General features: G+C 42.0%; 47 protein-coding genes and 4 tRNA genes (2 of these 51 cut by a window edge). 40 read left to right on the forward strand and 11 right to left on the reverse strand.

What is annotated here, in order from left to right:
- The 3 genes from G630_RS0109345 to G630_RS0109355 form a co-directional block, all read left to right on the forward strand.
- A protein-coding gene (locus G630_RS0109345; RefSeq protein ID WP_049946159.1) for a DUF3810 domain-containing protein crosses the window boundary here: on the forward strand, window positions 1–7 show its end. Its footprint begins 1,121 nt before the window's first position; 7 of the gene's 1,128 nt are visible here — the last part of the coding sequence; its start codon lies off the left edge, out of view; its stop codon occupies window positions 5–7.
- Between the two features lie 62 nt (window positions 8–69).
- A complete protein-coding gene (locus G630_RS0109350; RefSeq protein ID WP_026498429.1) occupies window positions 70–744 on the forward strand; it encodes a response regulator transcription factor in 675 nt (224 codons plus the stop codon).
- Window positions 745–837: 93 nt separating this feature from the next.
- A complete protein-coding gene (locus tag G630_RS0109355) occupies window positions 838–2,178 on the forward strand; it encodes a sensor histidine kinase (RefSeq protein ID WP_026498430.1) in 1,341 nt (446 codons plus the stop codon).
- Window positions 2,179–2,181: 3 nt separating this feature from the next.
- Here G630_RS0109355 and G630_RS0109360 read toward each other — a convergent pair whose 3' ends face one another.
- On the reverse strand, window positions 2,182–3,174 hold the full coding sequence (locus tag G630_RS0109360) for a putative manganese transporter (protein WP_022761761.1): 993 nt from the start codon (window positions 3,172–3,174) through the stop codon (window positions 2,182–2,184).
- Window positions 3,175–3,428: 254 nt separating this feature from the next.
- Here G630_RS0109360 and sufC point away from each other — a divergent pair, with 254 nt between their 5' ends.
- The 7 genes from sufC to G630_RS0109395 all read left to right on the forward strand — a co-directional run bounded on the left by sufC (window position 3,429) and on the right by G630_RS0109395 (window position 11,541).
- Window positions 3,429–4,208, forward strand: a complete 780-nt coding sequence (gene sufC / locus G630_RS0109365) for a Fe-S cluster assembly ATPase SufC (protein ID WP_022761760.1) — start codon at window positions 3,429–3,431, stop codon at window positions 4,206–4,208.
- Window positions 4,209–4,218: 10 nt separating this feature from the next.
- Complete coding sequence (gene sufB / locus G630_RS0109370) at window positions 4,219–5,628, forward strand: Fe-S cluster assembly protein SufB (protein ID WP_022761759.1); 1,410 nt, start codon at window positions 4,219–4,221, stop codon at window positions 5,626–5,628.
- 4 nt (window positions 5,629–5,632) lie between these two features.
- Window positions 5,633–6,796 (forward strand): SufB/SufD family protein, encoded by a 1,164-nt coding sequence (locus G630_RS0109375; protein WP_026498431.1) that lies wholly within the window; start codon window positions 5,633–5,635, stop codon window positions 6,794–6,796.
- Between the two features lie 10 nt (window positions 6,797–6,806).
- Window positions 6,807–8,027, forward strand: coding sequence for an aminotransferase class V-fold PLP-dependent enzyme (locus G630_RS0109380; RefSeq protein WP_026498432.1), 1,221 nt, complete (start codon window positions 6,807–6,809; stop codon window positions 8,025–8,027).
- 3 nt (window positions 8,028–8,030) lie between these two features.
- Entirely contained in the window at window positions 8,031–8,492 is a 462-nt protein-coding gene (sufU, locus tag G630_RS0109385) for a Fe-S cluster assembly sulfur transfer protein SufU (RefSeq protein WP_026498433.1), read from the forward strand.
- Window positions 8,493–8,629: 137 nt separating this feature from the next.
- Entirely contained in the window at window positions 8,630–10,069 is a 1,440-nt protein-coding gene (locus G630_RS0109390; protein WP_026498434.1) for an MBOAT family O-acyltransferase, read from the forward strand.
- On the forward strand, window positions 10,069–11,541 hold the full coding sequence (locus G630_RS0109395) for a hypothetical protein (RefSeq protein WP_026498435.1): 1,473 nt from the start codon (window positions 10,069–10,071) through the stop codon (window positions 11,539–11,541). Before G630_RS0109390 ends, G630_RS0109395 begins: the two co-directional genes overlap by 1 nt.
- 431 nt (window positions 11,542–11,972) lie before the next feature.
- On the opposite strand, the gene G630_RS0109405 is transcribed toward G630_RS0109395, so the two are convergent.
- Window positions 11,973–12,281 carry a helix-turn-helix domain-containing protein gene (locus G630_RS0109405; protein WP_026498436.1) on the reverse strand — a complete coding sequence of 103 codons (309 nt, stop codon included), beginning with the start codon at window positions 12,279–12,281 and terminating at the stop codon, window positions 11,973–11,975.
- A gap of 141 nt (window positions 12,282–12,422) precedes the next feature.
- Here G630_RS0109405 and G630_RS0109410 point away from each other — a divergent pair, with 141 nt between their 5' ends.
- On the forward strand, window positions 12,423–14,693 hold the full coding sequence (locus tag G630_RS0109410) for a leucine-rich repeat domain-containing protein (RefSeq protein ID WP_026498437.1): 2,271 nt from the start codon (window positions 12,423–12,425) through the stop codon (window positions 14,691–14,693).
- Between the two features lie 238 nt (window positions 14,694–14,931).
- On the opposite strand, the gene G630_RS0109415 is transcribed toward G630_RS0109410, so the two are convergent.
- Window positions 14,932–15,004 (reverse strand) — tRNA-Lys (locus G630_RS0109415).
- A 730-nt stretch (window positions 15,005–15,734) separates the two neighbouring features.
- Here G630_RS0109415 and proS point away from each other — a divergent pair.
- The 11 genes from proS to G630_RS0109470 all read left to right on the forward strand — a co-directional run bounded on the left by proS (window position 15,735) and on the right by G630_RS0109470 (window position 33,248).
- A complete protein-coding gene (gene proS, locus G630_RS0109420; RefSeq protein ID WP_022761753.1) occupies window positions 15,735–17,171 on the forward strand; it encodes a proline--tRNA ligase in 1,437 nt (478 codons plus the stop codon).
- Between the two features lie 65 nt (window positions 17,172–17,236).
- Window positions 17,237–18,583 (forward strand): CCA tRNA nucleotidyltransferase, encoded by a 1,347-nt coding sequence (locus tag G630_RS21355; protein ID WP_044959068.1) that lies wholly within the window; start codon window positions 17,237–17,239, stop codon window positions 18,581–18,583.
- 47 nt (window positions 18,584–18,630) lie between these two features.
- A complete protein-coding gene (locus tag G630_RS0109430) occupies window positions 18,631–20,373 on the forward strand; it encodes a PEGA domain-containing protein (protein ID WP_026498438.1) in 1,743 nt (580 codons plus the stop codon).
- Window positions 20,370–20,609 (forward strand): RNA-binding S4 domain-containing protein, encoded by a 240-nt coding sequence (locus tag G630_RS0109435; RefSeq protein ID WP_022761750.1) that lies wholly within the window; start codon window positions 20,370–20,372, stop codon window positions 20,607–20,609. The genes G630_RS0109430 and G630_RS0109435 overlap by 4 nt, the downstream gene beginning before the upstream one ends.
- Before the next feature lie 104 nt (window positions 20,610–20,713).
- The gene (locus G630_RS0109440) at window positions 20,714–21,031 is read left to right on the forward strand and encodes an FtsB family cell division protein (protein ID WP_022761749.1); all 318 of its coding nucleotides are present in this window, start codon (window positions 20,714–20,716) and stop codon (window positions 21,029–21,031) included.
- A gap of 56 nt (window positions 21,032–21,087) precedes the next feature.
- A complete protein-coding gene (tilS, locus tag G630_RS0109445; RefSeq protein WP_026498439.1) occupies window positions 21,088–22,518 on the forward strand; it encodes a tRNA lysidine(34) synthetase TilS in 1,431 nt (476 codons plus the stop codon).
- Window positions 22,519–22,560: 42 nt separating this feature from the next.
- Entirely contained in the window at window positions 22,561–23,085 is a 525-nt protein-coding gene (gene hpt, locus G630_RS0109450) for a hypoxanthine phosphoribosyltransferase (RefSeq protein WP_022761747.1), read from the forward strand.
- Window positions 23,086–23,097: 12 nt separating this feature from the next.
- Entirely contained in the window at window positions 23,098–24,972 is a 1,875-nt protein-coding gene (gene ftsH, locus G630_RS0109455; RefSeq protein WP_022761746.1) for an ATP-dependent zinc metalloprotease FtsH, read from the forward strand.
- Between the two features lie 212 nt (window positions 24,973–25,184).
- Window positions 25,185–27,290, forward strand: a complete 2,106-nt coding sequence (locus G630_RS21360; RefSeq protein WP_049946160.1) for a glycoside hydrolase family 13 protein — start codon at window positions 25,185–25,187, stop codon at window positions 27,288–27,290.
- A 32-nt stretch (window positions 27,291–27,322) separates the two neighbouring features.
- The gene (locus G630_RS0109465; RefSeq protein ID WP_026498440.1) at window positions 27,323–30,052 is read left to right on the forward strand and encodes a YfhO family protein; all 2,730 of its coding nucleotides are present in this window, start codon (window positions 27,323–27,325) and stop codon (window positions 30,050–30,052) included.
- Entirely contained in the window at window positions 30,042–33,248 is a 3,207-nt protein-coding gene (locus G630_RS0109470) for a glycosyltransferase family 39 protein (RefSeq protein WP_026498441.1), read from the forward strand. The genes G630_RS0109465 and G630_RS0109470 overlap by 11 nt, the downstream gene beginning before the upstream one ends.
- On the opposite strand, the gene G630_RS0109475 is transcribed toward G630_RS0109470, so the two are convergent.
- Together G630_RS0109475 and G630_RS21365 are read right to left on the reverse strand one after the other, a co-directional pair.
- Window positions 33,229–34,710 carry an MBOAT family O-acyltransferase gene (locus G630_RS0109475; protein WP_026498442.1) on the reverse strand — a complete coding sequence of 494 codons (1,482 nt, stop codon included), beginning with the start codon at window positions 34,708–34,710 and terminating at the stop codon, window positions 33,229–33,231. The genes G630_RS0109470 and G630_RS0109475 overlap by 20 nt on opposite strands.
- 18 nt (window positions 34,711–34,728) lie before the next feature.
- Entirely contained in the window at window positions 34,729–36,213 is a 1,485-nt protein-coding gene (locus G630_RS21365; RefSeq protein ID WP_044959044.1) for a hypothetical protein, read from the reverse strand.
- A 201-nt stretch (window positions 36,214–36,414) separates the two neighbouring features.
- On the opposite strand from G630_RS21365, the gene fba reads away from it, so the two are divergent.
- The 12 genes from fba to G630_RS0109540 all read left to right on the forward strand — a co-directional run bounded on the left by fba (window position 36,415) and on the right by G630_RS0109540 (window position 49,781).
- Window positions 36,415–37,350, forward strand: coding sequence for a class II fructose-1,6-bisphosphate aldolase (fba, locus tag G630_RS0109485; protein WP_022761740.1), 936 nt, complete (start codon window positions 36,415–36,417; stop codon window positions 37,348–37,350).
- 171 nt (window positions 37,351–37,521) lie between these two features.
- Window positions 37,522–38,025: a transcription elongation factor GreA gene (gene greA, locus G630_RS0109490; RefSeq protein WP_022761739.1), complete on the forward strand. Its 504-nt coding sequence runs from the start codon at window positions 37,522–37,524 to the stop codon at window positions 38,023–38,025.
- 12 nt (window positions 38,026–38,037) lie between these two features.
- Window positions 38,038–38,553, forward strand: coding sequence for a flavin reductase (locus G630_RS0109495; protein WP_022761738.1), 516 nt, complete (start codon window positions 38,038–38,040; stop codon window positions 38,551–38,553).
- Entirely contained in the window at window positions 38,550–39,173 is a 624-nt protein-coding gene (locus tag G630_RS0109500) for a YdcF family protein (RefSeq protein WP_022761737.1), read from the forward strand. Before G630_RS0109495 ends, G630_RS0109500 begins: the two co-directional genes overlap by 4 nt.
- Before the next feature lie 35 nt (window positions 39,174–39,208).
- On the forward strand, window positions 39,209–41,380 hold the full coding sequence (locus G630_RS23520) for a hybrid sensor histidine kinase/response regulator (protein ID WP_049946161.1): 2,172 nt from the start codon (window positions 39,209–39,211) through the stop codon (window positions 41,378–41,380).
- On the forward strand, window positions 41,377–43,386 hold the full coding sequence (locus G630_RS21375; protein WP_049946162.1) for a hybrid sensor histidine kinase/response regulator: 2,010 nt from the start codon (window positions 41,377–41,379) through the stop codon (window positions 43,384–43,386). Before G630_RS23520 ends, G630_RS21375 begins: the two co-directional genes overlap by 4 nt.
- 68 nt (window positions 43,387–43,454) lie before the next feature.
- Window positions 43,455–45,041 (forward strand): NAD(P)/FAD-dependent oxidoreductase, encoded by a 1,587-nt coding sequence (locus G630_RS21380; RefSeq protein WP_044959045.1) that lies wholly within the window; start codon window positions 43,455–43,457, stop codon window positions 45,039–45,041.
- Window positions 45,042–45,111: 70 nt separating this feature from the next.
- Window positions 45,112–46,308, forward strand: coding sequence for an FprA family A-type flavoprotein (locus G630_RS0109520; protein WP_022761733.1), 1,197 nt, complete (start codon window positions 45,112–45,114; stop codon window positions 46,306–46,308).
- 101 nt (window positions 46,309–46,409) lie between these two features.
- Window positions 46,410–47,489, forward strand: a complete 1,080-nt coding sequence (locus G630_RS0109525; RefSeq protein ID WP_022761732.1) for a PTS transporter subunit IIC — start codon at window positions 46,410–46,412, stop codon at window positions 47,487–47,489.
- A 115-nt stretch (window positions 47,490–47,604) separates the two neighbouring features.
- A complete protein-coding gene (locus tag G630_RS0109530; protein WP_022761731.1) occupies window positions 47,605–48,633 on the forward strand; it encodes a glycoside hydrolase family 5 protein in 1,029 nt (342 codons plus the stop codon).
- Between the two features lie 131 nt (window positions 48,634–48,764).
- Window positions 48,765–49,205: a D-aminoacyl-tRNA deacylase gene (dtd, locus tag G630_RS0109535; protein WP_022761730.1), complete on the forward strand. Its 441-nt coding sequence runs from the start codon at window positions 48,765–48,767 to the stop codon at window positions 49,203–49,205.
- An 18-nt stretch (window positions 49,206–49,223) separates the two neighbouring features.
- Window positions 49,224–49,781 (forward strand): GNAT family N-acetyltransferase, encoded by a 558-nt coding sequence (locus G630_RS0109540; RefSeq protein WP_022761729.1) that lies wholly within the window; start codon window positions 49,224–49,226, stop codon window positions 49,779–49,781.
- A gap of 25 nt (window positions 49,782–49,806) precedes the next feature.
- Here G630_RS0109540 and G630_RS0109545 read toward each other — a convergent pair.
- Window positions 49,807–49,880, reverse strand: a tRNA-Pro gene (locus G630_RS0109545).
- Window positions 49,881–49,979: 99 nt separating this feature from the next.
- On the opposite strand from G630_RS0109545, the gene G630_RS0109550 reads away from it, so the two are divergent.
- Window positions 49,980–51,257, forward strand: coding sequence for a class I SAM-dependent rRNA methyltransferase (locus G630_RS0109550; protein WP_022763498.1), 1,278 nt, complete (start codon window positions 49,980–49,982; stop codon window positions 51,255–51,257).
- Window positions 51,258–51,339: 82 nt separating this feature from the next.
- On the opposite strand, the gene G630_RS0109555 is transcribed toward G630_RS0109550, so the two are convergent.
- Window positions 51,340–51,732 (reverse strand): pyridoxamine 5'-phosphate oxidase family protein, encoded by a 393-nt coding sequence (locus G630_RS0109555; RefSeq protein WP_022763499.1) that lies wholly within the window; start codon window positions 51,730–51,732, stop codon window positions 51,340–51,342.
- Window positions 51,733–51,934: 202 nt separating this feature from the next.
- On the opposite strand from G630_RS0109555, the gene nudC reads away from it, so the two are divergent.
- Complete coding sequence (gene nudC / locus G630_RS0109560) at window positions 51,935–52,702, forward strand: NAD(+) diphosphatase (RefSeq protein ID WP_330363789.1); 768 nt, start codon at window positions 51,935–51,937, stop codon at window positions 52,700–52,702.
- Between the two features lie 41 nt (window positions 52,703–52,743).
- Complete coding sequence (locus G630_RS0109565; protein WP_022763501.1) at window positions 52,744–53,223, forward strand: hypothetical protein; 480 nt, start codon at window positions 52,744–52,746, stop codon at window positions 53,221–53,223.
- 47 nt (window positions 53,224–53,270) lie between these two features.
- Here G630_RS0109565 and G630_RS0109570 read toward each other — a convergent pair whose 3' ends face one another.
- Window positions 53,271–53,861, reverse strand: coding sequence for a hypothetical protein (locus G630_RS0109570; RefSeq protein WP_022763502.1), 591 nt, complete (start codon window positions 53,859–53,861; stop codon window positions 53,271–53,273).
- A 265-nt stretch (window positions 53,862–54,126) separates the two neighbouring features.
- Entirely contained in the window at window positions 54,127–54,765 is a 639-nt protein-coding gene (locus tag G630_RS0109575) for an HD domain-containing protein (protein WP_026498444.1), read from the reverse strand.
- A 133-nt stretch (window positions 54,766–54,898) separates the two neighbouring features.
- Here G630_RS0109575 and G630_RS0109580 point away from each other — a divergent pair, with 133 nt between their 5' ends.
- Both G630_RS0109580 and G630_RS25040 read left to right on the forward strand, forming a co-directional pair.
- Window positions 54,899–56,119 carry a MerR family transcriptional regulator gene (locus G630_RS0109580; protein ID WP_026498445.1) on the forward strand — a complete coding sequence of 407 codons (1,221 nt, stop codon included), beginning with the start codon at window positions 54,899–54,901 and terminating at the stop codon, window positions 56,117–56,119.
- Between the two features lie 108 nt (window positions 56,120–56,227).
- Entirely contained in the window at window positions 56,228–56,473 is a 246-nt protein-coding gene (locus G630_RS25040) for a hypothetical protein (protein ID WP_196805775.1), read from the forward strand.
- Window positions 56,474–56,476: 3 nt separating this feature from the next.
- Here G630_RS25040 and G630_RS0109585 read toward each other — a convergent pair.
- Window positions 56,477–56,549, reverse strand: a tRNA-Gly gene (locus tag G630_RS0109585).
- A 49-nt stretch (window positions 56,550–56,598) separates the two neighbouring features.
- Window positions 56,599–56,671, reverse strand: a tRNA-Gly gene (locus tag G630_RS0109590).
- 121 nt (window positions 56,672–56,792) lie between these two features.
- On the opposite strand from G630_RS0109590, the gene G630_RS0109595 reads away from it, so the two are divergent.
- Window positions 56,793–57,671, forward strand: partial view of a TIGR01212 family radical SAM protein gene (locus G630_RS0109595; protein ID WP_022761042.1) — the 5' portion only. The gene runs 24 nt beyond the window's last position; the window shows 879 of its 903 coding nt (coding positions 1–879); the start codon lies at window positions 56,793–56,795; its stop codon lies off the right edge, out of view.

Raw genomic sequence — 57,671 nt, forward strand, 5'->3', positions numbered from 1 at the left:
TTCATAATTCCTGTAGAGAATATCTGATAAAATTTTTTATATAGAAAGAAATATTAGGAGATTTAAGTCATGAAACTTCTTCTTGCAGAGGATGAAATGGAATTATCAAATGCGCTTGTTGCCATATTAAAGCATTCAAGCTATACGGTTGATGCGGTATACGATGGACAGGATGCGCTGGATTATATTCTTTCAAGCCAGTATGACGGGATAATACTGGATATCATGATGCCCGGAATGGAGGGCACGGAAGTGCTAAAGAAAATTCGTGAAAAGGGTATTAATACACCGGTTTTGTTTCTTACTGCAAAATCAGAGACGGACGATAAGATAAAGGGTCTTGATCTTGGCGCTGACGATTATCTGACAAAGCCTTTTGAGATGGGAGAGCTTCTTGCCAGAATACGTGCGATGACGAGAAGAAAGGGAGATTTTGCTCCGAATAATTTAAGATGCGGTAATCTGGAGCTCGACAGGGCAAGCTATGAACTTAAAGCCGGGGGTAAAGAGCCTGTCAGGCTTGTGGGAAGAGAGTTTCAGATGCTTGAGATGCTGATGGAGAATCCCGGAAGAGTTATATCTGTTGATGCCTTCATGGACAGAATATGGGCAGATGGGGAGGCTGATGTGAATGTTGTCTGGGTTTACATAAGTAACCTTAGAAAAAAACTGGCAGCACTTGAAGACACCTGCGAAATAAAGGCATCCCGCGGAGTAGGATATTCCATGCATGAAATAAAATAGAACGAATTTAGGCTGGTTTTAGTTTTAGGGAGTACAGTTAAATAAGCAATTGTATTTTCGGAACCGATGACTATATGAGGGGTATAAAACACAATGGTAAAAAAACTAAGGCGCAAATTCGTCCTGACGGCGATGATTTCTCTTTTGGTTATATTGATAGGGATAATAGGCGTTATAAACATAGTTAATTTCACCCAGGTTCAAACAAGTGCGGATGAAACTCTTGATATCCTTTCAGAGAACGATGGAAACTTTCCCGATATGAAAGAATTATTTCCGTTACTGCCGGGTATAAATAATCAGGATGATCAGAATTTTGCTTCTAAAAGTGATGATGTAAATACGATGGGACCTGCACCTTTCTTTGGAGACAGGATGGCATACAACAGATCTCTTGAGATTCCGTTTCAGTCAAGATACTTCTGGGTAAAGCTCAATAAGATGGGAACAACGCTAGAGACGGATACGTCGCATATAGCTGCTGTTTCCGAAGAAGAAGCGCAAGAATATGCAAATAAACTGTTTCAGACAAAGAGCTTTGGACGAGGCTATATCGGAGGACAGTACAGATATCTTGTTCATCAAAATAATGACGGATCCTATCTCATGATATTCATGGACTGCAGTGCAGGCTTCTATAATGCCAATAAGCTGCTTTTTATGACACTTTTGATAGGTCTGGTAGCACTTATAGCGATGTTTGTTCTTGTATTCCTGCTTTCAGGAAAGGCGGTTGCGCCTGTTGTGGAATCACTGGAAAAGCAGAAAAGATTTATTACCGATGCAGGACATGAGCTTAAAACTCCTCTTGCAGTGATATCTGCAAACATGGATGTAATAGAGCTTGAAGCGGGTGAGAGTGAGTGGACCAAGAGCACAAAGAACCAGATAAAGCGCATGGACGGTCTTGTGAAAAATCTGCTTACTCTTTCCAGGATGGAGGAAGAGAATATTGATGCCGTCTTTTCCGAATTAAATATGAGCGCTGTTCTTGAGGAAAGTGCGACATTTTTTATTGCGGTTGCAGATTTTAAAAAGGTTAAGTATACAAGAGAAATTGCTGAGAATATACATATAAACGGAGACAGAAATTCCATTCAGCAGTTATGTACGATTTTGATAGATAATGCCATGAAATATACTCCTGATGAAGGAGAAGTGAGTGTTTCTCTAAGTGGAGACGAAAGTTCAAGGAATGCTATATTGGAGATATCAAACAGCTGCGAAAATATACCTAAGGGTAAACTGGACAGACTGTTTGACCGTTTTTACAGGGAAGAAAACTCCAGAAGTCGTAAAACCGGGGGCTACGGAATCGGTCTTTCGGTTGCAAAGGCCATAGTGAACTCACACGGCGGTACTATAGAAGCTAAGGCCGTGGGAGAAAACATCATGAAATTCATGATTACTATTCCGATAATGAAAAAAAGCTGAGGGCTATACTACAATTCCAATTAAATCAAGAATGAAACCTGTGAAGGTGCCGATAAGATACAGAATGATAGTAATCTGTAAGTTCTTAGCGGTGCCTTCATTTACTCTGTAAAGAATAAGAAGACCTACGCCGGCGCCTACGAGAAGACCGGACATCATAGCACCAAAGGTTATGATTCCACTCAGATAGAGCTCGGTTATAACAATGGATGCGGCACAGTTGGGTATTAGGCCGACAATACCGGCAAGACCATGACTAAGCACGGCGTTCCCGGAAAGTATACCTGCCAACGTATCCTCACCAACGAGTTCTATAAGGGCATTTAATATCAGTGTAAATATCAGAATATAAATAAAAATATGAATTGTGTGAATAAAGGCGGAGCGAAGAATGTTCCCGTGTCCTTCATGCGAATGGTCATGAGAAGTTTGCATCTCTTTGGCGACTGATGCCTTGGTAATGGTTTCTTTACTCTCTTTCTGACTTCTGTGAGCCGAAATCTTAGGAGTTTCCTCCTCGCAGTGACAGTGCTCTCTTTTACAAAGCTCATCGATCTTCATTTTTTCAATCTCGGATTTTTTCTTCCATCTGCGATAGCGTCTGACAATAAGGTCAATCAGAAAACCGTAGAATACACCGAAAGCAGCTTTCATAGCGATAATAATTATCATTTTGGATATGGGAACCTGTGCGGAAATAAAAAGCGGAACCATCTCATCTGATGTGGAAAGATAAATAGCAATAAGCGTTCCTATAGTAATAACTCTTCCGGCATATAGGTTTGACGCCGCTGCGGAAAAACCACACTGGGGAAATGCACCGAACACGCCTCCGAAGAGAGGACCGAATTTACCTGCTTTTTGAACCATCTCTTCTGTCTTGTCACCGGTTCTGTGCTCTAAGTATTCCATTATTAAATAGGTGATGAATAAAAAGGGCAGAATCTTAAGCCCGTCTTCTATGGTATCTTCTAAAATCGGAATCCAGAAATTCATATATAATCTCCAAAAGAAAAATCAATGCTTATGAATTCTATTTAATCATTAATATCCTGCGTTTTGCAAATTTCATAAATTTAATATGTTGCCAAATTACAGATTTGCTAATATAATACCTAGTGACTTGATAGGTAAATAGATGCTATAAAATATCATAAACTATAAGTTCCATATTTTCATTAATATATGCTATAATAATTCGGATTATGTGCAAATAAAGCATGGCTTATTGGATATAAAGGAGTAATAGAATGTCAGAACAGTCATTACTGCAGGTCAGAGATCTCTCAGCATCAGTCGAGGATCTGCCGATTCTGCACAATATAAACTTAGAAATCAAGGCAGGCGAGACCCATGTTCTCATGGGACCTAACGGTGCCGGAAAATCAACTCTGGGATACACACTTATGGGTAATCCCCACTACAATGTGACCAAGGGACAGATTCTGTTTGACGGACAGGATCTTACAAATGAGTCTGCTGATAAGAGAGCAAAGGCAGGAATGTTCCTGTCTTTCCAGAATCCTCTTGAGGTTCCCGGTATTTCACTCGGAAGTTTTGTGAGAAATGCTCTTCATGAGCAGACGGGCAAACCGGTAAAGCTTCTTCAATATAAAAAGCAGCTCGGTGAAGCTATGGATCTTCTTACTATGGATGGTGAGTATGCAGACCGTGATCTGAACGTAGGCTTTTCAGGCGGTGAGAAGAAGAAGGCAGAGATCCTGCAGATGCTCATGCTCAACCCTAAGCTTGCCATCCTTGATGAGACTGATTCCGGTCTTGACGTTGATGCCGTAAGAACTGTTTCCAAGGGTATTCAGGAGTACCAGAAAAAGAAGGATGGTGCTCTTTTAATCATCACACACAGCACCAAGATTCTTGAGTCACTTCATGTTGACTATACTCATGTTCTTGTTAAGGGACATATTGTTACAACAGGTGATGGAAGCCTTGTTGAGGAGATCAATGAGCACGGTTTCGAAAAATACGTAAGATGTGAAGGATGCGATGGCTGTAGCCCGCTGAAATAAGGAATAGCAGATGAGCGAAAATAATAAAGCGGTTGTTGATATTGACCGCAGTGTTTATGACATAAAGGATGTGGAGAACGAGCAGGACTTCTACCGCATGGAGGATGGCTTTACCGAGGATATTGTTAGGAAGATTTCCGAGGAAAAGCACGATCCGGAGTGGATGAGAGAGTTTCGCTTAAAATCTCTTGAAATTTACAATAAGCTGGAGATGCCCGATTGGGGTCCGGATACTGATGACCTTGATATGAATCTCATCTCTTCCTATGTAAGATCAAAGTCTGACATGAAGGGTAAGTGGGAGGACGTTCCTGAGGATATCAAGAATACCTTTGAGAGACTCGGTATCCCGGAAGCTGAGCGTGAATCACTTGCAGGTGTAGGTGCTCAGTACGATTCAGAGCTTGTTTATCATAACGTTAAGGATGAAGTAGCAGCACAGGGCGTTGTTTACACAGATATGGAGAGTGCTCTTACAGGAGAGTATTCCGAGATGGTTCATGAGTATTTCATGAAATTGGTACCTCCCACAGATCACAAATATGCTGCTCTTCACGGAGCTGTATGGTCAGGCGGATCCTTTGTATATGTTCCCAAGGGAGTAAAGGTTGAGATTCCGCTTCAGTCATATTTCAGACTTAATGCGGCAGGTGCCGGACAGTTTGAGCATACATTAATTATAGTAGATGAAGGCGCAGACCTTCATTTCATAGAAGGTTGTTCGGCACCTAAATATAACGTTGCCAACCTGCATGCAGGTTGCGTTGAACTGTATGTTAAAAAGAATGCGAGACTTCGTTATTCAACAATAGAGAACTGGTCAAAGAATATGTATAACCTCAACACCAAGAGAGCTCTGGTTGAGGAAGGTGCTCGCATGGAATGGGTTTCGGGTTCTTTTGGATCACACACCTCATACCTGTATCCTATGACAATTCTTAAGGGTGATCACTCCAATATGGAGTATACCGGAATCACTTTTGCCGGAAAGGGACAGAACCTCGATACCGGAGCCAAGGTTATTCATCAGGGGAAATACACGTCTTCCATGATATCGACCAAGTCTATATCCAAGTCAGGCGGAATCGGAACCTACAGAAGTTCCGTTACCATAAATAAGGAAGCAAAGCATGCAAAGACTTCTGTTTCCTGTGATTCTCTTATGCTTGATTCCATCTCCCGCGCGGATACTATTCCGGGAATGGATATAAGAACCAATGACGCGGATGTAGGACATGAAGCAAAGATAGGAAGAATCAGTGACGAAGCTGTATTCTATCTTATGTCCAGAGGATTATCAGAAGAGGATGCAAGAGCGCTTATTGTCAGCGGTTTTGCTAACCCGGTTTCTAAGGAGCTCCCTTTGGAATATGCGGTTGAGATGAACAACCTCATCAAACTCGAGATGTCAGGAGGCTGAGAAAGTGAGTAAGGTATTAAAAGTTAATCATCTTCCTGCGCTGACTTATCGCTTTTTAAAGTCAAACGACAGTGAGATAGAGATAAAAGATATTGAGATAAGGGCTGAAAAAACGCCTGTTACAGGAGAACTTCCCGGTGGGATTTCTGTCAAAGATGATGCAACAGAGGAAGATATCCGAAAGATTTTCAAATCAGTAAATGAAAAGATAGCCGCAAAAAAGCTGGATATACCCGGACCTAACGGAGACACCATGCCACTTAACGATGCACAGACAGTCCGCACCGGAATGGGAGTGGAGATTGATTCATTCATGCAGGAAATGAATGTTCCAGTGACAGTCATCAGTGCCGAGGAGGGACAGAAGGTATCGCAGCCCGTGATGATCAGATATGAGCTTAGTGACGGGGACTGCGTACTCGGAAGCCAGGTTATCCATGCTAAGAAGGATTCTGAGATAACAGTAATCATGGAATATGTTTCAGAACCTGATAACGGCGGATTTTTAGGAATACAGACAAGACTTCTTGCTGAGGAAGGTGCAAAGATCAATCTTGTTAAAGTACAGACCATAAGTGAGAAAATGGCTCACTTTGACGATATCGGCGGTGTATGCGACGACAAGGCTGATATTGAAGCAATAAATATGCAGCTCGGAGCAGGACACACCTGGGGAGGCTGCAGAGTTACACTTCTTGGAGACAACAGTGTATTCAATAATCACACCGGATACCTCTGCCGTCATAAGCAGGGCTACGATATGAACTATGTGGCTGATCAGATGGGCAAAAAGACTAATTCCAACATGGTCTTCAGAGGTGTTCTTCTTGATGAAGCTGTTAAGACTTTCAGAGGAACGCTGGATTTCAAGGCAGGAAGTGCGGGTTCTGTCGGAGACGAGCAGGAGGACACACTCCTTCTTAGCCCCGATGTAATAAACAGAACCATGCCTGTTATCCTCTGCGGAGAAGAGGATGTGGATGGACGCCACGGAGCATCCATCGGACAGCTCGGCGATGACACGCTTTTCTATATGGAGAGCCGCGGAATCGATGAGGAGAGTGCGAAGAAGCTTATGATTCGTGCCCGCATGGAGAGCATAGCAAGAATGATTCCTGACGAAGCTATTATCATCAGGATTCAGCAATATATCAGAACTATTCTTTAAGGAGCATACAATGTCCAGACCCGAAGATTTCAGAAAAGATTTCCCTATTCTAAATAAAGGGGATTACATATATTTTGACAATGCAGCAACCTCTCAGAGACCTAATGAGGTTGTTGACGCCATAAAGGATTTTTATGAAAACTCCAATGCAAATCCTCTTCGAGGTTTGTATGACTGGAGTGTTGATGCGACAGAGAGATACGAAAATGCCAGAAAAACCGTGGCAGATTTTATCGGAGCAGCTTCTACTGAGGAGATAATTTTCACAAGAAATACCACAGAGTCTCTTAATCTTGTGGCATACAGCTATGGACTTGATAATGTAGGTGAGGGTGATGAGGTTGTTATAAGCGTGATGGAGCATCACAGCAACATCCTTCCCTGGCAGATGGTGACTAAGCAGAAGAAAGCAAAGCTTGTTTTCCTGGAACCCGATGAAGAGGGTGTTATAACAGAAGCTGAGTATAAGAGCAAGATTACCGATAAGGCAAAGATTGTTTCCATCGGACATGTATCGAATGTATTCGGAATAACCAATCCTGTGAAGGAAATTGCGGCATATGCTCATGAGAAGGGAGCAACCGTGGTTGTAGACGGAGCTCAGGCTGCGCCGCACATTCCGGTCGATGTTAAGGAAATTGGGGCGGATTTTTATGCCTTCTCCGGACATAAGCTCATGGGTCCCATGGGAATAGGTGCATTATACGGAAGAAAAGAACTTCTGGAAAAAATGAGACCCTTCCTTACAGGCGGAGAGATGATAGAATATGTGACCAGAGAGGATGCGACATACGCTGAGCTACCGCACAAGTTTGAGGCAGGAACTGTCAATGCGGCAGGTGCCGTAGGACTTGAGGCTGCAATCAGATATCTTCAGAAGGTCGGTTTTGACTTTATAGCCGAGCAGGAGCATAAGCTTACAGTTCGTATGATGGAGGGAATGAAAAAGCTTCCATATATAAAAATTTACGGATCATCAGATCCCGCTAAGCATAGCGGAATCGTTACCTTCACTATGGAGGGTGTTCATCCGCATGATATTTCTTCGGTATTAAATGATGACCACGTTTGTGTAAGGGCTGGACATCACTGTGCACAGCCACTTATGCAGTTTATCGGAGCAGGCTCAACCGCAAGAGCAAGTGTTTACTTCTATAACACTGAAGAGGAAGTGGACAAATTCCTTGAACACCTTGCAAAGGTACGTTCAGTAATGGGTTATGAGGATTAAAAAATGGATTTAAAAGGACTTTACAGAGAAATAGTTAATGAGCACAACCTTCGTCCATCCCATAAGGGTGAGATGGAGAATCCGGATCTTGTGCTTAGGGGAGTAAATCCCAGCTGCGGAGATGACATCACTCTTCAGCTTAAAATAGTCGATGATGTTATAGAGGATGCGATGTTCTCGGGATCGGGATGCGCTATTTCACAGGCTTCTGTAGATATGATGGCAGATCAGGTCATAGGGAGATCTAAGGAAGATGCCATTAAACTTGCAGGAACCTTTATGGGAATGATCAAGGGTGAGATCAAGGATGAGGAGCAGATTGAAGAGCTCGATGAGGCAGCAGCTCTTCAGGATATAGCACATATGCCCGCAAGAGTTAAATGTGCGGTGCTTGGCTGGAAGACAATGCAGAAAATGCTTGAGAATCCGGACGAAGCAGCAAATGTATCTACTGAGGATCAGTAAATTATTTATGAGAATGGGAAAAGAGTTCTAATATTTAGGACTCTTTTTTGTATTAATTTAATATGGCTTTAAGAGAGAGACTTTGGTATCATTCTACCGTTGGTTTTTGTGTTTTATTTTTGGGGTCAGGGAACTTAATGATTTACATCTCGTTAAAATATTTTGTTTTGGTGCTTGCTGCACTCTTTCTTTATTATATCTTTCCCATCAGATTCAGATGGCTTATTCTTTTAGCTGCGAATATAGCTTTTTATGCCCTATTTTATAAGACCGGCTGGTGGGTTTTCCTTGGGACGATTCTCATAAGTTATTTGGTGGCACTTCTTACTGATAAACTTTCAGGTGCCGGGAAAAAGGCGGTATTTATACTGGGTATTCTGGGAGTCGTCACACCATGGTTTTTGATCAAGAATTCCAACTTTGTAATTAATGAGATACTTGGAAGAGAGCCGATAAACTGGCTTGTTCCTATGGGAATTTCTTTTTATACGTTGCAGCTCATAGGCTATATGGCAGATGTATATATGGGAAAAACAGGCCCGGAAAAGAATATTGCGAAGTTTGCTTTGTTTGCAAGCTTTTTTCCTCAGATAATCCAGGGACCTATTCCAAGATATGAAAATCTCCCGCACCAGCTTACCGAGGGCAATAGATTTGATGAAGAGAAGGTTGTAAAAGGCTTTCAGCTTATCATTTGGGGCTTTTTCCTTAAGCTTGTAATTGCTGATAAGGCTGCAATAATAGTAAATACGGTATTTGATAACTATCCGGCATATTCCGGGGCGTATATATGGATTGCGTCATTCCTGTACAGTGTTCAGTTATATACTGACTTTTTGGCGTGCACAACTCTTGCAAGGGGTGTCAGCGGACTCTTTGGAATAAGGCTTGAAAATAACTTTGAACGTCCTTACTTTGCGACGTCGATAAAGGATTTCTGGAGAAGATGGCACATTTCTCTTAGTACATGGCTTCGGGACTATATCTATATTCCGCTTGGCGGCAATAGAAAGGGTAAAACAAGAAAATATATCAATCTTTTCATTACTTTCTTCATAAGCGGATTGTGGCACGGTGCAGGCTTTAAGTTCCTGGTGTGGGGGCTTCTTCATGCCTTCTATCAGGTAGTGGGAGAGCTCACCTTTGAACTTAGAGAGAAGATATATTCCGTATGCGGTATAAAACCGGATTCCATGAAGAAAAAATGGATTAAACAGGGAGGAACCTTCCTTCTTGTGAATTTTGCCTGGATCATTTTCAGAGCCGATACTCTGAGGAAGGGTCTGGAACTGATTACAAATATGATTACGGAATTTAATCCCTGGGTTCTTATGAATGACAGACTTTTCACGCTCGGACTAGAGTGGAGAGAGATGGTTATCTTGGGAATCGGAATTTTTATCCTGCATAAGGTATCCAAGTACCAGGAGGAAGGAAAGTCCGTGGGAGAGAGAATTTTTACTCAGCCACTTCTTATCAGATGGGGAGTCTATCTTGCGGCAATTGTTGGTATTATTCTGTTTGGTACTTATGGCTTTGGCTTTGATGCCCAGGATTTTATTTACGGAGGTTTTTGATGAGAAAGCGTGTTTCATTCGCTATTAGGGTAGTACTTTTTTCATTAATAGCTTGCTTTGTCATTACTATTGTTAATTATGTTATAACCCCTAAAAAGTATTTTGAGGACCTGTGGCCGACAACTTCGACATACAAGGGTTTTTATAAGATGGATAAGGACACTGTGGATGTTATTTTCCTTGGAAGCAGCCATGCGGCAGCCGCTTTTAATCCGCAGGTCATATATGATAAATACGGAATCACAAGCTATAACCTTGCCTGTGAGCAGCAAAATCTCGTGGTTTCCTATTATTGGCTTAAGGAAACACTTAGATATCAAAAACCGAGTGCTGTTGTGGTCGAAACAAATATGCTTTATACCTTTGATCCGACGGAGCCGCTTAATACCTCGGAGTCTTTCACCAGAATGGCTATGGATGCAATGAAGTGGTCGGATGTTAAGTGGGAAGCTATACATGATATCTGCAGGCTTGATCCCAAACAGACTGTTAACAGCTACATTTTCAGAAATGTGAGATTCCACAATCGCTGGATGGAGCTTTCGGAAAATGATTTTGAATTTTTAAGTCTTGAAAATCATTATGAACTTAAGGGATTTTCAGCCTTGAGTAAGAGGGGGGATTCCACCCCGGATTATGAGCCGATTCTTATCAGCAATTATGAGGCTTACGCAGAGCCTGAGCCGGTGATGGTGAATTACCTGGATAAGATTGTGGAACTGTGTAAGGATAATGAGATTAATCTTGTTCTTACAAAAACTCCGTCTACCGGATGGGATGAGAACAGGCATAATGCTGTTCAGGAGTATGCTAGTGAGAATGGTGTGGAGTTCTGCGATTTTAATGAATATATCGCGTACACAGATTCCGAATTTAACTGGGCCAAGGATATGAATGATGACTGGCATACCAATATCTGGGGAGCCAAGAGAGTATCCAAGTATATCGCTAAGCTACTACAGGAGGATTACGGCGTAGAAGGCGCGGTATACGATCATCAGTGGGCTGATACTAGAGAATACTACGAACAGGTCGTCGAGGACTGTAAGATCGCAAATATAAAGGATATAGATGAGTATCTTGAAAAGATAGATAAGCCGCGCTACACAGTGCTGGTGGCTGCGAAGAATGACATGTCCTTCTGTGTGACAGATGCGGTAAAGAAGGCCTTTTCCAAGATGGGATTTAAGCTCCCTTCAAAGGAATATGACGGTTACTGCGCTGTTAAGAATGAAGAGGATGTCAATGAGGATGCCGGAATGGAACCGCTTCATTTTGTCGGTAGTGTGAGAGATAAAATTGTTGATTATTCAGTTACTTCTAAGGGTTATTATGCAGGAAGCGATTGCTCAATCAAAATTGATGACGTCGAATATGCCAAGAAGTGGGATGGAATCAATATTGTGGTTTATTGTAATGATACCAGGAAGGTTATCGACTCCGTTGTGTATGACGGGGGGATGAATAGGTAAGATAATTTCTTTAAAAATTTAAGAAGATATGAATAGTTATAGGTGAGTAAAAATCTATGGGCTATTCATATCTTTTTTTGTTGGAATTCATTTGGAATTTATTTTTAGCCAGCGGTGTTGATATCAGCGATGGGTGTTTGTAAATGAGAAAGCGTTTTAAGCGATTTGGTACCCATTTTTACGGATTTCTCAAGTGTTTTCGAGACTGTTTGTAAATGAGAAGACGTTTTCAGGTATTTGGTACCCATGATTTTGCAAAACAGGGATACCAAAGTGGGAAATCCGGAGTTCTATTTACTTTTCGAGAGAAAGAAGCTTGAAAAAGTGGGTAAAAAGTATACCAAAATGGCAGAATCCTTAATCTATTTACTTTAAGATTGTTTATGCGCTGTATGAATATTTATCAAAAGGGCCTGATGCTGTTATTGCTGTTAAGAATTCATCAAGGAATCTAAGAATTTTTTCAGAAGAATTCTTTGTTCAGATGATAGTTTATAAATGGACTCAATTAATGGGTCTTGGAAAAAAGAAGATTTTGACTTGTCAGAATCATCGAAGAAATCTCTAAGAGAAATGTCTAATGTATCACAGATAATGCCAAGAATCTCCACAGTAGGATTTTTATTGCCGAGTTCAATTTCGCGCAAATAGCTTTGAGATATACCGCATAAATTAGCAAGCTTATTGACAGTATATCCTTTTGCTTCCCTAAAATATCGAATTCTTGTACCTATATCCAAAATTTATCTCCTTTTTAGAGAAACCTTATCAAAGTTTTAGAGATAACATTACAGTTATAGAGTAATATGAGTATAGATATAGAGATAATCAAAATTGATTTCATTTCTATATATTCTAGGATAATCTAAGGAGGTTTGGATATGCTTAGACTAAATTCTGAGAAGATGATACTGGTTGTTTTATTTACAATGCTCATTATGATTAGGCCAAATTATGTAAAAGCTGCGACAGTACTAGATTATGGTACATGTGGTGCAACAGGGCAAGAAGCTTCTGTTACATGGAAATATGATAGCGACAAAGTTCTTACTATAAGCGGTACGGGAAACATGGCTGATTATGTAGGAGCTACATTATATCACTCATCTGGTGATCAGCCTTGGTATAGATACCGAAATAACATAAGTAGGCTCGTAATAGAGGAAGGTGTTAGATCCATAGGGAATTATGCATTTTGTGAAGTACAAATGCAGTCAATCTCATTTCCTAACAGCTCTCTAACAAGGATTGGAAACAACGCTTTTACATATTCTGGCGGTTATAGTTCGGTTACTATTCCAGCCAGTGTGACTGACTTGGGAACAATGATTTTTTATTGTGCAAGTTGTAGCGGAAATGGACGTTTATATGTACCAGGTACTGTGGCAACATTACCCTATTATTCATTTTCGCTTGGTGGACTTCAAATAGCAGAGATTGGAGAAGGATGTACTGCTCTCGATCAACGAAGTTTGTATGCTGGTGCAAGCAAACTGATATTGCCATCAACTATCCAAAATATACATAATGAAGCGATTGGATCTTCGGGTGTTGTATATTCTTCTTCAGCAGCTGTAAGAACGTTCTGTACCAATAGAGGTATACCATTTGTTGATACAAGCAATACATACCCAATTAATCAAGCAACAATAACAATATATCCAGAGTCTGAGATTTATAGCGGAACAGAGAAGAGACCTAATGTGAGAGTACAGTATTCTATAGGTGGAACAATATGTGATTTGTTGGAGAATAGTGATTATACAGTAGCATATTCGAACAACACCAATATAGGAACTGCAACTATCACTATTACCGGAATGGATGCATATACTGGAACTGCTACAAGAACATTCCCAATAAATGGGGATCTTTCTGGAGCAGAGGCAAATCTAGAATATAATTCTGTTATTTATGATGGAACTGCAAAAACTCCAGGAGTGACAGTAAGACATCATGGAGTATTGTTAAATCAAGGAACAGATTATATCGTTGCTTATGCTAATAATATTGAAGAGGGAACTGCTACAGTTACGATAACAGGAGCAGGATTTTATTTAAACTCAAAGACTCTTAATTTTTCAATATCAAAAAATGATCTGGCTCAAGCAGAAATAATATTATCTGAAAGTGATTATGTTTATGATGGACAGGAGAAAAAACCGTCAGCTCAAGTAAAGTACAACAACCAACTGTTGACTGAAGGAACAGACTATGAACTGACATATACAGGTACGGTAGGCCCGGGTATGGCGACTGTTACCGTTACCGGAAAGGGAAGATATAAAGGACAGAAATCTGCAAATTATTCAATAGGTGGAATATCTATTGAGAATGCGGTTATTAAGCTAAATCATACAATATACACTTATACAGGATCAGAGAAAAAACCTACACCTACGGTTACACTCGATGGAATAACACTGGTTCGTGATGTGGATTATAAGGTAAGCTACGAGAATAATCTCGATGTTGGAACGGGACTTGTTATAATAACCGGTATTGGAAAGTATTCAGGTGCGGTATCGCAATCTTTCCAGATATTAGAATATGGCTCCGGGATGGATATTGTATTTGATGGTGATAGAACCATCATGACTAACGAGCTTGTGTTTACAATTATGGATGATGGCGATGAGAATCCTGAAATTGAAGTAACAACACCAAAGGATAAGAAGGCCAAGAAGGTTGTAATTCCCGCGACGGTTTCTTTGGGAGATAAAGAGTATAAAGTTACTTCTATAGGAGAAAAAGCTTTCTATAAGAATAAGAACGTTCAGGAAATTATAGTTGGAAATAATGTTGAAGATATTGAGGCATATGCTTTCTATGGATGTATTAATCTTAAAAAGCTAACTATTGGTAATGGCGTTAAGAACATTGGCGATTCTGCAATAAGGAAATGTACAAAGCTTGAAAGTCTTACACTTCCAAAGAGTCTTTTAGTACTTGGACCGAAAGCAATCAATGGTTGCACAAAGCTAAAGAAACTGATTATTAAGGCGGATGTCGTCATTGACGTTAAGGCAAAGGCTATTACAAATATTTCTGAAAAGGCAGTAATTAAAGTGAAAAAGAAACTTTTGAAGCAGTATAAGAAAAAGTTCAACAAGAAGACAGGATATAAGAGTTCTATGAAGATTACAGGATAAAGAACGTCACACGCAAGAATTAAAATTGTGTATGTTTAAGAGACACCATGCCGACAGACTCAGAACCGTATCGCTTGTTCCTCGTTGTCGCAGAATGTACTGTATAAAAATGGAGATATATAGAGTTCTTAGTGAGCAAGTTCCCGCGTACTCTAATATCTCCATTTTTGCATGGTTTATTGCTTCGCACAAAAAAAGTACCGCCCCATGGGATATACCCACAAAACAGTACTCGGCGTGCGCCTCCAGGGGCTCGAACCCTGGACACCCTGATTAAGAGTCAGGTGCTCTACCAACTGAGCTAGAAGCGCTTATTTATTGGTGTTTGCGTCGCTGTCTTAGCGACAAGTGATATATTACTACGGATTTTTTTATAATGCAAGCATTTTTTTAAAAAATTTTCAAATTTTAAACAATTTTTACAAAAAGTACCCAGAAATGGCTTAAAATACCAACTTAATCGGATAAGAAAATTTAAAAGTTTCCATTGTGTGAATCTGGTTTTGATAACCATTTATAGCAGGAAACAACAAATGCGCGGTATTTCAATATAGTTGTTGTACGGACAGGCTCTAAGTTGCAACAAAACTACTCATTACTTTAAAAATTATTGTATGCTCTCTTGCTGCGAACAACAAATCAAATTATTTTCAACAGTTTTATTGCACAAACAGAACCATATATACAACAAAATCTTTTCATTAGCATCATATTGTTGTGTCGGATGTGAATAAGAGCTATTTATGCAACAAAATCCCATCATAAGCAGCACTTTGTTGTTCTGGCTCCGAACAAATGAGTTCCGAACAAGGGTGCCCCAAACAAAAGAGTTCCGAATAATGGTTTTCCTAATAAGAATATTATCCCTCATACTAACACATACAAACACTACGAAAAGCGAGCGCAACAAAGGTGCCAGCGTTGACAAACAGCCGACTTACGCATTATCATGAAACAAACTATGACTTCATGAACGCAGCAATGAGAATATGTTCGTGAAGCAATGAGATATAATTAAATTAAGTGAGGAGAAGTGAGATAATGGCACAGGATCAAAAGAAGCTGGTTTCAGAAATTACCTCTATGGATGAGGACTTTACTCAGTGGTATACCGACGTTGTTACCAAGGCTGGACTAATCAGCTATTCAAATATAAAGGGATTTATGGTTATCAAGCCTGCAGGCTATGCAATATGGGAGCTTATTCAGAAGCATTTGGATGAGAGATTTAAGAAGACAGGCGTAACCAATGCTTATCTTCCTATGTTGATCCCCGAGTCTCTTCTTCAGAAGGAGAAGGATCATGTAGAGGGCTTTGCGCCGGAAGTTGCATGGGTGACACATGGTGGAATCGAGCCCCTTACAGAGAGATATTGTGTTCGTCCCACTTCAGAGACTCTTTTCTGCGATTATTATAAAGGGGAGATTCATTCATATAAGGATCTTCCGCAGGTACTTAATCAGTGGTGCAGCGTTGTCCGCTGGGAAAAGGAGACACGTCCTTTCCTCAGATCAAGAGAGTTCCTCTGGCAGGAGGGCCATACTGCACACGCTACCTTTGAGGAGGCTGAGGAGCGCACACAGCAGATGCTGAATGTATATGCTGATTTCCTTGCAGAGGATATGGCTATTCCGGTTATCAAGGGTCAGAAGACTGAGAAGGAGAAGTTTGCTGGTGCTGAAGCTACTTATACTGTAGAGGCTCTTATGCATGACGGAAGAGCGCTTCAGTCTGCGACAAGCCATAACTTCGGTGACGGCTTTGCCAAGGCTTTCGAGATACAGTATGCAGGAAAAGATAACAAGCTTCACCATGTATTCCAGACTTCCTGGGGTGCAACCACAAGACTTATCGGTGCGATGATCATGGTTCACGGAGATAACTCAGGACTTGTACTTCCTCCGAGAATTGCACCTGTTCAGGTAATGATCATTCCTATCCAGCAGAAGAAGGAAGGCGTACTTGAGACAGCAGGAAAGATGCTTGAGGCTCTTAAGGATTTCAGAGCTAAGCTTGATGACTCAGACAGAAGTCCCGGATATAAATTCTCCGATCAGGAGATGCGTGGTATTCCGCTTCGCATCGAGGTTGGTCCCAAGGATATTGAGGCTGGCAAGTGCGTACTTGTAAGAAGAGATACAAGAGAAAAGATTGAATGTCCTATTGATGAGGTTGCAGCTAAGGTTGCTGAGCTCCTTCCCAAGATTCAGCAGGATATGTACGATAGAGCTAAGAACCACCTTGATACTCATACCTTTGCTGCTACTACTAAGGAAGAGTTTGAGGAAGCCTTCAAGGATACCAAGGGCTTTGTAAAGGCTATGTGGTGCGGCGACAGAGCGTGCGAGGATAAGATTAAGGAAGACTATTCCGTAACCAGCAGATGTATTCCTTTTGAGCAGGAGAATCTTGCAGGAACCTGTGTATGCTGTGGTAAACCCGCAACCAAGATGGTTTACTGGGGCAGAGCATATTAATATATTTTGAACAAATTTTTTTAACAAAGAAAGATTACAATAAAAAGAGATTGGAAAGAGAAGATATAAAAATTAATATACCTGTGCCGGCGGCAGAGATTCTGGATAAGCTTCATGAAAAAGGCTTTGAAGCTTATGTGGTTGGCGGATGCGTGCGCGACAGTATACTGGGCAGGCAGCCGGGAGACTGGGATATTACTACCAGTGCCAGACCGGAGCAGGTTAAGAGCATATTCGGAAGAACGATAGATACGGGAATTCAGCATGGCACAGTTACGGTCATGATAAACAAAGAGGGCTATGAGGTTACAACCTACAGGATAGACGGCGAATACGAGGACGGACGTCATCCCAAGGATGTAACATTTACGGCAAGCCTTATCGAAGATTTAAAGCGCAGAGATTTTACAATCAATGCCATGGCCTACAGCTATGAGGATGGTCTGATTGATGAATTTGACGGTCTTCTGGATATTGAAAAAAAGACAATCAGATGCGTCGGAGATCCGAAGGAGCGTTTTACAGAGGATGCTCTTCGTATGATGAGAGCGGTCAGGTTTGCAGCGCAGCTTGACTACGATATAGAAGAGAAAACAAGAGCGGCCATAACAGAGCTTGCGCCAACGTTATCAAGAATAAGTGCTGAGAGAGTGCAGGTGGAGCTTGTTAAGCTTCTTACTTCGGATAATCCGGGTAAAATCAGAGAGCTTTACGAGACCGGTCTTACAGGGGTGTTTATGCCGGAGTTTGATAAGTGCTTTGAGACACCTCAGAATAACCCGCATCACGCCTACAATGTCGGAGAGCATATTATAAAAACTGTTGAGGCAATTGAAGCAAATAAGGTTCTCAGACTCACAATGCTTTTTCATGATATTGAGAAACCGTCATGCCGCACTACAGACGATGAAGGTGTTGATCATTTCATCGGTCATGCGGAGAAAAGTGCGGAAACTGCCTATGCGGTTCTTCGCCGTCTGAAATTCGACCGGGATACAATGGATGATGTAAAAAAACTGATACTTGTCCATGACTGGCGTTTTCCTGCGGAAAAGAAAAATGTCAGAAGAGTTGCAAATAAAATCGGAACAGAGCTGTTTCCGATGTTTTTGAAGATCAAGAGAGCGGACACAATAGCTCAGAGCAGCTACAGACAGGATGAAAAGTTTGATTGGATTCAAAAGATCTCAGATCTTTACGACGAAATAAGAAATGACGGAGAATGTCTGTCGCTTAAGGATCTTTCCGTTAACGGCAGGGATTTGATAGCACTGGGAATAAAGCCCGGCAGGGAGCTGGGGGATATTCTTGCAAACATGCTTGCGGATGTTCTGGAGGAGCCTTCGCATAACAGCAGGGAATACCTGCTTGATGAAACTAATTTAGCCGGATTTAGGAAAGGGAAGGACTAAAAACACGGGGTGATTTCCAAAGGGAGATTTGGAAAAGGGGGAAGCTTATGAAAAAGAAAATGAGAAATTTTTTCATATTGCTGTTTGCACTTGCCTTCGCATCCATGCAGCCGATGTACGCATATGCGGAAGAGACGGATGTGATGGATGATGGCAAGGTAAGAGTCTCTCTTTTGGGGAAATATGACTCTGCGGATACCGCATCTGTTAAGCAGATCAACACTTTATCCCATACAATTCAGTTCAGAAATCATGATGTGGGTAAAAACTATACCCTCAGCTATGATAATACTTCTATGATCTATGATATCCACGGTAAGCCTATGTCTGCATCAATGCTTGAGGTTGGACAGGTTGTGGATATTACTTTTTTGAAAGGTGTAAAGCACCTTAATTCTCTCGTGGTATCAACCGAAGCCTGGGTCGAAAATGATGTAAATGATTTTGATCTGGTTCGCGGTGATGAGACAGCCAAAATAAACGGCACTGTTTTTCATATCACACCCAGAACCCTTATCATTTCCGACGGGCAGGCAGTAAATGCCGAAGATATTCTTGCTACGGATACGCTCAGGGTAAGTGGGCTTGATAAAGAGATTTACAGTATTGTGGTGACCAGGGGACACGGGTATGTTAGTCTGTCGTCTGATACTGTGGACGACAGGAGCCTTGTAGGTGCATGGATTGAACTTGATAAAGAGGTAATTCGCAAGATTACTCCAAGGATGCTTATAAGTGCGCCTGAGGGAAATTATAATGTCAGCATAAGCGGTAACGGAGCGAAGTTTTCATCGGAAATTGTTGTAAACCGCAATGAAGAGACTGTAATTGATACAAGCGTAGCAGAGGTTGAGAAGATTAAGGAAGGTAATGTCACCTTCATTGTTACACCCAGCGATGCCAGAGTATTTGTAGATGGGCAAGAGGTACTTAAAGAGGTTCCGCACAGCTATACCTATGGAAAGCATAAGCTGCATGTAATGGCTGAAGGATATGAGCCTCAGGATCATATCCTGAAAGTAGCTGAAAGGGATGCTACTTTATTTATCGATCTTACTCCCAAGGATGGTACGAATTCATCCGAGGAAGGTGAGGTAACTGACGGCGATGCAGAGGCTTCTGATGCGGCTAATACAATAGATACTACCGGCATGTGGACCAGCAGCGATAACAGCAGTAGTACCGTAAGTAGTGGAAATGCGGCAAATACAGCATCATCCAAGACTACTAAGAATAATTCGAAAAGCAAAGCATCTTCCGACGCATCAAGCAGCAAGACGGCAGGTGTTGATCCCGATGCAGCTGCAACAAAGGCCCCGGAGGCGGATACCAGTTCATCCTCTTCATCAGGAAGCTCCGGTGGAAAGAGTTCGGATGCTTCATCAACAGGTGATAACTCTGACTCTTCCGATACAGGTGAAGATGAGGAAGATGAAAATACCATCAGCGGTTATAAAGTGACCTTCGATGCACCTATAGGCGCTGAGGCGTATTTTGATGGGAACTATGTGGGAATAATGCCGGTCAGCTTTACAAAAATTGCAGGCCAGCACATGGTAACTCTTCAGAAGGAAGGTTATGAGACGAAGAGTTATACTATACAGATAGATAAGGAAAAAACTAATGTAACCTATACATTCCCTGCGCTTACTCCCGTAAGTAAACCCGATGAGCCCGATAATGGAGGAAGTGGCGACAGCGGTGAGGAAGACAGTGGAAACAGTGACAGCGGCTCCGAGGGGACAGGCGATGATGCCAAACCCGAGGAGGTAAGTGGAGGACAACCGTGAGATTAGATAAATACCTGAAGGTAACAAGACTTATAAAGAGAAGAACTGTTGCAAATGAAGCCTGTGATGCAGGAAGAGTTATGATAAATGACAGGGTTGCAAAGGCAAGCACAGATGTTAAGGCGGGAGATATTATTGCAATCAGTTTCGGTAATAAGGATGTGAAAGTTGAAGTTCTGGATGTCAAGGAGACTATCCATAAAGAGGATGTATCATCGCTTTATCGTTACATCTGACCACTCACATTGACAGTGCTTTTTTCAAGTACTAAAATATACTTGAGAGGTTATATCTCCGAAATAACGATAATGATATAAAGTTTTTCGGATGGGGAGTAATAATGGCAGCTAAGGCAAGATATAAAAGGGGCAACGTTCAAAATACATATGGAATGATAATGGCTACTGTTGCAGTGGCTCTGCTTCTTATTGTGGTTCTTGTAAGGAGTTTCAGTCTGGTGCAGAAGAGAGATCAGTACCGCAGCAAGATAGAGACTCTTCAGACGCAGATAGAGACAGAGCAGGCACGCAGTGAAGAGATAGCAGAATTTGAGACATATACTACAACGAGAAAGTATATTGAGAAGGTTGCAAAGGAAAAGCTGGGACTTGTATATCCCGGAGAGATAATCTTCAAGGATGAGAGCTCAGGAAACTAAATAAAAACAAAGGCTCCGGAGGCGAGAAGTTCCGGAGCTTTTCTGATATCAAATATATGGAAGACAGATTAGGCGAAGGAATAAAAAAGTACATAGTTGAAGAAAAGCTTATCGCAGACGGTGAAGTTGTTCTTGCCGGTGTATCCGGAGGGGCTGATTCTGTCTGCCTTTTTCATGTTTTGCGGCAGCTCCGGGAGGAACAGTCTTTTGATCTTGCGGTGGTTCATATCAATCATATGATCAGAGAGGCTGCCGAAGAGGAGGCGCTATTTGTCGAGAAGCTTTGCAGTGAATATGAGATACCTTTTTACAGAAGGGATATTAATATACCGAGTATAGTCCAAAAGGCAGATTTGTCTGAGGAAGAAGCCGGGCGAAATGAGAGATATAAAGCTTTTCTTGATATAGCAGGTGAGCTTTCGAGAAAGACCGGGAAGACTGTAAAAATAGCTACCGCTCACAATATGGGCGATCAGGCGGAGACGGTTCTTCATAATCTGTTCAGAGGCAGCAGGATTAAAGGACTTTCGGGAATAAGAGCAAAGGGAGAACGCGATGGCGTCGTACTGATAAGGCCTCTTTTGGAAACAGAGAGAAGCGAAATAGAGGAATATCTAAAACAAAAAGGTTTTAAATACTGTAATGACAGCAGCAACTTTACTGATGATTACACCAGAAATCGCATCAGGCACAACGTCATTCCGGTGGCGAAGGAGCAGATAAATGCTAAAGCTGACAGGCACGTCGCGGAAGCAGCAGCTTACCTTTCAAGAATAGATGATTATATTGATGAGCAGGCGAGACTGGTTGAAGGATGGCTAGTAGAGAGCAGTAAGGACGAGGTGGTACTTGACTGTGGCAGCCTTGCAGCACAGCCGGAGATAATAAGGGAAAGGCTGATCACAAACGGTATTCAACTTTTATATCCGCACGTGAAGGATATTCAGGCGGTGCATATCAGAGAATTGACAAGGCTTCCCTTAAGCACCGATGGGTCAGCAAAACTAAGCCTTCCGTATGGCATACAAGCAATCAGAACTTATGACAAACTAAAGCTCTGTTTCGACAAGAGCCAAGGTATGGAAAATGAAGATATCAGCGTTGATATGAAGGCTTTGAGAGAGGGCGGGGAGGTGGAACTTGAAGTTCCGCGTCTCGGAGTCGTAAATTTAAGAATTTTTCCCTATAAAAGTGACCTTAAAATCCCTATGGGAGAATATACGAAATGGTTCAATTATGATAAAATAAAGAATAGTCTGCAATTCCGCACCAGAAAAACGGGTGATACCATTTCGGTAGGTAACGGAAATAAAAAACTGAAGAAATTCATGATAGATGAAAAAATCCCGGTTGATAAGAGAGATGCGCTTTACATACTTGCAGAGGGGGACAATGTTCTATGGGTTCCCGAGCATCGTATGGGAGATGCCTACAGACTGAGTGATGATTCAAACAGAGTTTTGGAAGTTGCAGTAACAAAAAGATAAAGGAACAAGGAGCGCAGGAGCACTCCCGGAAAAGAGGTAAATATGGCAGAATCAGTTAGAGTTTTACTGTCTGAGGAGGAAGTTGACAAAAGAATTCAGGAGATCGGTGAGCAGATAAGCAAAGACTATGCCGGTAAGACAGTACATCTTATTTGCGTACTTAAGGGCGGTACTTTCTTTATGTGTGAGCTTGCAAAGAGAATCACGGTTCCCGTAACTATGGACTTTATGTCAGCTTCAAGCTATGGATCTTCTACAAAATCTAGCGGCGTTGTTAAGATTGTAAAGGATCTTGATGAGCCCATTGCAGGAAAAGATGTTCTTGTAGTAGAGGATATTGTGGACTCCGGAAGAACGCTCAGCTATCTTCTTAAGATGCTTGCTGACAGAGGTCCTTCAAGCATCAAGCTTTGCACTCTTCTTGATAAGCCCGAGAGACGTGTAATGGATGTTAATGTTGATTATACAGGCTTTGAGATTCCGGACGAGTTTGTTGTGGGTTATGGTCTCGATTATGATCAGAGATATCGCAACCTTCCTTACATTGGGGTTGTAGAGTTCGATTAAAGGGGATAAACAGTGAATAAAAATAGGGGCTTTAGTTTTTACTTTGGACTGATTATAGTTCTGCTTTTGGCTCTTGCTTTTCTTGAGTACGGCAAGGGCAGAATTCAGTCATCGGATACAGCCTACACCAGAGGCCAGCTGGTCAAGGATCTCCAGGAAAACAAAATATATTCCGCAGAAATCGTTCCGAATGAGGAGACACCGACCGGAGTTGTAAAGATTGTTCTTACCAATAAAAACGAAAAGGTATTATATGCTACGGATATTTCCGAGATCGAAGCAATTCTTGTTGAGAACGGAATAGACCCTGTAGTAAGGGATGTTCCCGGTGAGAATCTTCTGATAAGCAGCATTATACCGATTCTGGTAGGATTGTTCGTCATCACCTTTTTGTTTGTGATGATGAATAATGCGCAGGGACAGTCATCCGGCAACAGCAGGATGATGAACTTTGGCAAGAGTAGAGCAAGGCTGTCCACAGGCGATGATAACAAGATAAAGCTCACGGACGTTGCAGGACTTGTTGAGGAAAAAGAGCAGCTTGCCGAGATAATCGAATTCCTTAAGGATGCAGGAAAGTTTACAAGAGTTGGAGCCAGAATACCAAAGGGTGTACTTTTGGAAGGTGCTCCCGGAACCGGTAAAACCCTGCTTGCAAGAGCTGTCGCTGGTGAAGCCGGTGTTCCGTTCTTTAGCATTTCGGGTTCCGATTTCGTAGAGATGTTCGTAGGTGTCGGAGCTTCCCGTGTAAGAGACCTCTTTGCGGATGCAAAGAAGAATTCGCCTTGTATTATATTTATCGATGAGATTGATGCGGTTGCAAGACGCCGTGGAACCGGTATGGGCGGCGGACATGACGAGCGTGAACAGACACTGAACCAGCTTCTTGTAGAGATGGACGGATTTGGTGTAAACGAAGGAATAATTGTCATGGCGGCAACAAACCGTGTAGATATTCTTGATCCCGCGATACTTCGTCCCGGACGTTTTGACAGAAAGATCACGGTTGCCCGTCCGGATGTCAGAGGACGTGAGGAGATACTTAAGGTTCATGCAAGAAATAAGCCTCTTGCAGAGACCGTTGATCTTCAGAGCATTGCACAGACTACAGCAGGATTTACCGGGGCGGATCTTGAGAACCTTTTAAATGAATCTGCAATCAATGCTGCGATGGATGACAGAGGCTTCATCACGCAGTCAGACATCCAGAAAGCTTTTGTACAGGTTGGGATAGGAACAGAGAAACACAGTCATATCATTTCCGATAAGGAAAAGAAGATAACTGCTTATCATGAGGCCGGACATGCGATACTTTACCATGTTCTTCCTGATGTAGGACCGGTATATACGGTATCTGTTATTCCCACAGGTATGGGAGCAGCAGGCTACACGATGCCGCTTCCCGAAAAGGATGAGATGTTCCTTACGAAAGGCAAAATGCTTCAGGAGATAATGGTTGTCCTCGGCGGAAGAATTGCCGAAGAGATCATCTTTGGAGATATTACAACCGGAGCATCAAGCGATATTCAGAAAGCTACCAGCGAAGCAAGAAAGATGGTTACTGTTTATGGCATGTCCAAGAGGATCGGTATCATCAATTATAACGAGCAGGAAGAAGACGTGTTTATCGGTTATGATATCCAGCACAACAAGCGCAATTCTGAGCTTATGGCTGGCGAGATTGATAAGCAGGTCAAGGATATCATCGATTTGTGCTATGCAAAGGCAAAAGAGATTCTCAGATCCTATGAGGATATTCTTCACTCCAGCGCTGAGCTTTTAATTCAAAAAGAAAAAATAGGACGTGCAGAGTTTGAAGCTCTTTTCACGCTCCATCAGGCTGTTTCACTGGGAGAAGACATAGCTGCACTGGCAGATAAAATTTGATGCTTGTGCAAAATAGACAAAAATGCATACGGGGTTTTAGTAATTTTGTGAAACGTGAGTATTTACCCATTATCGAGGTGGTGCTAATATACTCTTGTAACCCCCAATACATTAAAGTTTTTTGCTATACCCATAAGAAAGAAATACCTTCTCTAAAAAAGACAGCAACCCTAAGCTGTCTTTTTTTATATCTATTTTTTAGGAGATTATTTATGATTAGGCGGGACAGATTGTTCCATGATTTGACGCTGGATTACTACCAGCCGCCACAGCCAAAACCCGGAAAGCAGGTTTTTGTATATTTTCGGTGCGGACAGGGCGATGCCGGCAGGATAACGCTTATCTATGACAGCGAAGTAGCATCCGATGAGGTTGAGATGAAGATACACCATTCGGAGGACGGCTTTGATTATTATCTTGCCAAGGGCATAGTACCTAAAACCAGTGGTATAGTTCAGTATTATTTCAGGATTGAGTCAGAGGGGGAGACTCTTTACTATGATCAGAGGGGAGCAGGGGAATCTGTTCCCGATAAATTCAAATTCAGAATGATTCCGAATTTCTATACGCCGGATTGGGCGAAGGGAGCTGTCATGTATCAGATATTTGTTGACAGGTTCAGAAACGGAGATCCGGATAATGATGTTCTTACAGATGAGTACAATTATGTTGGCGGAAAAAGCATTCAGGTTACAAACTGGAATCAATATCCGGATCCTGACGCTGATATAAGAGAATTCTATGGCGGAGACCTTCAGGGAGTCCTGGATAAGCTTGATTATCTTAAGGATCTTGGAATAGAGGTTATTTATTTTAATCCTCTTTTCGTATCTCCTTCATCGCATAAATATGATACTCAGGACTATGACCATATCGATCCTCATTTTGGAAAAATTGTATCGGATAAAGGAAACCTTTTAACCAATAGTTATTCGAACAAGGATGCTACAAGGTATATAGACAGAGTTACAAACAAGAAAAATCTGGAGGCATCGGATGAGCTTTTTGCAAAAGTGGTTTCGGAAGCTCATAAGCGCGGAATCAGAGTAATTCTCGATGGTGTGTTCAACCACTGCGGATCCTTTAACAAGTGGATGGACAAAGAGTGTATATATGAAAATGCCAAGGGATATGAAAAGGGAGCTTATGTTTCGAAGGACAGCCCTTATCATGATTACTTCGGTTTTTCAGGCGGTAACTGGCCCTATAACAATAATTATGAGGGATGGTGGGGATATGATACTCTGCCAAAGCTCAACTATGAGGGTAGTAAAAAGCTTGAGGACTACATAATCGAAATCGGAAAGAAATGGGTTTCCGCTCCGTATTTTGCTGACGGTTGGAGACTGGATGTTGCAGCGGACCTGGGACATTCGGAGGACTATAATCACAGCTTCTGGAGGAGATTCAGAAAGGCTGTAAAAGAAGCCAACCCAGACGCCCTGATTTTGGCTGAGCATTACGGAAGCGCGCATAACTGGCTTGTAGGCGGCGAGTGGGACAGCGTTATGAACTACGATGCCTTTATGGAGCCGTTGACCTATTTCCTGACGGGAATGGAAAAGCACAGTGACGGCTATCATGGCGAGTTTATCGGCAATGTGGACAGATTCTGGGATTGCATGCTGGGTGCGGCGGCAGAAAACTTTTCACATCCGTCTCTTCTTGTGGCCATGAATGAACTTTCGAATCACGACCATTCGAGATTTCTTACCAGAACAAATCATGTTGTGGGCAGATGCGGCACCAGAGGACACAAAGCCGCTGAAGAGGGTGTAAGTAAGGCTATCATGAGGCAGGCAGTTGTTGTCCAGATGACCTGGCCCGGAGCACCTACAATTTATTATGGGGACGAGGCTGGCGTTTGCGGCTTTACGGATCCCGATAACAGAAGAACGTATCCCTGGGGAACCGAAGACCAGGAGATGATAAGGTTTCACAAGGAGATGATCCATCTTCATAAGACAAGCGTAGAGCTTAAAACCGGATCGCTGGTCAGACTGGATGCCGGTGAGGGCATCCTTGCCTATGGAAGATTCAATCGTATAAGTGCCACTATAGTCGTAATAAACACAAAAGACTATCTTACGGTAAGCGAGATAAGCCTTGCTCCGCTTGGAATACCTGAGGAAGCGAGACTTGTCAGGGTTATGGAGAGCGGTCCTAAGGGCTTTAAGACAGACGCTTTAACTTATAGTGTAAAAAACGGCAAGCTTGTCAGAGCCTACGGCGCTGATTCGGCCGTTGTTCTGCAATATAGCAGAATTACTGCGGTGAACGAGGAATCCTTCTGGTCCACCAACTTCTTCCGCATGTAATAATACAAAATACGTATCCGAGGATTTGGACAATGAAGAATACAGCAGGACATTCAAAGAAAGCAGTGTTTTTTTCTTTTACTATCTTATATATAATTACCGCACTGCTTGTATGGGGCTGGTTTTATTACAGCAAAAAGTCCATGATAAATGCGACGGATGCGTTCGAGCAGCATATTAATGCACTCTCAAAATACGGAAGATTTCTAAGAGGTGTTGCACACAGGATTTTTTCCGAGCACAAATTCGATATTCAAAGTTATGATCTGGGAATCGGATACGGAGCCGATTTTCTGACCTCAATGCAATATTATGCCGTGGGAGATCCATTGAATCTCCCCATGGCATTTTTGCCTTCAAAATACGTCTATTACTATTTTCAATTTCTTATTTTGCTTCGCCCATATCTGGCGGGACTTTCCTTTTTGCTTTTGGTATCCGGAAAAGAAAGATTTACTCTTGTTTCAAAGCTCACAGGAGCAATATCTTATTCTTTTTGCGGGATAGTTATGTTCATAGGAATGTGGAATCCGCAGTTTGTTCAGCCGATGATCTGCCTTCCGCTTCTTGTGTATGGAGTGAGAACATTTATTAGTAAAAGGAAATCGCTTCCGTTTATTCTGGCGGTAGTTCTATCCGCTGTGAGTAATTTCTATTTCTTCTACATGCTTGTGTTGATGACGCTTGTTTACGGGCTAATCTACATATTTACCTCTGATGAGGTTAAGACATTATCTGTGAAATTTCAGCTCATTGGAAGATTTATGTGCATGGGCATTATCGGAACATTAATATCCATGCCAATCCTTTTGCCTGTAATTCTCGCATTTTTGTCTAATCCAAGAGCCGGACTCGGCTCTCATGGTGTTCCGCTTATCTACAAGGCAGAGTACTATAAGGAACTGATCGGAAGTCTTATTGCGTACAGATATTTCCCGTCCTATGACACGGTTATAGGCTTTACTTTCATCGCGCTTCCGGCACTTGTTTTTCTTATCTTCAAAAGAGAAGAGGATGAGAAAGGGACGCTTTTAAGACAGAGAATCCTTGCCGTGCTTATGACATTGATGCTTTTGTTCCCAGTTGCCGGGTATGTTATGACCGGCTTTTCCTATACAATAAATCGTTGGAGTTTTGCATATTGTCTGTTGCTATCCTATCTGGCGACAGAGCTTACGGAAAACGGGGATAAGCTCAGCATGGTTAAACAGATTATCCTCGGGGTTATTTGTATCCTATATTCGGCAGCAGTTCTTATATTCGGAGATACATCCAAATTGATTTACCCCCAGCTGGTATTTCTGGGAGTGTTCTGGATAATAATTCTGATAAAAAAGATTCCGGCAAGTGTAAGAAGAGCAGCGATATTATTACTGGTTTTTCTTGCTGTTGTTCAAAACGGATATGCAGCCAATGCGCCGCAGGCAGGAAACCTTCCGAGCGGTTATGTGGATAAGATGTCGCCCGAGGAGTATGACGAGCTTGTCATGAATACGGAGCTCAGAGCGTTGACAGAGACAGTTCCCGAGGGCTATGAGCAATATTACAGTTATACCGGAAGAAATCTTACCTTCAATGCTTCGCTTCCTTACAGTATTCCTTCAACTCAGTTTTACTGGAGTCTTGCAAACGGTTCCGTATCAGACTTTTTGCAGTCAATGGCAATTAACGAGATGGCAAATTTCCAGTTCTTTGGGCTTGATGACAGAGCGATTCCACTGACTCTTTCGGGAGTTAAATATTATTCTCTTCGATACAACAACGAACAGGAGCAGAGCTATGTGCCCTATGACTATGCGCCCTTCTCCGAGTGGTACAATTTCGGAATATATGCGGGAAATAACGTCCCTGCCTTTGGATATACACAGGATCAGGTTATTTCAAGAGATGATTATGATGCGCTCTCGCCGATAAAAAGGCAGCAGGCACTTCTTTATGGCGCTGTCAGGGAATCGGAAAGTAAAAACGATGACAGTGAACTTACGAAAATGAATGTTCAAGATTCTTCCTATTACTCGGATGTCGAGGTACCTTATGAGATAACCGACACAGATGGTGTGAAGGTAAAGGATGGATATTTTAAGGCAAAAAAAGACAACGCTGAATGTACTTTGACCTTTGAAGGGGTACCTGGCTGCGAAACCTATTTATATTTTGAGAACCTTCAGTGTGAAAGTAAGTATGATGCAGTAAATATAATTGTTTCCACGGACACACCGGAAAACAGGCAGGTTACCAAGACGATTTTTTATAAGACACCGCTAAGCCAGTTCTACAGCGGCTGGCACAATTATCTGGTGAATATGTGCTACAGCGATGAGGCAAGAACCCGCATAAAGATAACGTTTACCGCAAAAGGAAAATACAGTTTTGATGCGCTGAAGGTTATATGTCAGCCGATGAACGGTTTTACGGAAAATGCAGCCGGACTTTCGGAAGAAACAATGACAGATAATAATCTTCACAGAAATTCCCTGTCGCTTATGACAAATGAAATTACCGGCACTATAAGTGCCGGTCAGGATTCCTACCTTGTTCTTAACATTCCGTATGATAAGGGATGGAGAATATATGTAGACGGAGAAAAAAGAACTCCGGAAAAAGCCAATATCATGTTCCTTGGGACTCCAATTAGTGCGGGAACCCACAGCATTGAGCTTAGATATCGCACACCTGGGTTGACCATGGGAATATTGATGGCGATAGCTGGAATCATAGCACTCATAATACTTTTAGTTACGGAGAAAAAGAATGCTGTCTGATACAAAAAGCATAAATAAACGAAATTGGTATTTTATTATAGTTTATATAATTGCAGTGTGCTCGAGGCTTATTTTCCTTCAGACTGCGCCAGCAGGGCTTCACGTGGATGAAGCAGGAATGGCATACGATGCATTTTGCCTTGCTAACTACGGCGTAGACAGAAATCTTTTGTCATTTCCTGTATATCTCATAAATTACGGCGGCGGACAGAGTGCACTCTACGCATATGTGGCAGCGATATTTATTAAGTTTATGGGACTTAATATGATCGCGATAAGACTGCCGGGTGTGCTCTTTTCACTTATAACACTCTTTGCCGGAGAAGCGATAGTCAGAAGGGTCTGCGGTGAGGATTCAGCGGCTTCTTACATCTATCCCGTCCTGTATACGGTATGCCCTGCATTTGTTATGAGTGCCAGGTTTGGTCTTGACTGTAATCTCATGCTCGGAATGACTACGCTGTTTTTATATGGACTTATGAAAGCAGTGGATTCGGGAAAAGCAGGTGACTATGCTCTTGCCGGCGTTTTTGCGGGAGTATCTCTTTATACCTATGCAATCTGCTATGCCATTATGCCTATCTTTTTGATGGTATTTTTCCTGATACTTCTTTTTTCAAAGAAATTAAACATACTAAGAGTTGTTTGCTTTGTTATTCCGCTTGGAATCCTGGCACTTCCGCTCCTTATAACGCAATATGTCAATATCACGGGAGGAGAGTCCATAGTGTTTGGAATCATTACAATGCCGGCACTTACTTTCTACCGCGGCGGAGAGATAATGGCGCCGACACTTTCGGGCTTTATAAATGCTTTAAAGAGCATATTTCTCTATGACAGCCTTGATTACAACAGTATTCCTACCTTTGGAACGATGTACTATATTACAATTCCCTTCATTGTGGCAGGACTTATATGTTCATTCATCTCCATAGGAAAATCAGTTAAGGAAAAAGAGCTGAATTTTGCGCTTTTGCCTCTCATCTGGTTTCTGGCGGAGCTCCTTATAGGCTCAATGCTCGGAGGAGACGGGCCAAACGTAAATAAGATGAACGGAATATTCTTTACGCTTGCCTTTTTTGCGGCCTTTGGAATGGATGCCCTGCTTGGTCTTTTTTCCAAAAACAAGAAGCTATATCTGGCAGCTGGCGTTGTTCTCGGGGCAGTGTTTATAGGCATTGGAGGAGCATTCTTTACTAAATATCTGGGAAGTTATTCCGATAATCTCTATCTTTTCCAAAAGCCTCTGGATGAACCTATAAAGGTTCTTTCCGAAGAGGAATATTTTGCTGAAAAGCAGGTTGTTGTAATTCATAACAACCAGCCATATATTCCGCCATATATTTACTATTTGCTCGGAACAAAGCTGTCACCCTATGACTTTAACATGGGGGATACTTCTTTCTACGGAAGATATTTATTTAATATGCCAGAGGACCTCAGCCCGGATTATGTCTATCTTGTATTTGAGGGAAATCCTGAGGCGGTAGATACTCTGTATAGCATTGGCTGCAACCAGACTCTTGAATTTGAAGGCTCATCTATCGTTTGGTGTGGAGAGCCTGTAGACATTGCGAATTCTGAAGAGGAATCCGATAAGGCAGGAGTACCTTTCGGACATGATCTTCCGTTCCACTTAAGAAGAATTGCGGGAATTGCAGAGGGTCTAAAATGCGAGGAATTCCCGGTAAAGATGCAGCACTACTGGTTTAATAACTATGGCTATCCGGTAGGCGTTATGTACGGAGATGCCCTTTTATATATCCCGGCTGTTCTTCATCTTATGGGAATGCCGCTGTGGATGGCATATATGTGGTACTTCGCGCTGATACAGATTCTCACGGCACTTACAGCATATCTTTGCTTTAAGTATATTTCAGGCGACAGAATTACAGCTGTCATTACCATGCTTCTGTATGTGCTCTCATTCTGGAGACTGACGGATCTCCTTTCGAGAGAAGCTGTCGGAGAATACAGTGCCTTTGCATTTTTGCCGCTCATAGTCCTTGGCCTTGCCAGAATCCACAGGAATGAAAAGAGCGGGCGCGGAGCATTTCTCCTTGGCCTTGGTATGACAGGCCTTTTTATGACGCATCTTCTCAGCGTTGTGATGGCGATGCTGTTTATTGTCATATTTGTGATAGCTGATATAAAGACTATGCTTTCAGAGGGAAGATGGAAGAGTCTTATAGGTGCAGCGGTGGGGACGCTTGTCTTCAATTTGTGGCAGCTTGTACCCCTTATGGATTATTACAAGAATGCACCAATGCTAATTAACTCAGCTGAAAAGACTCCGATCCAGACCTTTGGCATAACTTGGAGGCAGCTCGGCGGAGCATTTTACAATGTTCTTGCCCCAATATTGGAGCTTGGAACAGAGCCAGTGGATGAGCTTCCCCAGTCACCCGGGCTGGCACTTCTTCTTATTTGTGTGATAGCGGTGATTGTTCTTATTAAGGACAGAAAAGAGATAGAGAATAAGAGGGTAGCAATAACGCTGATAGCGCTTTCAGTATTTGCAATTGTACTTAGTACCTGTTACTTCCCATATGATCTTTTACTTAGCAAGGCGCAGCTTTTGTTTAAGCTACTTGGAAGTATTCAGTATCCTGCAAGATACCTTACCGCGGCAACAATGCTGATTTGTACTCTATATGCGATTATAAGAAGGCACAGACCGGCTTATGTTATGAGTGCGGTGCTTCTTGCGCTCACCATCTGGCAGAGCGGAGGATATATAAATACATTTCTTGAAAAGCAGACAAATATTGTGTCTATTGAGAGTATTGATGAATGGACTTCATTCGATGATGACAGACAGTACATGCTGACAGGTACAGATCTTGAGAGACTTCAGTATGCATCTGTGCTTCCTTCATCGGAGGAAATAACCTACGACGGAGAAAGCAGAGAAAAAGGTGTGTATGAACTTCATTTGATCAACAGCTCCGGGGAAGAGGGCTATGCAGACCTTCCGCTTCTTGCATATCCTCACTACTACGCTACAGATGGTGTGCAAAGCTATAAGCTGTCTGCAGGTGATAATAATAAGCTTAGAATTACTCTTCCCGCGGGATGTGACTCAGTTATAAAGATTCGCTTCAGGGAACCTTTATATTGGAGAATAGCTGAGCTTGTAACACTCGCATTTGTTTTGGTTATTATTGCAGCATGCTTTAGAAAGAAGAATAAATAAATGATGCTGCATCATAGCCGGGTCCCCAGACACCACAGGTAACAATAAACAGAACTGCGGCAAAGTAAACTATCCATCTGATCCAAAGCGCTTGATTTGTCAGGGCTTTTCGAACCACAATGCCTTTGTAGTTTAATACATCAACTATAGCCAGGACGATGATCGAAACACCGAGAAGCCTTATGTCAGCTTCGGGAAGTCCGAGATTGAAAAGTGTTCCGTCAAATAATACCCAGGGCTTAAACTTCCACATGTTTGTAAGAACGTAACGTGCAACCTTGAAGGAAGGCGCTCTGAAGAAGATCCAGCCGATGTTTACAAGAATAAAGGTAACCACTATATTGACCAGCCGGAGCGCAAGCCCCTGCGGGTCAATATTTAATTTTGCTGTCAGATTTTCTTTAAGGGGCTTTGTAATGATACCAATTACCTGATACAAGCCGTGGAGCAGTCCCCAGAAAACAAAGGTCCAGGCAGCACCGTGCCAAAGTCCGCTTAAAGCAAATACAATACAGATGTTTATCAGTTTTCTGACATAGCCCTTTCGGTTTCCGCCAAGAGGTATATAGATATAGTCTCTTAACCAGGAAGAAAGAGATATATGCCATCTTCTCCAGAACTCTGCAATTGAGCGTGACAGATAGGGCTGCTCAAAGTTTTTCATGATATCTATGCCGAGTATTTTTGCGCTTCCAATTGCTATATTGGAGTAGCCGGCAAAGTCACAGTATATTTCCAGTGTATAGAAAATTGTAGCAAGGAAGAGAAGCGTTCCCGTGTAGTTGCTGTAAGATGAGTAGATGTGATCCACAAGGGGAGCAAGTCTGTCAGCAATAATGATTTTTTGAAAATATCCCCACAGCATGAGAAGAAGTCCATCCCTCATATTTTCATAGGAAAAGTCCTTCGGATTTTCAAACTGAGGAATCATATTGCCGGCTCTCTCAATAGGTCCCGACATAACTTCAGGAAAAAATGAGATGAAAAGAGCAAGACGAAGGAAGTTCTTTTGAGCGGGTATTTTTCCTCTATAGGTGTCTACGAGATAGCCAATCGCCTGGAAAATATAGAAGGATATACCGACAGGAAGCGCGATCTCTGCGACGATTCCGAGCGGCTCAATCCCGAGGGCATCCTGGAGCGATTTGACTGTTTCAAGAAGAAATCCCGTATATTTAAAGTATCCGAGAACAAGGAGCAGGAGAACAATTCCTGTAACGAGTACAGGTTTTTTGCCTTTTCTGTTTTCTCCGGAAGTATCGGATCTTCCCATAAGAATTCCAGCCACATAGGTTATAACCGAAACAGCGATAAGCAGTAAAAGGAGCTTACCGCTTAGCTTATAGTAAAATCCCCAGCTCGCTGCAAGAAGCCAGATATATCTTATCTTTTTTGGAAGAACAAAATAAACGGATATGGTTATTAGTAAAAACAGTAGAAATTTAAGTGAAACAAATTGCATGTCATCCTCCGGATTTAATTATCTTTGGTCATAATCATAGGTGAAATGATCGCAGGTGTAGTACTGATGCGATGTGCAAACGCCGCCCGAGAAGAACAAAAGCTGCACATCCGCATAGGCATGATCATCGGAATATAGGTAGTTATTCTCAGTATCACCGTTTACATACAGAATCCTGTATATTGCACTTGCGGGACTGTATAAAAATACTCCGTCAGAGGTTTCCACAGTAAATTCATTTTCTGAATCTCCGACAAATTCTGTGATCACTCCATGATCGGAAATCATCATATAGGAGCAGTTTGAAGAAACTGCCTGATCAAGCATTTCCGTGGCGCCAAGTGAATGAAGCTGACGTACAAGGCTGGGGTCGGAATAAACAGCAGTGTCACCTCTTACCGAAATGGTGAAGGTTTTATTGGAGTTATTCAGCTGCAGCATCATTAGCTGAGTGTACAGGTCATCATTTCCTTCGCACATCGAAGCCAGTTCTGCATTGTAATCCCCGATGTAATCATTCCATTTTTCATATCCGGAATCCTCTCTGTGATCCGGGAGAGGACAGTTCTGTGCTATGAAATCTCCGAGGCAGGAAGTGACTTTTCTGCTGCCAAGTACATTCAGGTGACCGGCATCCTCCATATCGGTATTGACATCAATTATTCCGGGAATCTCGAGCATATTGAGTGAAGGAACACCATATTCCGCAGCTATTTGAGTCGCAGTATGAGCAGCTGCCTGATTATCATACATGGCAAGGAAGGGAAGGGTTACTACCACAACCTGAATGTTTCTGCTCTGACATTCTTCAATGATCCTTCGAAGATAAGCGGTTCCGACGGTTTCCTGTTCAAGAGTCCCTGCCTGAAAATCGGTGTAGGTATACTCCTGAGAGTGGATGCCATATTCCATAACCGCTCCCATCATGCGATTTACGTCAGCATCCTTTGTAAAGCGCTTGAAGTCGTCTGCCTCAAGCTCCTTCCATCTGTCGTGATAGACAATGAAGTCAGCTAAATAAGGGTATTTTTCGTCTCTGTCTTGAAACATATCGTTTATGGCGTGATATTTTGTTCTGCTTAAGGGAAAACGATCAATATTGAGATGAAGCTCATCGCTGCTTACATTTGCCTCGGGATCATCTATGTATCTGATATTGTTTTCCAGCATATACGAATCGACAACCACCAGCTTAGGAGTGCAGTAATCGAGAGCAAGCATCATCTGCCAATAGCTTGAAAGAAGAACGCTTCCGTAGCCGCCGAGGTTGTAGGAAGTATATCCGTAATCCTCAAATAGCTGCAGAGGATTGATTCCGTTTATGACATGAGAGGAACCAAGGAAAAATGCATCGATATGATCCTTTTTGGCTTCCTCGAAAAACTCCTGATTTTTATTGAAGCTGGATTTGCGCTCTACAAGAAGTGACATACAGATAAAACAAACGCAGAGAATAGCGAGAAACACTGCTGTTTTTATGAAAAGTGAGAGCTTTTTATTCACGTTATTTCCTCCCCAAAGGTAATACGGATTTCCATTAACGAAAAAAATGAATTTGAATCGGAAATTCCACGCTTTATTGTATCATAAAAATCCTTAGGAAAAACCAATCTGATAGCAAATAAAGATTGTATTTGCCTTAAGTAATGAGCTATAATATTTTCAGTGTTTTGTTAACAATATTTACGAAAGGTGGTACAAATTATGCCATTAGTTACAACGACTGATATGTTCAAAAAAGCATATGACGGTGGATATGCTGTTGGTGCCTTCAATATCAACAACATGGAGTTCATTCAGGCTATTACAGAGGCTTGTGACGAGCTCAAGTCCCCCGTTATCCTTCAGTGCTCTGCAGGAGCAATCAAGTATGCACAGTTCCCTTACCTTGTAAACATGGTTAAGGCAGCTGCTGAGTCAACATCTATTCCGATCGCTCTTCACCTTGATCACGGTGCAAGCTTCGAAATCTGTAAGGAATGTATCGACAACGGATTTACATCTGTTATGATCGATGCTTCTTCAAAGCCTTACGAAGAGAACATCGAGCTCTCCAAGAAGGTTGCTGATTACGCTCATTCAAAGGGCTGCACAGTTGAGGCTGAGCTCGGTACACTTTCAGGTGTTGAGGATGATGTAAACGTTGCTGATGATGCAGCACAGTATACAAATCCTGATCAGGTTGAGGATTTCATGAAGCGTACAGGCGTTGATTCACTGGCTATCGCTATCGGAACAAGCCACGGTGCTTTCAAGTTTAAGCCCGGCCAGGATCCCAAGCTTCGTCTTGATATCCTTGAGGAAGTTGTTAAGAGACTTCCCGGATTCCCGATCGTTCTTCACGGTTCTTCAGCAGTTCCTCAGAAGTTCGTTGGAATCATCAATGCTAACGGCGGCGCTCTGAAGGATGCTATCGGTATTCCGGATGAGCAGCTTCGTGCAGCAGCTAAGAGTGCAGTCTGCAAGATCAACATCGACTCCGATCTTCGTCTTGGTATGACAGCAGGTATCCGTCAGCACTTCGCTGAGCATCCTGAGCACTTCGATCCTCGTCAGTATCTTGGCGACGGCCGCGCTTATGTTAAGGAAATCGTTCACGACAAGATCATCAACGTTCTTGGTTCTGACGGTAAGGCTTGATAAAAGCGAATATATAAAATGTAAAGCTGCCATGGGTTTTCCTGTGGCAGCTTTTTTATATTTTACTGTTTCTTAATATTATTTTTTCAATATATCGTGTAAAATTAGTATATCATCCTATGCTTTCCCGTAAGGGAAACGACGGATGAGGGGAATAGGGAGGTTAATAAAATGCACAACCAGCTTACAAAAAAAGACATCGAGGACATGGAGGCGGAGATAGAGCACCGCAAGGCCGTTGTCAGAAAGGAACTCCTTGAGGATGTTAAGGAAGCAAGAGCCCAGGGAGACTTAAGCGAGAATTTTGAATATTATGCGGCAAAGAAAGCTAAAAATGCCAATGAGAGCAGAATCAGATTTCTTGAGAGAATGATAAAGACCGCTGAGATAATAGATGACTCCAGTAAGGAGGATGAAGTAGGAATGAATAAGACCGTCACAGTGCGACTGGAGGATGACGGATCGGAAGCTACTTATAAGATAGTTACCACCATGAGAGGAAATGCTTTAAAGGGCCTTATCAGTATAGAATCTCCCATGGGGAAACAGCTTCTCGGACATAAAGTGGGAGACAAGCTCACTATAGAAGTAAACAGTGACTACAGCTATGACATAACTATCCTGAAGATAGAGAACACGGAACTGACAGAAGAAGATAAGCTAAGAGACTTTTAAGGAGGAAGAAATATGGGACTTCATGTATTCCAACCTGTTGATTTGGATGAAATATTGGAAGGCGCTTTTAAATTTGGAGGCGATACCTGGGCACTGCTTACAGCGGGAAATGAAGAAAAAGCCAATACCATGACGATATCCTGGGGCGGTATAACGCATATCTGGGATAAAACCTGTGCCATTATTTATGTTCGTGAGTCCAGATATACAAAGGAATTCATTGATGCCCAGAAGAAGTTTTCACTTTCATTTCTTCATCATGACACATATAAATCTCTTAAGAAATATCTTGGTTCTGTATCCGGAAGAGATGAGGACAAGATAAAGAATGCAAAGCTTAATGTGAACTTTGATGACGGTGTTCCGTTTATAGACGAGGCAGATAATGTCATTATATGCAGAGTTCTGTATAAGCAGCTTATGAAGGAAGAATGCTTTGTTAACGGAAGATTGATTGCCGATTATTACGCAAAGGGTGATTATCACTATTATTATATAGCTGAGATCAAAAAGGTAATGATTCGATGAAAGCAGCAAATATAGCATCCTTCGAAGAAATAGGAAAATTTATTTTTCTTTCTGACGAGCCAACTCCGGCAGATATTATTCTTATTCCCGGGGCACCGCTGCAGGAACTTGCCTTTCACGGAGCAGAACTGTGGAAAAAAGGTTTTGCACCAAAGATACTTGTCACCGGAAAATTTTATATGACTTATGAGAGTCTTGAGGATGAGTTTAACAGATATTCTGCAAGTAACGGGGACAGGGACGGAGCTGTAACGGAGGCAGAGTTTCTTACTAAGCTCATGATAAGAGAGGGTGTCGATAAGGATGCAGTAATCCTTGAAGAGGAATCAACAAACACCTTTGAGAATGCGAAGTTTTCCAGAAGAATAATAGAAGAGGATCTGAAAGAGGAAAATATACGCCACATAATCCTTTGCTGTCAGGCGTTTCATGCAAGGAGAGCGCTCATGACTTTTCAGTCGGAGCTTCGTGACATCAGGATAACCGTATGTCCTGTTGTTACAAGGGGAATATGTATAGATACATGGATGGATAATGTGAAAAGTTATAATCTGGTATTGTCTGAGTTTTCCAAATGCGGAGAGTATTTTAAAGGAGACAGAATGTACGAACTCAGATAAAGATTTTTAAGTGCACTATTTTATGAGGGGATAATATGCGTAGTGCAATAAAGTCAAAGTGGACAGTGCCGATAGCCATTGTCATACTTTTTGCTGTTTTGATATTCATGGTGAACAGCATTCAGAGCAGATTCATATACAGCGATCGCATGGTTCAGCTGACAACTTATTATTCGCAGCTGGAGTCTATTATTTCGACCAGATTTACGAGATATTATAAGCTCCTTCGAAGCTGGTCATATCATCTTGAACACGAGAAATCATCAGGGATAGAAGATTTCAATTCTTACATTTCCACAGAAAAGAGAATATGGGACGTCGAGCAGATATACCTGTTTGATGAAGAGGGAAACTATCTGGATACGGAAGGTAATATAGGTTCGATTGATGAGAACAAGGACTTTATCAATCGCCTTAAAACCGTAGGGGATAAGCAGGTTTCCCACATAATTGGTACAAACGGTAAGCGTCTGGACCTTTTTGTGTTAAGTGTAAAGCCCGGAAAATATGAGGGTGTCACTTATCGCGCAATTGGTATGGGGCTTGATTCCTATCAGATGAAGAGCCGGCTCTCTGTAAAGAGAAGAGACATGGCCGGATCTTTGAACTACCTGGTAGATAAAAACGGAAATCTGATAATCACCTCTGTAAAGCAATCTCAGGAAATAGAAAACATTGTCGATTACATTTCGGAAAACGGCGAGGTTTTGTATGATCCCATCGGAAAAGGCTTCAGGGCAGAAATTGAAAGCCGTTTGACCGGTGCTATTGTCATGGAACTGGATGAGATAGCTTACTATATAACTTTTATGCCCTGCGGAATTGATGACAGCATGCTTGTATGCCTTACTCCGGCAAATGCTGTAGATAAGAATATTTCTCAGGTAAAAATGATCAACAATATACTGCTTATTGTGGCATTTGCTATTGTTCTAATTGTCATTATGGTGATAGTTCGTTATTTGTCTGTTCAGGAAATGCTTGTTGTTGCCAATTCCGCGAATGAAACAAAGACAAGGTTTCTTGCCAACATGTCCCATGATTTCAGGACACCTATGAACGCATTGGCGGGATATCTGACCCTTATGAAAGAAAATGCAGATGACCCCGATAAAGTCCGGGAATACGGAGAAAAGGCCGAGTATGCTCATCGCAATATGCTCAATATGATCAACTGCGTGCTTGATCTAAGCAAGATGGAAGAAGGAGGCGACGAGGTCAGGTATGAGAGATTTTATCTGAGTGATGTTCTTAACAGAGTCGGGCAGGAGATGGGAGCGCTTGCGGATAACAAAAGGCTGAAGCTTACGATAGACAGAGGTAAGGTCAAAGAGGATATATTTGTCGGTGATGATCTTAAGCTTGAGATAATTCTTAAGAACATAATTCAGAATGCTGTAACTTACACAGAGAATGACGGAATCATTAATGTTGATATCACTCCCGAAAATGAAGAAGATACCGAGAGGCTTATGCTCAGATTCGAGATCAAGGACAACGGAATCGGGATGGGCAGTGAATTTTTGGAGCACATTTTTGAGCCCTTCAAAAGGGAACAGAGGAAAAATGCAAGCAAGGAACAGGGTACAGGTCTTGGACTTACGGTAACCAAAAAGATGGTTGAATCGCTTGGCGGAACCATTAATGTTGAGAGCAAGATTAATGAGGGCAGTATCTTTACCGTGAGACTGGCCTTTGATATAGCGCCCAAAACCGAACTGGATGAGATAAGAGAGATTGAAGAGGTTTTGGAAAACGGAAATATGCAGGATGATTCCGGGGATGAGAATACATTTGAGGGGATGCGTTTCCTTGCGGCAGAGGATAATGAGCTGAATGCGGAAATACTTACAGAAATACTTAAAATGCAGGGCGCAGCGCTTGTGGACGTAGCTGAGGATGGTGAAAAAGCTGTAGAAGCATTCAAAGAAAAGGGTGAAGGCTACTATGACATGGTTCTAATGGATATTCAAATGCCAAACATGGATGGCTACCAGGCCTCTATGACCATTAGGGCGATGAAGGATGAGGGCAGGAAGGATGCAGGCAAGATTCCGATTATAGCGATGAGTGCAAACGCATTTAAGGATGATATAGAAAAAACCAGTGAGTCGGGGATGGATGCACATATACCAAAGCCGATTGATTTAAAGCTTTTTGAGAATACGGTCAAAGCACTTAAGGTCAGGGGGCACGAGAGCCTATGAGTGATAATAAAGAAAAAGCACAGGACAAAAAAATCCGGTGCAAGGAATGGTTTTTTGATTATGTTATAAAACAAAACAGAACGGTAGCTGCTATTTTCTCAGCAAAGGATTTTAAGGTTGAATTTCTGACTGATAATGCTGAGGAAATTCTTGGCGTGGACAGAGAACTCATTTACAAGGACATCAGAAATCTTATAGATTTGGGAGTGAGGGTAGAGGAAGAGATTCCGCCTTCGGACGACACTATTAAAAAGGTTCCGATGGGACAGACTATAGAGGCCGAAGTATTAGAAGCACATAATCAGAAAACAGGAGAGACAAAATATTTCAGAGGCAGCATTAACCACACAGATATGGACGGAGGCGACAACTTCCTTCTGATTTGGGTGGATATTACAGAGGAGATCCAAAGAAAGCGCCAGATGGAGGATATGATTGAGGTTGCTAATGCCGCTAATGAGGCAAAAACGAGCTTCCTCGCAAATATGTCCCATGATTTCAGAACGCCCATGAATGCCATAACAAACTTTAATCTTCTGATTGCAAAGAACTCAGACAATCCACAGAAAGTCAGGGATTATACACACAAAATCGGACTTGCGTGTCAGAATCTTCTTTCGCTTTTGAACGATGTTCTTGACATGAGTAAGATTGAAAGCGGAAAAGCAAATATTCACAATGAAGAATTTGCGCTGGGGCTTCTTTTGGAAGAGGTCAATTCCGTTGTGGCTTTTCAGGCTAAAAGTAAACAATTGGATTATCAGATAAAATCCGGATCAATGCCCCAGGATCGTTTTGTCGGCGACAAAAAAAGAATTAATGAGGTGCTTGTAAATATTCTTGGAAATGCGGTCAAATACACACCGACAGGCGGAAGAATTGTCTTTTCCGTATCAGAAGAAAAGTGCACCAGCGGAGATTACTGGGATGTGCGTTTTTCAGTAAGAGATAACGGAATAGGAATGAGCAAGGATTTTCAGGAAAAGCTGTTTGATGCCTTTACCAGAGAGGAGAGAAAGGAGACTTCTGGAATTCAGGGCACAGGTCTTGGAATGGCCATAACCAAGAGTCTGGTACAGATGATGGGCGGAACCATTTCGGTAGACTCCGAGGAGGGCCGGGGATCCACCTTCGTAATAACCCTGAGACTTCAGAGTATCAGACATGAGGCGGATGATTTCTGGGAAAAGAACAAAATCCGCAGATTACTTGTAATTGACGAAGATATAGATGAGTGCCATAACATAGAGACAGTATTTGAGGATACAGGGGTAGAAGTCCTTATCTGCTCGAGCGGATACAAGGCAATTAAGCTCATAGATGCAGGTGATGAGGAAGATAAGAGCATTGATGTCATTGTTTTTGGCATGCAGATAAGGAGCCTTAGCTGCTTTGAGGTCGCATCATATCTCAAGGAAAAGCCGCTTAAACATAAACCTGTTTTTATCCTGTTAACTGATGACTGGGAAGAAATTGCGGCTGAGGCCAGGGAGGCCGGAATATATGATTTCCTGCAAAGGCCGCTTTTCCTATCCACTTTCCGTCAACTCATGGGAAATGTTGTATGCAGGGTTGGTACGGAAAAGGAAAAGCAACTTGAAAAACCGCTTAAGGGAATAAGGCTTTTGGCAGCAGAGGATAATGATATAAATGCAGACATACTTTCAGAGCTAATGAACATGGAAGGTGCTGTGATCGAGAGGGCATCCAACGGCAGGGAAGCTGTGGAGATGTTTGAAAAGGCAGAGCCCGGATATTATGACATGATTCTTATGGATATTCAGATGCCATTTCTTAACGGATATCAGGCGACGGCAGCAATAAGGAAACTGGACAAGGAGGGTGCCTCACAAATACCGATAATTGCTATGACTGCGAACGCCTATGCCGATGATGTGCAGAGAGCACTTGATGCGGGAATGAATGCACATGTGTCAAAGCCCATAGATATGAAGGTTGTGGAGGCTACAATTTTGTCATTAAAAACAAATATGCAGTCGACATAGAGATTATTAAATGATAAAATTACACTATTGTGAACGTATATTAATAAGATAGTGGAGCAAATAGTAAGATGAAGAAAGCATTGATCATAGGTGCCGGTCCGGCCGGACTTACGGCAGCATATGAGTTATTGGAAAAAACCAACGATATAGAAGTTGTTGTCCTTGAGGAGACAGACAAGTTCGGCGGTATTTCCAGAACGGTTGAGTATAAAGGAAACCGTATGGACATGGGAGGACACAGATTTTTCTCCAAGGTCCCTGAAGTTAATGAATGGTGGGATAATATGCTCCCCAGACAGGGAAGCCCGTCCTATGATGATATAGTTTTAAAACGTCCGTCTACTGTTGTAAAGGGCGGTCCCGATCCTGAGACAGAGGATAGGGTTATGCTTAGAAGAAATCGTATTTCACGTATTTTCTTTAACGGCAAATTTTTTGATTATCCCATAACACTGAAGGTTGAGACTTTCACGAACATGGGACTCGGCACAACTATCGTAGCAGGCTTTTCATACATAAAGGCGATGCTCTTTAAGCGTAAAGAGAATTCACTTGAAGATTTCTATGTAAATCGTTTCGGTAAGAAGCTTTACTCAATGTTCTTTGAGCACTACACAGCTAACCTCTGGGGCAGACATCCTTCCGAGATCGATCCCAGCTGGGGAGCTCAGCGCGTTAAAGGTGTCTCCATAATGGCGGTTCTTGCCAATGCATTTAAGAAAAAGAGCGGCAAGACAGGCGGAAAGGTTGAGACATCTCTTATCGAAGAGTTCAGTTATCCGAAGCTTGGTCCCGGACAGCTCTGGGACGTAACCGCATCCGAAATTCAGAAAAAGGGCGGTACCATAATTACAGGTGCCAAGGTTACCAAGATTAATAAGGATGGAGACCATCTCACAGGTGTTACTTATGTGAAGGATGGACAGAATGTCACCATAGAGGGTGATTACATAATAAGCTCCATGCCTATAAAGGATCTCGTGGCAGGAATGAATGATGTTCCCGCTGATCCTGCAAGAATCGCAGCAGGACTTCCTTACAGAGATTACATGACACTGGGTGTTCTTATTCCGCATCTTAATCTCGAGAATAAGACAAGCACCAAAACAATTGGAAACATCGTTCCGGATAACTGGGTATATGTTCATGATCGCAGCGTATCTATGGGACGTTTCCAGATCTACAACAACTGGTCACCTTATCTTGTTAAGGATATTGATAATACCGTATGGATGGGTCTTGAGTATTTCTGCAACGAAGGCGATTCCATGTGGAGTATGACAGATGATGAGTTTGCCAAGATGGCAATCAAGGAGATGGTTAAGATCAACCTCATCGATGAGGAAAAAGAGGTTCTTGATTATCATGTAGAGCGTGTTAAAAAGGCATATCCGGCTTACTTTGACACCTATGATGAGATGGACACACTTGTAGATTATCTCAACACCATCGACAACCTTTTCTGCGTTGGACGTAACGGACAGCACAGATACAACAATATAGACCACTCAATGTGCACTTCTTTTGAAACTGTAAAGAATATTCTTTCAGGCACACGCGACAGGAGCAACATCTGGAGTGTTAATACAGAGAAAGAATATCATGAATCCACGGAGGCAAAGAATCCAGAGGACGAAGAGATAGAAATAGACTGATTTTATACGGGCGCCAATTACAGTATTGGCGTCCGTTTTTAAAAGATGAGGGTAAAAGGAGGCAGAAACAATGATCAACTACACAAAGATTACAGATGAAACTTACTGGGTTGGAGGAAGCGACAGAAGACTCTCAAGATTTGAGAATATCTTCCCTCTTGAGGATGGTGTATCCTACAACAGCTATGTGATTGCGGATGAAAAGACAGCACTTTTTGATACAGCCGATATTTCAATCTCCGATCAGTTTTTGGAAAATGTAGCCGGCGTTCTCGGTGATAAGAAGCTTGATTATCTGATCATTAATCATATGGAGCCTGACCACTGCTCACAGATAGCTACTGTTGTTGCTATGTATCCTGAGGTAACGCTGGTTGGTAATGCTAAAACTTTCACTTTCCTGTCACAGTTTTTCCCGGAGCTCGGCGCTCAGAGTAAAATCACTGTTGCTGAAGGAGATACCCTTGAGCTTGGTAAGCACACGCTGACCTTTGTAATGGCACCTATGGTGCACTGGCCGGAAGCAATGTTTACCTATGATAAGGCAACCGGAGCATTGTTTAGTGCTGATGCATTCGGTACTTTCGGTGCAATAGATGCGGGAATTTTTGCGGATGAATATGATTTCGAGAAGAAATTCCTTGACGAGGCCAGAAGGTACTATGCTAATATTGTTGGCAAATACGGTATGCAGGTTCAGGCAGTTCTTAAGAAGGCCGCAGCCATCGACATTAAGTATATCTGTCCGCTTCATGGTCCGATCTGGAGAGAGAATATAGCATGGTTTATAGATAAATATCAGAAGTGGAGCACCTATACTCCCGAGGATGACGAAATTGTTGTCATTTACGGAAGTCTCTACGGACATACAGAGAGTGCGGCGCAGAGAGCAGCAGCCATGATTCGTGAAAAGAGCGGAAAGAAGGTCAGTGTTTATGACGTATCACAGACCCATCCTTCAAAGCTGATATCCGAGGTTTGGCGCTGCGGCAAGATTGTACTGTTTTGCCCTACATATAATAACGGAATATATATTCCTATGGAGAACTTCCTGTCAGACTGCCAGGCGCTTACAGTTCAGAACAGAATATTCGCACTTGCGCAAAACGGAACCTGGGCACCTGCTTCAGGTAAACTCATGACAGAGAAGCTTCAGACTCTTAAAAATGTAACTATAGTAGAGCCTGTTCTCACGATCAAGAGTGCACTTCATGTGACAGATGAACCGGAGCTTGAAGCCTTCGTGACAGCTGTCGTTGAAGCATAAATCTATGAACGCGTATGGGGGCGTGTTCGGAAACTACTAATTTTTTAAGACCTTCACGTATACAGCCTAAAGAGGCTGATATAAGGAGGCAAGGAGGAGTAATGAAAGAGTTTTTGAAAAGAAAGAATATCGTAATCTCCGGAAAGAGATACGGTATCGAGGCACTGTCTGCAATGGCGCAGGGATTATTTGCGTCGCTGCTGATTGGAACAATTCTTAACACCATTGGCACACAGTGCGGACTTGCGTGGTTATCCGAGATTGGTAAGTATGCTTCGTCGATGAGCGGAGCAGCTATGGCCGTAGCGATTGGCTATGCACTTCAGGCACCGCCCCTTGTACTTTTTTCACTTGTAACAGTTGGATATGCAGCTAATGCTTTGGGAAGTACGACGCTTTCAGGTGGATCCGGAGCCGGTGGCCCGCTTGCTGTTCTTTTCATAGCAATAATTGCCGCTGAGTTCGGAAAAGCGGTATCTAAAGAAACAAAGGTAGATATTCTGGTAACCCCGATAGTAACTATTCTTGTGGGTGTAGGGCTTGCAGCCTTAATTGCACCTGCTATCGGAACCGCGGCTTCCTCAGTCGGAGGCGTGGTTATGTGGGCTACGGAGCAGCAGCCGTTCCTCATGGGAATCATTGTTTCCGTGGTTGTGGGAATTGCTCTTACTTTACCTATTTCCTCTGCAGCCATCTGCGCAGCACTTGGACTTACTGGTCTTGCGGGAGGAGCTGCCGTAGCAGGATGCTGTGCACAGATGATCGGCTTTGCCTTCATGTCATTTAAGGAAAATAAGTGGGGCGGCCTCATTTCACAGGGAATCGGAACATCAATGCTTCAGATGGGAAACATTGTTAAGAACCCTAAGATTTGGATTGCGCCGATACTCACAAGTGCAATAACAGGACCTATTGCAACATGTGTGTTCCATCTTCAGATGAACGATCCCGCAAGTGCGGTTGCTTCCGGAATGGGAACCTGCGGACTTGTTGGACAGATTGGTGTTTATGCCGGATGGGTAAATGACGTTGCTACAGGTGCAAAGGCAGGAATTACCGGATTTGACTGGCTTGGACTTGCGCTTATCTGCTTTATTCTTCCCGCAGTTCTTACATGTATTTTCGGAGCATTTTTCAGAAAGATCGGCTGGATTGGCGAGGGTGACCTTAAATTATCATAATAAGGCCATGATTTTGATAAAAATAATATGGTTTTAGTATAAAATAAGATATATGCAGTAATAAAATAGTCACCTGTAGATTTCTATTTTAAATAAGATTTAAGGAGAGAATGAAATGAAACAATTCCCGGGATTTTCACATGGAATTAACCTTGGTGGATGGCTGTCACAGTGCGATCATACCAAAGAGCGTTACGACAATTTTATTACAGAGAGCGATATCGAAAAGATAAAGAGCTGGGGGCTTGATCATATAAGAATTCCTGTAGACTACGATCTTGTTGAGGAGAAGGACGGAACTTATAAAGAGGAAGGCTTTGCATATATTCAGAAGGCTCTTGACTGGACCGGAAAATACGGTCTTAATACCGTGCTTGATCTTCATAAGACTTATGGCTACAGCTTTGACAGCGGCGAGCAGGAAGCAGGATTCTTTGAAAATGAGAAATTTCAGGAGCGTTTCTATAAGCTTTGGGAGCAGTTTGCGCAGCGTTTTGGAAAGTATGAAGACAGACTTGCCTTTGAGCTTTTAAATGAGGTAACAAAGCCTGAGTACGGCGAGACCTGGAATCGCATTTCAACCGAGTGTATCAAGAGAATCAGAGTTTATGCTCCGACAATCAAGATTCTTCTTGGAGGTTATTACAACAACAGTATTGTTGCACTCAAGGACATCTGTGATCCTTATGATGAGAACGTGGTCTACAATTTCCACTGCTATGAGCCTTTGATCTTCACACATCAGGGAGCACCGTGGATTGAGACTATGGATCCGAACTTCCGTATGGCTTTTGATTCCACATATCGTCAGTATGATGAGAATGCTTTTGCTCAGCTTGGAAACAGACCTGAGGAAATCAAAGTTGACGATCCTGATAAGAAGCTTGGAATTGAGTACTTCGAGCAGTATATGCAGGAGGCTGTAAGAGTAGCTGAGGAGAGAAATGTTGCACTTTACTGCGGTGAATACGGTGTTATAGAGAGAGCTACTCCCGAGGATGCATTAAAGTGGTATACAGCAATTGGAACCTGCTTTAACAAGTACAACATCGGTCGTGCTGCATGGAGCTACAAAGAGATGGATTTCGGCCTCTCTGATGCCCGTATGGACGGTGTGAGAGATGAAGTACTTAAGATGATGTAATATTTTCTGTTAACAGACTACAGATACCTTCCCTGAAAATCGGGGAAGGTATTTTTTTCTGCAAAAATCTTTGTTTTTCCTGTAAAATAGAGGTTAATACGGCCTTAAGGCTTTATGAATGGGAGGATAAAATGCGAGCGGTTTTAACAAGGGTATTATCGGCTTCGGTTACAATAGATGGTAAGAAGGTTTCAGAGATAGGAAAGGGCTTTTTGGTCCTTCTGGGAGTCAAGGTGGGTGATACGGAGCAAGAAGCAAAAAAGATTGCCGATAAAATCTGTGGACTCAGGATTTTTGAGGATGAGAATGGTAAAATGAATATTAACCCCAAGGATGCGGGAGCTGAGCTTTTGATAGTAAGCCAGTTTACTTTATATGCGGATTGCAGTTCAAGAAGACCTGGCTTTACGGACGCTGCAAGACCGGAGATTTCAGAGCCTTTATATGAGCTTGTGGTTTCCGAGTGCAGAGACAGAGGTTTTAATGTGCAAACAGGTGAATTCGGGGCAGATATGAAGGTTGAATCGGTAAATGACGGTCCGGTGACTATCGTGCTGGATATAGATAAATAGAAACGAGGATATGGATATATGAAAGAGAATGTTTTGCCGCTTGATACAGGGCGTTTTATAATACAGCCACAAGACATAGAGAATATCTGGGATGAAGAGTGGGATATATGTTTAAAAAACGTAGATAAAAAGAAGATAGGCAGTCTTCGCTTTGAGAATACCAATGTCCATGGGGAGATCCATTTTAGTGTCTCATTTGATGATACATATAAAGCGGGATATATTTCGGAGATATTTTATGCGGTAGCCAGCTTTGTATTTAAATCCGGTAAGGTTAAGGAAATCTGTACTGTCTGCAGACATGAGAATGAGAACCTGGTTCGCGGGCTCGAAAAAGCAGGCTATGTCCTTCGGGAATTTAAGGACGGAAATGATTATTACTCCATGAAAAAGCAGAAGACTTCCTGGACAGGTTTATATGTCATGATTGGAATGATAGCCGGGTTTATTATCGGAATAACTTTGTCAAACCTGTGGATGGGAACGATTTCAGGAGTTGTAATAGGTACTGTTATTGGATTTCTTATGGACAAAAGAGAGCAGGATAATACTGAAAGCAAAAAATTAAGGACTTGAATCTCTTCAAGTCCTTAAACTTTAGTCGGAATGACAGGATTTGAACCTGCGGCCTCTGCGTCCCGAACGCAGCGCTCTACCAAACTGAGCCACATTCCGTTATATGTAAAGCAAAAGCCGTAGAGACTTTCGCAGCAAAAAGTATGATACAATATAAAGTGTTATTTTGTCAATAGGTGAGCGAAGAAAGGCATAATTATGAGTGCAATTGTTGTTGCTGATGCAAAGGTAATTTTGAAAAAGGGCGAGGGGAGAACAATCAAGGCCGGCGGAGCCTGGGTTTTTGATAATGAGATAAACAGAGTAGAGGGCAGCTTTGATAATGGTGATATTGTCGAAGTGCTTGATCATGATGGATACTTTATGGGATACGGTTTTATTAATACCAATTCCAAGATAAGAGTGCGCATGATGTCGAGAAGAAAAGAGCATCCTGTAAATGAGGAGCTTTTGGAAACTCGTATAAGAAATGCGTGGGGTTACAGAAAAACGGTTATGAACCCTGAGTTATACGGGTATGATGCCAGGCTTTCGGGAACTGATGAAAAGGAAGCTCTGCAGAAGCTTTCATGCCGCCTGATTTTTGGTGAGGCAGATTTTCTTCCGGGAATTACAATTGATAAGTTTTCCGATGTACTTGTCATTGAGTCGCTTGCTCTTGGTACAGACAGAATGAAGAACATTATTCTCAATCTGTGTAAGAAGGTACTCGCAGAAGACGGTGTTGACATCAAGGGAATATATGAGAGAAGCGATGCCAAGGTCAGAGAGCAGGAAGGTCTTGAGAGAACTAAAGGCTTTATAGGTGAGCCTTTTGATACAAAGGTGCTCATTGAGGAAAACGGAGTAAAGTATTATGTAGATGTTGAGAACGGCCAGAAAACCGGATTTTTCCTGGATCAGAAGAATAACAGAAGGGCTATAGCATCACTTTGTAAGGGGAAGAAGGTCCTTGACTGCTTTACTCATACCGGATCTTTTGGACTTAACGCTGCGGCAGCAGGTGCAAGCTCCGTTCTTGCGGTTGATGCATCGGATGTGGGATGTGCTCAGGCGGAGGAAAATGCGAAGCTGAACGGGCTTGAAAACATAATAAAATTCCAATGCGCGGATGTGTTTGATCTTTTGCCCGAGCTTGAGAAGAAGAGCGAGCAATATGATGTGGTAATCCTTGATCCACCGGCCTTTACAAAATCGAGAGCTTCGATTAAGAAGGCTGTAACGGGCTACAGGGAGATCAATATCAGGGGAATGAAGCTTGTGAAAAACGGTGGATATCTGGCAACCTGTTCATGTTCTCATTTTATGGATGAAGAGCTTTTTGCAAAGACGATCAGAGAGGCAGCAAGGAGTGCCCACAAGCAGCTTCGTCAGGTAGAATTCAGGCAGCAGGCTGCGGACCATCCTATACTTTGGTCTAACGATGCATCATTTTATTTAAAATTCTATATTTTTCAGGTCGTTGAGGAATTGTAAGATTTTTCATATTAGGATTTTTAGAGAAAAATGCCACCGGTACTTTGATAAGCCGGTGGCATAATTATATTTTTATAGGTTATCAGAATTGTACAACCTTGGGCGCGTCGGTAAAGGAAGAGAAAGTTGCGGTAGCGTTCTTAAAGTAAAGAACTTCTGTATTATCATCATCAGCCTTGTACATGCCCTGAAGAGACGGATAAGCATCAAGCATATGCTGCTTTGCTTCAATTCTATCATCGCGTACAAGTTCTCCTGCAACGCGAACCCATTTGCCTTCGGTGAAACCACAGATTTCCACCTTGGGATTGGCCTGGATCTGCTTGGAAACATCCTTTACTTTGCCTGTCTGGATGTAAAGCTTATCCTCAAAAATATCTACTGTTCCGAAGGGGCGTACTCTGGGCTGATCTCCGTCAACTGTTGCCAGATAATAAGTGCCGCATTTTTTTAAAAATTCATAAACTTCCTGCATGATAAGCCTCCTTTTATTTAAATTGTATAAAATAAATTATAACTTTCTGTTATTTATATTACAAGGTATCGAAATGAAGATTAGATGATGTTACAATCATTATATGATTCAGGATATATCACCCAGGAAATTTCATAATGAGTATAAAGCTGAGCTTCCTGTCTCCGGAGATTACGTGTTTTCTTTTCGGGGGAGGGAGCTTTTGTGCGTTTTGGGAGAAAACGGAGAGATTAGTTTTCCTAAGGCAGATGAGATAGGAATAGATAAAAAGGAGATGGTCTTTCTCTTTGAAATTGACGATATGCGTTTTTTCCTGCCCAAAAGAGAGTACGGATTTTATATCTCCGATATCTCGGCGGACAGATCTCCGGAGCATGAGTACAGATATGAAGATATCAGAGTTCTTAGAAATGCAAATCCGGGATATCTGTGCTTTGCCGGGATGACAGCATATCACCTCTATGTCTGGTACCGCGACAACAAGTTCTGCGGAAGGTGCGGCAGGGAGACGGTCGTTTACGACAAGGAGAGAGCTCTTAGGTGTCCAAGATGCGGGAACATTATTTATCCCAAGATCTGCCCTGCGGTTATTGTTGGGGTAACGGATAAAGATAAAATCATGATGACGAGATATGCGGGAAGACCCTATAAAGGAAATGCGCTTATAGCAGGATTTTGCGAGATAGGAGAGTCCGCGGAGGATACTGTCAGACGTGAGGTTATGGAGGAAGTCGGGCTTAAGGTAAAGAATATAAGATATTTTGCAAGTCAGCCATGGGGCTTCGATTCAAATCTTTTGCTGGGATATTTCTGTGAACTTGACGGAGAAGGTGAAGTAAACATTGACCGCGATGAGCTCGCCATAGCCGAGTGGGTTAAGAGAGAGGATATCGGAAAAGAAAACAGTAATCTAAGTCTTACTGCAACAATGATGATGCATTTTAAGGAACATCCCGAGGACTTTATCTAGAGAAAAATTAACAGGCACACCGGAAAACGGAGGGTTTTTGCATGGAAGAACAGATGAGAAAAATCGGTAGACAGATGGCAATCAGAATGGGAATTCTTATGAGTCTTGCACTTTCTCTTGTGGGCACGCTCACTTCAGGACACTTCACGGTTCCCGGATTTATCATCAGCTTCGTATTAAGTACAATAATCAGTTTAATAATAGGTTTTGTTATTCCTATCGGCAAGGTAACTGGCGGTCTATGTGCAAAATGGGGACTTGAGAGAGGTAAGATTGGTACAAGGGTTGTTGAAAGCCTTATTTCAGATGTGATATATACCCCTGTAATTACACTGGCCATGGTGGCATTTGCTTATAATATGGCTATGCGCCAGAGCGGAGGAATGGCACAGATGCCTCCCTTTATAATTATGTTTCTCAAATCCCTTTTTATCTGTTTTGTGGTAGGATTTTTCCTGATATTTATTATTCAGCCTATTTTGCTGAAACAGCTTATGAAAAAGAGCTTCGAAGAGGTATAAATAAAAAGGCGCTGTATCCGGCTTGATACAGCGCCTTTATTATGTAACTATTTTAATTTATTGGCTATTCTGCCTTCATTTTTACCGAACTGGTTGTAATGAGCAAGAAGCAAATCAGGATTTGTTCCGAAAGCATCCTGAAGATCCTTGTAATTGGAGTAGTAGTATAAAGCGTTAAATTCGGCATTGTTTCCGCTGTAGTTTTTAAGCCCTGAAATAGCGGCTTCCTTTGCATCGGCAGCTGCAGCAGCGGCGGGATTAATGTTTTGAACATATACTTCTATGCAATCATGCTTTTCCGAGGTTGGCATTCTGTCATCGTCAACATAGAAATGATAGAAGATGTTCTTTTCGGTCTCATCTGCTCCGATGTGGAGTGTTACATACTGATAACCTGTTTTGTAGGAGCACTCCATATAGGTTCCGGAGCTTGTGTGAGGTCCAAGGTAATACGTATAGTTGTAGTAAGCCATTATCGGAATCTGCTTTGTTGTTCCGGCATCCATCTTGAGGACTGTTTCGGTAAAATCAAAGCAATCGGGTATCTCGCTGTACGCGAGGGCTTTTGTCCCAAAGGTGGCAATAAGAATAAGCGACAATGCAAAAACGGCAATAGAACTTTTCATAAATCTTTTCATATACTCATACCAACCGCTTTTTTAGCGGTTTTTCCTTTCTCCCCATGCAGGGCAAATATTATTCTGCACTTTAATTATAGAAAGGAATTATCGCTATTGCACATAAATTTTTCCTAAACAAAGTAAACTTTTTATTTTTTAAATTATGACAAGCCTTTCAGGCATAATTATATTTTCCATATTGTCCTTTTCGATTTACTTTATCCTATGAATCATACTTATTCTTTCACAGGTTCCTCAATCTATCACATCAACAATCTTCATTTCAGTTACAGCTTACCGGTGGTTTCCAGGGCTTAGGGCAGAGAAGTGTAGTTCTGCCTATATCCGGAAGAACATCATATATAGAACATCCCATACGAACTTCAAAATCTTCTTTTATCTTGAATGCAATCTCCCAGCCTTTTATGTAGCCTTCCATAATTCCGTATCGTCTTGTAACATCAACAAATCTTTTTTCAAGAATTACAAAACCATAATCTGCGGCAAGAGAATCACAGAGCTGGATCAGCTTGTCATAATCATTTGGCTCACCACAATTCATAATGTAATCTTTGATAGCCTTCTCATGCTCTGTTTCGGGCTCGTAGCAAAACTCGTCCTGCATGCGAAGATAGGAATGTGTCATGCAAATCCTGGCCGGCTCATCCCATCCTTTCTCCATGCAGTACTTGTACCCTTCATATACGTGCGTAGGAATATCAACGAAGCCATATTTACATCTTCTTCCGATATCATGCAAAAGGCCGACTATATAGGCTTTCGCTGAATCCATATCAGGTATCTTTGCAGCAATGTTACGAGCTGCTAAGCCAACATTCTTTGAGTGATCCACCCATGGTCCGGGATTCAGTTTTCTTGCTATTTCTAACTCTTCAAGAGCTTCTTTGATACTTGGAAACATCTGTTATACCTCCAATCTTATCTTGACTATATTCAGGCGCGCACTGAACTTATAACTATGCTATACTCAGATTATAAAAGGTGACGTAACGTAACCTTCAAGAACTTTTTTAATCATATTGGAGAATACTTTTATGAATAAAAATGGGTACTATTCATCCGGACAATTTGCCAAAATGGCTCACGTATCGGTAAGAACTATAAGATTTTATGACCAGAAGGGTCTGCTTGCGCCATCTTATATAACAAAGTCAGGTACAAGATTTTACACAGATTACGATTTTGCTATTCTACAGCAGATATTGCTTTTAAAGTACCTGGGATTTTCTCTGGATGAGATAAAAGAAATACCAAATGGTCAGACTGATAATCATTTCATTCTAAATGCCCTAAAGATGCAGAAAAAGCTGCTTTCAGAGCGAATTGATGAAATGAAAAATGTTGAGGCAGGTGTAAATGCCACCATTAAAGCTATAGAAAGCTCTGCCACTCCCGATTGGAAGCAGATGCTTGATCTGATTCACATGACTTCAATGGAGAACAACTTAAAGAGCCAATATCAAAATGCAAGCAACATCTCTGCCAGGATAGAACTTCATAACAAATATTCAACGAATAAACAAAGATGGTTTAACTGGGTATTACAGGAATGTGATATCTCTTCCGGGATGGATATTCTTGAGCTTGGTTGCGGTAATGGAGCATTATGGGCAGAGAATATAAGCGAATTGTCCAAGCGCAATTATACAGATATACAAATAACTCTTTCAGATATCTCTGCAGGTATACTGCATGATGCAAGACAGAATATAGACCGTGCTGTATCAGCATATTCAAAAGAACTTCGGGGCTTAACTTTTTCCTACAAAGCATTTGACCTTAATGCTATCCCATTTGAAGATAAATCCTTTGATCTTGTAATTGCGGGGCACGTCCTTTTTTATTGTGACGATGTCCATCTTGCTTGTAAGGAAATACGCAGAGTGCTGAAGCCCGGCGGAAGACTAGTCTGCAGCACATATAGTAGTAATCATATGAAAGAGATCAGAGAGCTGGTAATAGATTTTGATGATAGGATCGTGCTTTCCAGCAATGACTTATACAAAATATTTGGTCTGGAGAATGGTGCTGATATATTGCGCGGCGTATTTGGAGAAGTGGAACTGAAGAAATACAAGGATGAAATAATCATTACTGATGCTGGTCCTCTAATAGATTATATTTTTTCGTGCCACGGCAATCAGAACCACTATCTTCTGAACAGGTATGCAGAATTTAAGAATTATATTATGAAAAAGGTGAGTCATGAATTCCACATCACCAAGGATGCCGGGCTCTTTATCGCAATTAATTGAGACGGAAAGGAAAGATGCGGGTTTCCGAGTTGTCTACCTTGTTATACACACAATTAACGGAAAATTTTATTGAACGTGTCTAGGACAGAAATCAAAGCCTGACCTAGGTTGGATTTAAAAGTGGCTAAGCGAGCTTATCTTCTTGGCCATTCCGTTGCAACGAATGAAAGGTATTACTCTCACGCTAAGTCAGATGACCTTGAAGATGTTAGAGACCTATTGAACAAGTACTGTGATATGAAAAACAGCACAGATGAAGTTGGTCACGCAGAATTACTCAATAATATTATTGATTTTATACAAATAAAAAGCTCCGAAACCCTTAATAGAATTAAGAATCTCGGAACTTCCTAAGCGAGCGATAGACGGGGCTCGAACCCGCGGTCTCCACCTTGGCAAGGTGGCGCTTTACCAACTAAGCTACTATCGCGTATATGTAAACGAGCTAAGCTCGGTTACCACAATATTTGATTTTAAAGAGCGATAGACGGGGCTCGAACCCGCGGTCTCCACCTTGGCAAGGTGGCGCTTTACCAACTAAGCTACTATCGCATATATATTAAGTCGCATCTGCAACGCAAGTTATATAATACACAAGGATATATGTATTGTCAACAAGAAATTTGATATTATATGCATAATATGAAAATACGCAAAAAGAAGAGTGTTGATAATGGCTATCAGGTTATCCGATTATTTGAAAAATAAATATGGCGAGAAGGTTTACAGATTATCTCTGACTTCAGGTTGTACATGTCCGAACAGAGACGGAAGCATAGTTTTGCCTGACGGGACACATCTTACCGGGGGCTGTACCTTTTGCTCGGAGGGCGGCTCCGGAGAATTTGCAGCTGACATTGCTTCTGTGGATGAACAGATAGAAGATGCTAAAAGACGAATACAAAATAAAACCGATGCGAGGAAGTTCATAGCATATTTTCAGTCATATACCAATACCTATGGAGATGTAGACAGACTAAAAAAGCTGTATCTTGAGACAATCCAAAGAGAAGACATTGAGATTCTCTCTATAGGGACAAGGCCTGATTGTCTTGAAAGAGAAGTGCTTCAAATGCTGAGGGAGCTAAGGGAGATAAAACCAGTGTGGATTGAGCTTGGCCTTCAGACGATTCACGAGGAAACTGCTGAGCATTTTCACAGGGGATATACTATCGAGGTATTTGAGGAAGCATATAAAAATCTTAAAGAAGCAGGGATAGAAGTAATTGTTCATGTGATTTTCGGATTACCCGGTGAGACTAAGGAGGATATGCTGGAAACTGTAGGCTATCTTTCAGATTTGGAGCCTTCGCTTGATGGAATAAAGTTGCAGAATCTGCAGATACTGAAAGGAACTCAGATGTATGAGGAGTACAAAGAGAATCCTTTTCATATTTTGACACTGGATGAACATGCAGAATTAATTATGGAAAGTCTGAAAATGCTTCCCGGAGATACGGTAATCCACAGAATGACCGGAGATGGTCCAAGGCGACTACTTGTAGAGCCGCTTTGGAGTCTTGATAAAAAGAATGTGCTAAATACCTTAAAC

Origin of the sequence: Butyrivibrio sp. WCD2001, assembly GCF_000424485.1 — a bacterium.
In the GTDB taxonomy this organism is placed as follows: Bacteria; Bacillota; Clostridia; order Lachnospirales; family Lachnospiraceae; genus Butyrivibrio.

What these genes read in the sequence shown, in the direction of transcription:
- G630_RS0109470 (WP_026498441.1), top strand. Translation starts at nt 30,042, where the DNA reads ATGCTGTCTGATACAAAAAGCATAAATAAACGAAATTGGTATTTTATT.
- G630_RS0109390 (WP_026498434.1), top strand. Translation starts at nt 8,630, where the DNA reads ATGATTTACATCTCGTTAAAATATTTTGTTTTGGTGCTTGCTGCACTC.
- G630_RS0109580 (WP_026498445.1), top strand. Translation starts at nt 54,899, where the DNA reads ATGAATAAAAATGGGTACTATTCATCCGGACAATTTGCCAAAATGGCT.
- G630_RS0109495 (WP_022761738.1), top strand. Translation starts at nt 38,038, where the DNA reads ATGGGACTTCATGTATTCCAACCTGTTGATTTGGATGAAATATTGGAA.
- G630_RS0109555 (WP_022763499.1), bottom strand. Translation starts at nt 51,732, where the DNA reads ATGCAGGAAGTTTATGAATTTTTAAAAAAATGCGGCACTTATTATCTG.
- tilS (WP_026498439.1), top strand. Translation starts at nt 21,088, where the DNA reads ATGGAAGACAGATTAGGCGAAGGAATAAAAAAGTACATAGTTGAAGAA.
- G630_RS0109550 (WP_022763498.1), top strand. Translation starts at nt 49,980, where the DNA reads ATGAGTGCAATTGTTGTTGCTGATGCAAAGGTAATTTTGAAAAAGGGC.
- G630_RS0109395 (WP_026498435.1), top strand. Translation starts at nt 10,069, where the DNA reads ATGAGAAAGCGTGTTTCATTCGCTATTAGGGTAGTACTTTTTTCATTA.
- G630_RS0109575 (WP_026498444.1), bottom strand. Translation starts at nt 54,765, where the DNA reads ATGTTTCCAAGTATCAAAGAAGCTCTTGAAGAGTTAGAAATAGCAAGA.
- G630_RS0109360 (WP_022761761.1), bottom strand. Translation starts at nt 3,174, where the DNA reads ATGAATTTCTGGATTCCGATTTTAGAAGATACCATAGAAGACGGGCTT.
- fba (WP_022761740.1), top strand. Translation starts at nt 36,415, where the DNA reads ATGCCATTAGTTACAACGACTGATATGTTCAAAAAAGCATATGACGGT.
- G630_RS21380 (WP_044959045.1), top strand. Translation starts at nt 43,455, where the DNA reads ATGAAGAAAGCATTGATCATAGGTGCCGGTCCGGCCGGACTTACGGCA.
- sufB (WP_022761759.1), top strand. Translation starts at nt 4,219, where the DNA reads ATGAGCGAAAATAATAAAGCGGTTGTTGATATTGACCGCAGTGTTTAT.
- G630_RS0109430 (WP_026498438.1), top strand. Translation starts at nt 18,631, where the DNA reads ATGAAAAAGAAAATGAGAAATTTTTTCATATTGCTGTTTGCACTTGCC.
- G630_RS0109465 (WP_026498440.1), top strand. Translation starts at nt 27,323, where the DNA reads ATGAAGAATACAGCAGGACATTCAAAGAAAGCAGTGTTTTTTTCTTTT.
- sufC (WP_022761760.1), top strand. Translation starts at nt 3,429, where the DNA reads ATGTCAGAACAGTCATTACTGCAGGTCAGAGATCTCTCAGCATCAGTC.
- G630_RS0109475 (WP_026498442.1), bottom strand. Translation starts at nt 34,710, where the DNA reads ATGCAATTTGTTTCACTTAAATTTCTACTGTTTTTACTAATAACCATA.
- G630_RS0109570 (WP_022763502.1), bottom strand. Translation starts at nt 53,861, where the DNA reads ATGAAAAGATTTATGAAAAGTTCTATTGCCGTTTTTGCATTGTCGCTT.
- G630_RS0109500 (WP_022761737.1), top strand. Translation starts at nt 38,550, where the DNA reads ATGAAAGCAGCAAATATAGCATCCTTCGAAGAAATAGGAAAATTTATT.
- G630_RS0109530 (WP_022761731.1), top strand. Translation starts at nt 47,605, where the DNA reads ATGAAACAATTCCCGGGATTTTCACATGGAATTAACCTTGGTGGATGG.
- G630_RS0109355 (WP_026498430.1), top strand. Translation starts at nt 838, where the DNA reads ATGGTAAAAAAACTAAGGCGCAAATTCGTCCTGACGGCGATGATTTCT.
- hpt (WP_022761747.1), top strand. Translation starts at nt 22,561, where the DNA reads ATGGCAGAATCAGTTAGAGTTTTACTGTCTGAGGAGGAAGTTGACAAA.
- G630_RS21360 (WP_049946160.1), top strand. Translation starts at nt 25,185, where the DNA reads ATGATTAGGCGGGACAGATTGTTCCATGATTTGACGCTGGATTACTAC.
- proS (WP_022761753.1), top strand. Translation starts at nt 15,735, where the DNA reads ATGGCACAGGATCAAAAGAAGCTGGTTTCAGAAATTACCTCTATGGAT.
- dtd (WP_022761730.1), top strand. Translation starts at nt 48,765, where the DNA reads ATGCGAGCGGTTTTAACAAGGGTATTATCGGCTTCGGTTACAATAGAT.
- G630_RS23520 (WP_049946161.1), top strand. Translation starts at nt 39,209, where the DNA reads ATGCGTAGTGCAATAAAGTCAAAGTGGACAGTGCCGATAGCCATTGTC.
- G630_RS21375 (WP_049946162.1), top strand. Translation starts at nt 41,377, where the DNA reads ATGAGTGATAATAAAGAAAAAGCACAGGACAAAAAAATCCGGTGCAAG.
- greA (WP_022761739.1), top strand. Translation starts at nt 37,522, where the DNA reads ATGCACAACCAGCTTACAAAAAAAGACATCGAGGACATGGAGGCGGAG.
- G630_RS0109565 (WP_022763501.1), top strand. Translation starts at nt 52,744, where the DNA reads ATGGAAGAACAGATGAGAAAAATCGGTAGACAGATGGCAATCAGAATG.
- G630_RS0109540 (WP_022761729.1), top strand. Translation starts at nt 49,224, where the DNA reads ATGAAAGAGAATGTTTTGCCGCTTGATACAGGGCGTTTTATAATACAG.
- G630_RS0109350 (WP_026498429.1), top strand. Translation starts at nt 70, where the DNA reads ATGAAACTTCTTCTTGCAGAGGATGAAATGGAATTATCAAATGCGCTT.
- G630_RS0109410 (WP_026498437.1), top strand. Translation starts at nt 12,423, where the DNA reads ATGCTTAGACTAAATTCTGAGAAGATGATACTGGTTGTTTTATTTACA.
- G630_RS0109380 (WP_026498432.1), top strand. Translation starts at nt 6,807, where the DNA reads ATGTCCAGACCCGAAGATTTCAGAAAAGATTTCCCTATTCTAAATAAA.
- sufU (WP_026498433.1), top strand. Translation starts at nt 8,031, where the DNA reads ATGGATTTAAAAGGACTTTACAGAGAAATAGTTAATGAGCACAACCTT.
- G630_RS0109520 (WP_022761733.1), top strand. Translation starts at nt 45,112, where the DNA reads ATGATCAACTACACAAAGATTACAGATGAAACTTACTGGGTTGGAGGA.
- G630_RS0109440 (WP_022761749.1), top strand. Translation starts at nt 20,714, where the DNA reads ATGGCAGCTAAGGCAAGATATAAAAGGGGCAACGTTCAAAATACATAT.
- G630_RS0109525 (WP_022761732.1), top strand. Translation starts at nt 46,410, where the DNA reads ATGAAAGAGTTTTTGAAAAGAAAGAATATCGTAATCTCCGGAAAGAGA.